Source organism: Marinobacter sp., assembly GCF_041690615.1.
Classification (GTDB): domain Bacteria; phylum Pseudomonadota; class Gammaproteobacteria; order Pseudomonadales; family Oleiphilaceae; genus Marinobacter.
Genome location: NZ_JAWLGY010000004.1, coordinates 1 through 57,671 on the forward strand (window position 1 = coordinate 1; position 57,671 = coordinate 57,671).

Consider the following 57,671-nt stretch of genomic DNA (forward strand, 5'->3'; position numbering starts at 1 on the left):
TGCGAATCTCACAGGATTCTACAGACGATGACGCAAAAGTCATGGCCGCTAATGGCGCCGTGAAAATATCCGCAACACCCTGTCATGGAGTGTTTATTTTTCCAAACGGCTAGTGTAGACTTCGCTCCCGCTAAGCCAGTGAGGGAAACCAACCTGGCACGGAGTACAGAGCAGCCAGTCACTATTCCGATATGACACCGCTGCCTGGTCGTATACTCCGGACGCAATTCGGGGCGTAGCGCAGTCTGGTAGCGCACCTGTATGGGGTGCAGGTGGTCGCAGGTTCAAATCCTGCCGTCCCGACCATATTTAACGATCAAGGGCATGCCTTCGGGTATGCCCTTTTTCGTTTCAGTATCCGGTTTTGGCCGTTCCTGAAAAGTGCCGGATTGAAGCTACTCATTGGTTACCGTCCGGGACTGGTCACACCCTTTAGCCTACCTGAAATGCCGCCATGGACCAGAAACCATTCGCTAATACCCATTTGCACGGCGCTGCATAACGATCAGTACAAACGCAATCATCAGGCCGGAAGCGCCGAACGCCAGTACAAACCCGCCCAGCTCCAGCAATACCCCGAAGAGCAACGGCGCCAGGAAATGGATCGCCCGGTTGGCCATCAGGCGCATACCAAGGGCACCAGAACGTTTCTCGCGGTCGACGGACTCCGCAAGAAGCACCATGGACAAGGGCTGGGTAAGCCCTGCGCCAATGCCCACCAGCACCGCCAGCAGGCCGATCAGGAGAATCTGTTCAGATAACCCGAGGAAGGTAATGCCCGCCGCCAGGGTGCCCAGTGCCAGCAGAACCGCGTTGCGGCGACCGCCCACCATGGCGATCATTGGCGCCATGAACGGCCGGATCAGCATGGAGACTGCCGCCCGCAGGCTCACCAGCACCCCGATAACGACCGGACTCATGGCCAGGCTTTCCAGGTAAACAGGCAGGTAACTGCCGTAGACCCCCAGTGCAAACATGCCCAGCACCGTCACCAGCACCGATAACTGAACACCCTGGTTGGTACGCATCAGCCCCCACTGAGCTCGAAAGCCCGTTTCTCTGCGGGTTACCTTCAGGCGTTCCCTGGCCTGCCCGGTGAGCCAGAAACCGGCCAAACCTGCCAGGAAGGCGAATACCGCCATTACCAGGAACACCTGACCGGTGCCCGGCCCTGAGTCCAGCAGGTAACCGGCTAGCAACGGGCCGACCACCTGGCCGCCGGACAGCCAGGTGGAATACCAGCCGAAGTACCGCTCCAGTGTGGGGCCAGTACCCAGGTTGGAGATAATGGTCTGGGCCGCCAGCACCATTTGCAGGTGTGCCAGTCCCACCAGCAACTGGCCCAATACCAGCCCCGGGTAGCCATACCAGAAATGCATGGACAGCAGGCCCGCCACCATCAGGCAGGCTCCGCTGATGAGCGTCACCCTGCCCCCATATCGGGTTACTACCCCACCAAGGGGAATGGCAAATAACAGGGGCAGCAGGTACTGGGTACTGAGCACGGCGCCCAGCACCAGCGGTGAGGCCCCGAGCCGAAGCCCGTAAACCGGCACTGCCACAATCAGCATGGAATAGACGACAAAGCACAGGGTCAGCGCCAGACAGACCACAAAGAAGTTCCGACCAGCATGGATGTCGGGTTGGGCAGATTCGGAAGGCGTGTCAGTCGTCAAGGCGCGGTCTTGTGGCGATGGTCAGGTGGAAAACGGCACATGGTACCCGGAGCCTCCGCTGACCGAAACCGGGCACGGACAAGAGCCGGGATTCGGACCCCCGACCCTCTCAGCCGGTTACTTCTCGTCGATATCGTCGTACCCGGTGACCATGGGCCGGATATGACTGGTCAGGGTATGTCCCATGGTGGTCATGTACACGTGGGCAATGATGAACACCAGCATGGCAAAGGCGGCGGCAGTATGGATCAGGGCAACCCATTCCAGCTCCAGCGCACCCGCCAGCATGGCGGGCCAATCCGCATAGAACAGGTACAGCAGCCCCGATACCCAGATCACCGGCGATATCACCAGCTTGAAAAACAGATAGGCCAGCCGTTGCAGCGGGTTATGCTTGGCCCGTGTGGTCTTGCGATAGGGATGCTCAGCCCCGGTGAAGGTACCGATCAGGTAGTAATGAATCACCGCAAACAGCCCGTTGCGGGTAGGAATATACTGGCGCCACTCACCAGTAGTGAAATGCCAGAAAATGGCAAACAGCCACAACACGATCAGGGCCCAGGCCGCCAGGGTGTGGGCCTGGGTGGCATCACCAAACCCCAGCACCGAGTAACTGCCGTGAATCTCGAAACCAGTGAACAGCAGCGTGAAGATCAGCAATGCCTGGCACCAGTGCCAGAAGCGTTCGAAGCGTTTATAGATCATGACCCTGCTCATGAGTGCTTCCTCCCCCTGAAGATAACCCTGGCCGCGATATGGGCCAGCACCCCCAACAGCGCCAGCACCACCACCAGCCAGCCAATCCGGTCCAGCCAGACGTTGCCGCTGTGGCCGGGCATGTAGATACCACCGATGCCCGCCAGGCGGCTTTCTGCACCATGGCAGGAACCACAGCTCAAGGCCTGCTCCGCCGGCGGCACCATGTGGGTGATGGGCCAGTACATTGTCGTTTCCACGAAGTCGTACTCACCGCTGAAGGGCCGGCCGGACATTTCACTGCCGGCCTGCAGCGCGTTCGGCCAGTTGAAATTGCTCCACAAGGAGGTGTCATCAGCACCGAACACATGGGTGACCAGCAAGGTATTGAGTTGGGTATCGAAGGGCTGCTTGCCCCGCATCAGTTTGAAGGGCCAGATGCGGGAAGCCGGGTCGTCGGGACTGCCGTCAATGCGGTTGATCTCCACGGGCTCATTGGCAAGATCCAGCTCATCCTCCAGCAGGGTATATTCCACCGTGCCGTCGAACCAGGCGTAGTGGGGCACCACGTTTTCCTCATGGTGGAAATCACCCTTGGTGCTGAGATAGCTTACGTGGCCGCTTTCGTCATACTCGGTAATGGGATTGCCGTCGTCGTCCAGCCGGCCGGCGGTTGACCAGTCCCACCACATCTTGGTGGGCACCCCGCCCCGGGCGAACTCGGGAACGTGGCAGGTCTGGCACGCCAGCTTGTCCACGTGGTCATTAAGCTTGGGTTTGTCGTGGGGGTCAAAGCCATGGCAGGACTCGCAACTGGCCCGGCTCAGGTCAGTATGACCGGGCACATCAATACCGACGGTGTCCTTTGCGGTGGCCTGGTAACGGCTGCCAGAGACATTGTGTCCCCAGGTGGAGTGACAATCGGCGCAGGCAAAGTCCAGCCCGTCCGGAGACATGTGCACATCCAGGGATCGCGGCGGATTGACCAGGGAGGAGTCCAGGTCCCCGTGTTTTACGCCGTCGCCGCCACCCCCATAGAAGTGACAGCTGCCGCAGTTCTGCCGGTCGCTGGCACCCACGTTCTGGGCAATGTGGGGCAAATCGGGGGGATTGACCATTTTTCCACTGCCACCGGGCCACTCCCGGGGCTTGTCGGTAGGCAGGCCGGCGAGGGTGGGAAACTTCCAGTAGTCGCCGGTGGTGTCGTGGCAGACCAGGCAGTCAACGGCGGAATCTTCCGATGGCGGTGGCTGGTTCATGTCCGTCCAGCCGTAGCCCACGTGGCAGGAGGTGCAGCGGGGTTCATTGGTCACCACCATACCGCAGAAGCTGTTGATCACGTTCCGCTTGCCCAGCTGCTGGCCGGTTTCCGGGTGGTCGTAGGTCCAGTTCCAGTGGGTGGTTTCGCGGATCTGATTGGCGGCTTCATTATGGCAGCCCAGACAGGCTTCGGTGACTTCCTGGGCACTGCTGAACGGGCCCTGCAGTGCCTCAAACTTGCTGTGATCTGCCGTCGGTGGTGATCGCTCCGCCCCGAGCGCTACGGAACTGACAGTCACCATCAGCCAGGCAAGCAGCTTGTAGCGCAAGCGCTTACCTGCCCTGGATTCGCGTATTTCCATGACTCCCTCCCCCAAGCTGGAAGCTCCCCGAACCGGGAAGTCCATGCCCGTTACGCACCACAGCGGCATGCTTATCATTTTTCCACCGCATCAATCTCTGACGTTGATGCGGGTCAACCTGTCTCTTAATGATAGACGTACTTTCGGTCAACGATGGTCAAGTACCACCAAAATGCAGCCGATTGAGCCGGAGAACCAGCCAGATCGTTACGGCCTGCAGAACCAGCGCAATAATCGTCAACGCCCAGTAGCCCGCACTGAATTGCTCGAGGGCCCCGAACCCGACCAGACCGGCATTGATAAAGAAGTGCACCATGACCGTGAGCGCCACCCCCGGGCAGACCAGCGCATAGGCACCGGCAGATTTCTCTGTCCCGGTCACGAAGCGGCCGAAATAGCCATACCGGGAGAGCACCACCCACCCCAGCAGGCCGAACACCAGCTGGGCACTGAGGAACGTGATCAGCATGGTCATGGCCTCTACCCCACCGGCCCCCGACTCGAAATGACCGTGCAGCCCATGAGTCTGCCGTAAAAGCGTAATGCTCAGAGTGGTCAGAATGGGTACGACAATCCACAAACTCGGAGCGGTGGATGGGTCAGCCCCCTGCTCAAGCATGGCGCGGAATCCAAGCACCACCTGTATCCCGCCAATAATAAACGCCAGCACCATAAAGAAGCTGGAAAGTACCAGGCTGAAGGCGACTGTCACCGTGTTCTGGCTCATCGCTGCGGGCGCTGCCAACCCCACGGCGATCATGGCGCTGGCGAAGGCAGGCATAAGCTGCCCCAGGTTGTTGTTGCGCACGCAGTCGAAACCACCACCCACCAGTACCCGGCCCCAGAAATCCCTCAGGAGCGCGAGCGCCCAGTAACCCACCAGCACAAAGGCAACCAGGGCCAGCGGGAACAGCCACTCAACCACCGACCAAAGCCCCGGCACAAAGGTCAGACCGAGGATAAACCCGACATTGATACTCATAGCGACCGTCAGTGGCCCTGCCAGCAACTGGGTTTCCGAGTTACTGTTGCGCAGCTCCTGGTAGGCCGGCGTGCTGCGAAACCGGGCGTACTGCCGCAGGTTCCAGACCAGGAGGTGGATGTGAAGGGCAGAAAATAGTGCAACACCTGTCCAGGCCCCCAGCACTGCAAGCTTGATCAACAGACCGCCGTCTGCCAATGCGGCAACGGCGTCCTCAAACAGCGGCACCGGGGCACCGGGATGTGGCAGCCAGAACATCAGCCACATAAAGAAAGAAACCGACAGCCCCCCCGCCCCGAGGGCCGCGAGGAAATAGGTGGGCACCCACCCGGAGTCGTCAACCCTGGATAATCGATAGAACATGTTACTTCCCCCTCTCTATTGACCCACCCTGTCAGGCCTTTGAAAGAACAATTACAACCGCCACAAGCACGCCACCCGCAAGCGCCACCAGACTGAACTTTCGATGCTCCTGCTCTGCCCGTGGCAGCAGGTGCGTGGCGCCCACGTAAACCAGCGCACCTGCCGACAAGGCCAGCAATGCCCCCAACGTCTGCTCACTGATACTGCTCACCATCGGCCAGGACACCAGCATGCCCAATGGCGTTGTTGCCGCAGCGGCCAGGAACGCCAGAGTCATGGCAGTACCCGGCCGGAACCCTCCCCGCACCAGCAACAGGTAGGTGATGATGCCTTCCGGGAATTCGTGGAGCACCATGCCGACGGTCGCCAGGTAACCAGTGAAGATGCTTACCGAAAACGAAATGGAGTAGATAAATCCGTCGATAAACGAATGAAAGCCGATCCCCAGCATGGGGATAAGGCCAATGACATAGTCCCTGGCGGACGGATCCTTCTCACAAACGAAAGCCGTTACGAACCGGTTGAACAGGTGCAGTCCCATGAACCCGGCCAGCAACCACGCCGGCGCCTGCGACTGCATGGAAAAGGACTTCGGGATCATGTGCAGAAAGGACGCACTGATCAGTACCCCGGCCGCAAAGCAGATGAAGTAGGACGTATTGCGTTGCCCCCACGCCTCAAAGCGCCGGATGGTGAATATTCCGGCAGAGGTGACCAGCGCAGCCAGCCCGGTTGTCATCAGCGTCAGCCAGAACGCACTGTTCATTCCATCCTCGGCTAGCCCGTATCGGGCGTACAGAAAGCGGGGACTCTGTGGGCCCCCGAGACCCGATGGCCTGGCCTGCTACAGCCCCCTGATAATTACAAACCTATCATTTATAACTCCAGTATAGAGACAAGTTTCCATGACGCCATTGTTGCTGGCTACCCGGGAGGTGCGACCGAGTGTCGCTGCGATTAACAGAATATATCATCCAGATATAACTATATATCTTTTACGAATATCCCACTCGCGTTAGTCTGAATCTGTCGAAAGGCAACCCAACACAAAAGGTGATTATCATGGAAACACAAGCAACTCCCCAAACCGGACTGCCCCGCATCAACGAGCCGGCACCGGACTTCAAGGCACTGACCACTGACGGCGAAAAGTCGCTGAGCGATTACAAAGGCAAGTGGCTGGTACTGTTCTCCCATCCGGCAGATTTCACCCCGGTCTGCACGACCGAGTTCATGGCCTTCGCCCAGGCAGCGCCGGAGTTCGCCAAGATGAACTGTGAACTGCTGGGTCTGTCCATTGACAGCATTCACTCTCACATTGCCTGGATGCGTAACATCAAGGAGAACTGGGGTGTGGAAATTCCCTTCCCCATTATTGAAGACCTGAAGATGGACGTAGCCAGGGCCTATGGCATGATCCACCCGAGCGCTGGTGACACCTCTGCCGTACGGGCCACCTTTATTATCGACCCGAATGGCATCTTGCGGGCGATGGTTTACTACCCCATGGCCAACGGCCGCTCCATCCCCGAGTTCCTGCGCCTGCTGGAAGCACTGCAGACCAGTGACGAACACGGCGTGGCCACACCGGAAGGCTGGAAGAAGGGCGATAAAGTCATCGTGCCCCCGGCCAAGACAGCGGCAGGCGCCAACGACCGGGTTGAATCTGGTGACTACGAGTGCAAGGACTTCTACTTCTGCACAAAGTCACTCTGATACAGCCTCAGGGCATCAGGCCCTGGCGAACAAACCGCTATCGCCCCCGGCGATAGCGGTTTTTTTGGTCACTGGCCCAATAAATCAAGGACCCAACTGCCATGAAAACTGCCCACGATCTGGTTGAGGCGGCAAGAACCGAGATCACGGAAATTCCCCTCAGCGTCTCTGAAGAGGCCATTCGACAGGCTGATCTGCTGATGGATGTTCGGGAACCGGATGAATACCACGCCGGCCACCTGCCAGGTGCCATCAACGTTCCGCGGGGTCTACTGGAGTTCAGACTGAGTAACGACCCGGCGCTGGAAGACCGTAGCCTGAACCTGGTGATCTACTGCAAGAACAGCGGCCGTTCAGCGCTTTCTGCCAAGGTCATGAAAGAAATGGGGTACATCCACGTACAGTCGATTGCCGGTGGTATAGAAGCCTGGGAGGCGGAGGGGAAGCCCCTGGTTAAACCGGAGCTGCCCGACTTTGACTGACCGCCCCTGGCTGGATCTGGTTGCGCCCCGATAACCGGGCGCAATGGTCCGCTTCAGCGCGCTGTCACCAGGTTTGCCAGGCGATCCCTGGCCTCCTGTCGCCGGCCTTTGTCTGCCAGTGCCCGTCCCGGACGATCCGGCGCTGACAGCGCCCGCTCAAGGTACTGCCGGGCACGCTCTTCCTCACCCTGCTCAATCAGGTAGTCGGCAAAGAAGAAGTTTGGGTCAATGCCGTCAGGATTGATGGACAACGCCTTTTGCAACAGCCGGCGGGCCTTGTCGTCATCGCCAAACCCGATGGGCCAGCCGGGCACCTGGTAGTAGAGGCTTCCGAGGGAGGTATAGGCGGAGCCGTCCAGCGCCCGGTCGTCGATGTCAATCGCTTGTTCAAGGTGCCGGCGGGCCTCTTTTACCAGGCCCAGAGCCCCCAGGCCGCCTTTCTCTCCGGCCCAGGTGCTGAGCACGATCGCGCGCCAGATCAACGCCTCGGCACGATCGGGATAACGGGCGGTGAGCGTTTCCGCCTGACCCGCCAGGGCCTCGAAGGCCTGTTCCTTGTCATCCTCCGGCACCTGGTACTGTATTTCAGCCCATCGTTGCTGAATAGCAGCCAGGTCGGTTTCCAGGTTATCGGCCCATACTGGCTGTACCAGTAACGAAGCCACCAACAGAATCATCCACTTCATGACTGAACTCCTGAGTCCAGAAAGCGCCGTATGACCGGCAGTTGTTTCAGCATGGCCCTGTCCACCAGTCGTGGCAGGACGCCGTTAATGGCGACGAACAGCTTTTCAGGCCAGCCCAGGAAGCACCGGCGCTGGTCCCGTTTCATGGCTGAAATCAACTGTGCAGCTACCTGGTCGGGTGGGTCCATGGCATTGCCCAGAGCCCGGTTGAGCTGGTTCACGGGTTCCGGGTTCATTGCGGTGGCCGTCGCCCGGGGCGCGAAATACAACACCTGCACCAGGCTGTCGGCCATTTCCCGCCGCAGGGCTTCGGTAAAGCCACGCAGACCGAACTTGGTGGCGCAATAGGCGGAGTAGCCGGGATAGCCGATGCTGCCGAAGGTGGAACCAACGAACACCAGGGCCCCACCATCCAGTGCTTTGAACACGGGTACGAAATGATGTGCCACGACCATGGCACTGCGAAGGTTGACCACCAGCTGGTCATCGATGTCCTCCACTGTTGCCTGCTCGACAGAGGCGAACCGGTTCTGACCTGCACAGTGGATAACGCCGTACAGATCTGGCCATTGTTCCGTCACGGCCTGTAATTGCCGGTCAAGGTCATTGGCGGCGAGATCAAGCTTTACCGCCGTTACGTCCCCCGGAAGCGTGACGCTCTCCGGGCGTCGGCTCGCCACCAGCAAGCGCGCCCCTTCCGCGAGCAGCTGCGGAATCAGCGCCTGTCCGATACCGCCGGTGCCCCCCAGCAGCAGGAAGCGACGGTCATGCAGTTGCATGGTCAGACTCCCGGGATGTTTTGTCAGTGGCCGGCATCGGTTGGAGGGGAATCCGGTGGAGCATGTCACCGTACAGGCGATAAACCACCCGGGCCGAGTCGATAATGGCCTGCTGGTCCCCCGGATCGGTGATACCGTTCATCAGGTCCTGGAAGAATTTAAAATGGTCCTGGTCCAGCTCCCCGTGGGAATAGAGGTAACTGAACGCCTTGTCAGGCAGGCCCAGATGCGCCTGGATCTGCCGGGCCAGGGGCGTAGCCAGCTCAATAGAGGTACCTTCAAGCACCTGCACCATGCCAAAGAAGGCGGCCGGGTTACCCCGGTCGATCTGGTGATAGAGGTAAGCCACCATCAGCTCGATGGACAGGTCCGGCTTGCTGGTGCGACGCTCTTCCCGGTCCTCGCCGCAGACCTGCAGGTCGTCGAGGATCCACTCGTGGTGGCCGTATTCCTCCTCGATGTATTCCACCAACGCCTTGCGCACGCCCTCAAGCTGCTCTGGCAGACGACCGCCGCAGGCCATCATCAGGGGGACCGTGTGTTTGACATGATGGAAGGCCTGGGTCAGGAACCAGGTATAACTTTCCAGGCTCACCTGCCCCTGCTGCACCGCCTGAATGACGGGTGCCTGGGTGACATGGGCGCGGGCCTCGGCGGTTTCCGCCTGCAGTTGTGCAAAGAATTCCATGGATGCTTCCTCTCTTGATTCCGGATATACGGGGAGACTGCCGGCCATCAGCACGGGCAGGTCGGATTGAATGCGATTCCTTACGGGCCGGCCGTTTGCAGTCAGGTAACCGGCGGCTATTGAGAGGGGGTGCTCAAGGCAATAAACCACCCCGAGCCGGGCATAGTCCGGCAAAGACTGATTGAGTTGGTGAAGGACAGGTTCCAGTTTCCCGGCCGGCTGGCCGGGAGGCAGGTGCACGAGGGCCGACAGACGGGGTTCGCCATCACCAAAGACCACTGCCTGCCGGGCGCCCAGTGCCTGAACCAGCCCGGCCTCCAGCCATTCCGGGCTGATATTGCGCCCGAAGCTTGTGATCAACAGGTTCTTCGAACGGCCATCCACCTGCAGAAAGCCGTCGCTGGTCAGTTGCCCCAGGTCGCCGGTGTCCAGCCATTCATCCGGTGCTTCCCCAGAACCAGTGTCCCCGAGATAGCCAAGGTGGGTATTGCCCCGGACGAGAATGTGGCGCCGCTCATCAACACGAACCTTCACATGGTCCAGGGGCCGGCCCCCAGAACCGATCCGGTCATCACCAGGTGTATTCAGGGCCACCACCGAGCCACATTCCGACAGGCCATAGCCTTCGTACAGGGGCAGACCAAGGGCCCGGCCACGGCTCAGCAGATCCGGGGCAACCTTCCCGCCTCCCACAGCGAGGAAACGGTAATGTTCGGTTTTCAGAAGCCCTGCATCGGCGGCCTGCACCAGCAAGCGGGCCAATTCCGGCACCAGGATCAGTGATTCCGGCTGCCAGCGGTTCAGCGCCCCAATCAGGCCCCGGGGGTCAACGCCACAGCTGCCGGTGAGACCGACCGTGACGAGGGGCTCTACCCGTACTGTCGCGCCCATCAGTAGCGGCAGATACACTCCAGCGATGTTCTCCAGCAGGGTTGCCAGGGGCAGGATGCACAGATGCTGTGCCGGACCGACGGGCGTCAGCCGTTCACGCAGGGCATCGACGGTTGCCAGTAACTGGGCCTGGGAAAGACAGACGCCCCTGGGAGTGCCAGTGCTACCGGAGGTAAAGGTGATTTTTGCGGTGTCTGGCGGCAGTGGAGCGCGAACCGGGTCATCCGGCAGGCGATTGATCCAGACACCCTGCCCCAGAGGCTCCCGACCCGGAGCTTCATCCGACCATAGCAGCGCCTGCAACCCGGCGGTGGTGACCAGGTGTTCCGTCTGGGCTTCGGAAAAGAATACCGGCACGGGTACGCAAACCACGCCAGCCAAAAGGCAGGCCAGGTCAGCCACCACCCAGGCCGGGGCGTTGTCGCCGCAAAGGCCAATGCGATGCAGCCCGCGCTGCTTCAGAACGTCAGCAAGGCCCTCAGCGGCCGCCAGCAGCTGCCCGTAGCTGAAATCGCATTCACCAGCTACCAGCGCCAGTCGATCCGGGTGGGCTTCAGCGGCCGCCTGCAAACGCTCAGGCAATGTAGCCATAACGACCCTCCGCACATCGGGATATCACAGCAGTCGGTTCCGCCCCGGAGACCAGCGCAACCTTGTCCATCAGCCCGCGAGAGCGCAGGCCGTCCAGGCCCTCGGGAACGTTCATGGCCATAACCCTGGGGTTGTGCTGGTAATAACATCCCCAGCCCTCCCCGCCGTCCGCCAGCCGTTCCGGCCTCGCGCAGCCAAGATCCGCCACCTGGATACCCATGCGCTGAAACCCGTTACGCAACTGGCCGGTACCCGTGCAGACCACCCAGTTCATCCTGTGCTGCTCGAGCCAGAGCGCCATGGCCGTAAACAACAGGCGACTGACTCCAGCTTCGATGCCAGCAAGGTGGGCAATTTCCATCACGCTGTCGCGACAACCGCCCGGTTCTGGCAACCCGCGTTCAATAGGTTGATCAAGGTAATCTTCAAGAAAGAGACGTTCTGATGCGGCCCGGCGCACACCGACGGCAGCCAGTAAGGTGCCATGGGCATTGACGAGGGCCATCAGCGGCAACGGCCGTAATTCAGGACGGGCCCCATAGGCCTGCAGGAATCGGCGCCGTATAAAATCAGTTACCCGCCAGGCGGATTCGGTAGCGCAGTGGACTTGGCACAACCAGTGGTGGCCACAACGCACTACAGGTACGACTGCGTCAGATACGAGGTTCAGGCTGGTGGGCATGATCAGAGGATCATTCATAGGCTATCTCCCTGTTACCGGGAAACATTAGGGCGCAAGCCTTAACCCCGCCTTAAAGGAAACCGGGGGTTTTCTTAAGCCGCCCTTAAGATTTCTGTGCCAGAATGTGCCGGTGAATCAGATAAGGATGGCTTTCCATGCGCATTCTCCTTGTGGAAGACGACCACATGCTGGCCAACACCATGCTCGCCATGTTGCGGGAGGACCAGCACACTGTGGACTGGCTGGATGACGGGCAGCAGGCGCTCAATGCCCTCAGGGACGAACATTTCGACCTGGCCATCCTGGACCTGACCCTGCCCCGGCTGGACGGACTGGATGTGCTGGCCCGCAGCCGCAGCGCCGGTGTGCAGACTCCGGTCATTATCCTGACCGCCCGCTCTGACCTGGGTGAGAAGCTGCAGGGCCTGGACGCCGGGGCGGACGACTATCTCACCAAGCCCTTCGCCATGGCCGAGCTAAAGGCCCGCATCCGTGCGGTAACCCGGCGGGGAACCGGGGCCTCGACCACGGGTATGACAGTGGGCGCATTACACCTGAACCCTGACTCGGGCCAACTGACCCTCGGCGACCAGGTGATCACCCTGCCCCGCAGCGAGTTGCAGATTCTTCATTACCTGATGCGGCACCCGGACCAGGTCGCAACCCGGCGCCGCCTGGAAGAACAGCTTTACGGCTGGGATCAGGGCGCGGAAAGCAACGCCCTGGAAGTGCATATCCACCACCTGCGGCGACGTCTGGGTAAAACCGTGATTCGTACCATCCGTGGCGTCGGCTACCTGCTGGACACCCGGGAGGCTCAACATTGCGTAACCGCCCAATGTCCCTGACCCGCACCCTGATTGCACTGGTCGCCTCGATTGTCATGCTGATTGCGGCGATTGCCGCTGTGTGGAGCTATATCGAAAGCAACCATGAACTGGAAGAGTTGTTCGACGCGGAGCTGGCCCAGAGCACACGGGTTATCCAGGGCCTGGTGCAGCATCTGTCCAGCACCGGCTCACCGGAGCAGCTGGCGGGCATTCTGCAACAAACCCTTCAGTTGCCTGAGGGAGCTCTGGATGAGGGAGACTATGACGAGGTGCTCCCGGACGGCACCGGCCACAAATACGAGAAGAAACTGGCCTTCGAGGTCTGGACCCCGGAAGGCGAGCCCCTGCTGGACACCCTCGCCGCCAACGACGGCCTGGCGCTGAAGCCCGGCTACGCCTGGGCCGAAGCGACGGGGTTTCAATGGCGCACGTTCACCTTGCAGGACCCACAGACCGGTTACTGGATACGCACCGCCCAGCGGGAAGACATTCGCCAGGAGCTCAGCCAGGAACTGGCCATGGGCAATATTTTCCCCCTGCTGATCGCCCTGCCCCTGCTGGTGCTGGCGGTCGCAGCTGCCATCCAGCTGGGTTTCCGGCCCTTGCGAAAGCTGGAGCAACCGGTAAGGCACATGGCCCCTGAACGGATACACCCCCTCAATACCCGACACGCCCCTCGGGAAGTGAGCGGCCTGGTGATGGCAGTCAATGGTTTGCTGGAGAGACTGGATGATGCCCTCGAGCGGGAACGGCGCTTTTCCGCCGACGCCGCCCATGAATTGCGGACTCCCCTGACCGCATTACGCCTGAACCTGGAAAAGCTGGAAGCCACGGACCCGGCAAAGTTTCGGGAACTGACGGCAGCCGTGGACCGAATGGGGCACCTGGTAGAACAGATGCTGTTACTGAGCCGGGTGGACGCCGGCGTGGGATTCAGCCCGGCGTATGTCAACCTTTCGGACATTGTTGCCCAGAGTATTGCCGATGTTTCTCCCCTGGCACTGCGCAAGGGCATCGAACCGTCCCTGGAAGACCCGATCGGCCAGGCCATGGTCAGTGGCCAGGCGGCCTTGCTCAACACATTGATGCGGTCCCTGCTGGCCAACGCCATACAATACAGCCCCGAAGATACCCGGATAGACACCCACCTTGCGGCCGATGGCGACGGCTTCCGCATACAGATCTGTGACCAGGGGCCCGGCATCCCTGCTGACCAGCGGGACAAAGCCCTGGGGCGCTTCGGGCGACTGGACCAGCGCCTGGGCTCGGGGGCCGGGCTCGGGCTGGCTATTTCCCGCCGGATTGCCGAGCTCCACGGTGGTGAGCTGACCCTTGCGGACCGGCCGGACGGCAAACCGGGACTTTGCGTCAACCTTTGGCTGCCAGTTCGCAAGCCGGGTTGAGCATGTTTCAGTGCTGATACCTTGCCTGCCGTTAGCGGCGCTTTTGCGGCCCGGGGTTGAAGCCTGCCGGAAGACAGGCTGTCGGATTAATGGCTCCAAACGAAAAGAGGCTCCCGCAGGAGCCTCCTTCAACCACACGGTTCGTCATTACAGGCGTGACTTGAATCCTTCCAGGTCCTTGGTGTGCTTCTCGTGCAGCTTCACAAACTCCTCATCATCGGCGGACGGCGTGATGCGCTTCTCCTTCGCTTCTTCCATCAAAGCCTTGCGGGCTTCAACCCAGCGATCCATATGATCGATCGCTTCCTGGCGGAGCTTTTCGTCCTCCTCGCTCCATTCACCGATTTCCTTCAGGTAGCGCACAGTACCTTCATGAAGGGGGATCGGCGAACTCTTCATGTAGCTGCGGGTAACGTCCAGGCTCATGCGGGTCGCCAGCGGGTGGCTGCCCTTGTAGTCGTCGTGGTTTTCGTGAATCCACTTGACCAGCGCGTAGACCGCATCGGCGTCCATATCCGGACGGGTGGCGTAAATGAAGTTGGACGTCAGGCCGTCCACACCAACGGCGGTTTTGACGCCGAACTGGATAGTCGCCGGGATCGACATCGGTGAATACTGCAGGAAACCTTCCCAGGCTTCTTTGTTGTCCCCGTCCATGTCCAGCCAGCGAATACCACCCGGAGCGCCCTCCATTTCGGAGAGCACGGAGCTGATCGGCGCACACCAGGCCACATCGGCCCTGCCCTCAACCACAGAGCGGCAGTTTTCGGCGTAGCTGCTGGCTGGTACGTATCTGAAAACGTCTTCAGCCTCGTCTTCACTCACGCCAAGAAACGCCGGCATGGCTTTGCGCACGGTTGTGGTCATAGCCGGCGAGAAGGCACCCTGGGCCACCCGCACGTCGCCGGCCTTCAGGTCTTCCATGGTCTCGATGTCAGAGTCGCCCGACACAACAAAGCCCCAGGGGGTATCATTGTGGTGCCAGACCATGCGCTGCGCGGATACAGGAGCCGTCATATAGCTATCGATACCTTCCAGCTGGTAGCGCATCTCGGCAGCCGTTACCGAGCTGAGGGCGATGTCCTGGCGCTCCACCAGTCGCCGATAGCGCTGCATTTCGCTATCCTCAGGAACCACTCGGGCAGCCTTGTCGGTCTGTTCCTGGTAGATGGCAGCCCAGCCATTGGTAGAGGCAAAGCTCCCTGTCTGGGTGCTGGGTGTACCGATCACCAGCAGGCGCGGCAGGTCGTCGTAGTCAGCGTGGGCAATACTGCTGGCACCGACGGTAACCGCTAGTGAAAGCAAGGCAGGGCGAAGGAAAGGAATCTTCATGGGCATTCTCCATATTGTGTTGTTTTTGTAGCATTTATCATGTCAGCAAACATGACCTGTCTTATCCTGACACTTGTCAGACTACCGGGATTTTTTCTCAACGGCAAAACAGGATGTGGCCCTCGCCACAACAATTTACAGAACTTTTTCAATTTACTGGATGTAACGCTACACTTTGCTGACATTTGTCAGGAAAAACAATAACGATGAAACCACTACATCCCGTATCGGATTCCGCTGAACCTGCCAGTGCCGGCGCCAGTGAGCTCCTGGAAGCCCGGGTTGCCGGCGTACGCAACCCCTCCCTGGCCGAGAAACGCCGGGAACAGATCTGTGACGCAGCCCTCGAACTGTTTCTGCAGAAAGGATTCGCGTCGACAACGATCCGCGATATCTGTGCCCGGTCGGGCGTCAACCAGGCCAGCATCTACGACTACATCTCCAACAAGAACGATATCCTGCGGCGGTTGCTGAACCGGCTCTGGTTCCGCTCCGGTGCACCGTCGCTGCCGGACTTGCTGGAACAACATCCCGAGAACAGCCTGCAAGAAAACGTGGCGTATTACCTGAAGGAATTCTGGAGCAAGCGTCGCAAGGGCACCCTGCTGGCCTACCGGACTGTGCCTCACCTCACCAAGGAAGATCGCAAGACCATGCGGGCACGGGACGAACAGCTCATCAGCCGCCTGGCGGAAAGCATCGAGGACCTGACTCAGCTTCCCGAAAATGATCCCCGTACGTTGGTAGTGGCCAACCTGGTGCTCTTCATGGCGAGCTTCGGCCCACTGAGGGACTGGCTGCACCAGGACCTGGACAACGACCTGGTAGCCGATACGGTGGCCGCAGCCATTGTGGCGATGATCGAGAACCTGGCCCGCTATAGTCCGGAGCAAACCGGAAAGCAGCCCGTACAGGACTGACCTGCGCCGGGAATATCGAAAGGAGTTTCAGTTACAGGCAGGCCTGACGCCCCAGGGAGGGCGGATACCGGCGCGCCAATTCGCACGCCGGTATCCGGGGGATCGTCAGTTCAGTAGCGGATTGGCCCGGTTTTCCTTCCAGACCCAACCAATCAGCAACACGGCCAGTGCCCCACTGATGATGGTTGTCCAGAAACCCGGGAAGCTGAAGGCAAAGCCCACCGCCAGCAATGGCAGTCGCAGCAGGTGCGGCACCTTGCCGGCGCCCAGCATCCACCCTTCCAGACCGCCGGAAATCATCATGATGCCCACGACGATAGATGGCAGCACATAGAGCAGCGGCGTCAGGTCACCCTGCAGCACCAGCGCCGGCTGGAACAGGAAGAACAGAGGGATGAAGTAGATCACCACACCCAGGCGCATGGCCGTAACCGAAGTCCGCATGGGTGGTGCACCTGCAATGGTGCCAGCCAGGAACGCCGCCGCACCTACCGGCGGTGTGATGGCCGACAACATGGCGTAGTAAACGATAAAGAAGTGTACTGCGATGGTGTTCAGGCCACCCACCTCGATAATCGCCGGCGCCAGGGTGACCGCCAGGAAGATATAAGCCACGATGGCCAGACCTGCCATACCCATGATGAAACACGCCAGTACACCGAACAGCAGTATCAGGTACAGGTTATCGCCACCCAGGCTTACCAGGCCGGAAGTCACTGACCCGGTCACACCGGTAATGGTCAGGGCGCTCACCACGAACGCAATAGGCAGGATGATGGCCGCTGTCTGGGTTACCAGAACCCCGATCTGCCGGAGGGCGTCAAACATGCGCCGCGGCGTCAAGCGGGTGTCCTTCTGCAGGAATGAGAGGCCAATCATCAGCAGACAGGCGTACCACGGAGTGTAATATTCCCACCGCATGTACAGCAGACCCCAGATCAGGAAGACCATTACCGACAGGTACGGCCAGCCCCGCTTGAGGACACTGCGCGCCGAAGGCAGCTGCTCTCTCGGCAAACCCTTCATGCCAGTGCGGGCCGCATAGGCGTCCACCTGCAGCAACAGACCGAAATAGAACAGCAGTGACGGCAGGATGGCTGCAATCATCACCGTGGCATAATCTACCCCGATGGTGATGGCCATTACGAAGGCAATGGCACCCATAACCGGCGGCATGACCGCACCACCCATGGACGCACAGGCTTCGATCGCACCGGCATAGTGGTTCGGATATCCCACCTTTTTCATGGTCGGAATGGTAATGGAGCCGGTGCCGGCGATATTGGAGAACACGGAGCCGGACAGGCTGCCCATAAAGCCACTGGCCACCACGGCCACCTTGGCCGGACCACCCCGGTAGCGACCGAAGCTGGCGTTAGCCAGGTCAATAAAGAAACCACCCGCCCCGGTAGCCAGCAGCACGCCGGCAAATACCAGGAAGCCGAGGATGATTTCCGCGACGATCTTGGTGGTAATACCCATCATGCCTTCTGCCCGGAAGACATGAGCTTCGATCATGTATTCGAACTGGTAAGGAATACCCATCAGCAGACCCGGCATGTAGTCGGCCACCAGCGGGTAAAGCCCCAGAATGACCACCACAAGCAGGAAGGGAATGCCACCGCTCCGACGGGCCAGTTCCATCATCAGCAGCCAGACCGCAACCCCCAGGTAGAGGTTGCTCCACCCTGCCTGCACCATGTCCCAGGCGTTGGTGGCGAAATAAAAACTGATGGCAATTACCACGATGGCAGCAATGACATCGTAGAACGGCACCTTCTTCTGGCCTCGCCTTGCCGGCAGAGCAATGAACGCCGCCGCCGAAAAAAGGCCGATAAAGACCCAGTAATATTCGCCTTCAAGGAGACGCTGACCGTTCCAGGTGAAGCCGAAGATATAAGCCAGACCACCGAACAGTCCGAGAACGCTGAGTACAACAAACGTAATACTCTGCCATGAGAACAGATGGCCGAGACGCGTCACTTCCGGCTCGGCTTCCGGAAGGGCCGATGGGGCCTGTTCCGGCGATGTCGATTGAGTCATAGGAGTCAGTTTCTTGTGTTAATTGTCTGGAGATAGTCTCAGAGGTGAACCGGGACGGGCAACCATTATCCGCCCCGGTGCAACCGGTGGTGTTACAGGCGGGTACGGAACCCTTCCAGTCCCTCGGTGTGCTTCTCGAAGATGGCCATGTACTCCTCGTCGTTCTGGTCAGGAGCGATGCGCTTGTCCCTTGCTTCCGCCATGGCGGCCGCGCGGGCTTCGATCCATGCATCCATCTTCTCGATAGCGGCCTGGTTCCAGGCGTCATCTTCTTCGGTCCATTCGCCGATTTCCTTCAGGTAACGAACCGTACCTTCATGGACCGGCAGAGGTGAAGTATCGAGGTAGTCCCGGAATACTTCAATGGACATACGGCTGGAAAGTGGATGCGAGCCCTTGTACTCGTCGTAGGCCTTGTGGAACCACTTGGCCATGTCGTAGGCGAACTCATCATCGGCATCTGCCGGCACCGAGTACAGGAAGTTGGAGGTGAGACCATCCACACCCTTGGCAGTGCTGACACCCATGTTGATGGTAACCGGTACGGTCATCGGGCGATGCGCCAGGTAGGCGTCCCAGGCTTCCGTGTTGTCCTGGTCCATATCGAGCCAGCGGATACCCCCTGGAGCTCCTTCCATCTCTGCCAGTACCGAGCTGACGGTGGCGCAGTAGGCCACATCCGCCTTGCCTTCAACCACAGAACGACAGTTCTCCACGTAGCTGCTGGCCGGCACGAAGGTGATCAGTTCTTCCGCCTCTTCCTCGGACAGGCCCAGGTACGCCGGAAGAGCCTTGCGAGCGGCCACGGTCATGGGTGGTGAGAACGCGCCCACCGCAACCCGGATACCGTCCTGCTTCAGGTCTTCCATGGACTCCAGGTCAGACTCGCCGGAGACCACGAAGCCCCAGGGGGTATCGTTATGGTGCCAGATCACCCGCTGGGCCACCGGCTTGATCCCGGCATAGGCGCCGACGCCTTCAGTCTGGGATCGGATTTCCGCCGAAGCAACAGAGCTGACCTGGATATCACGACGGTCGGTGAGGCGGCGATAACGCTGGGCTTCACTGTCTTCCGGAACAATACGGGCATTGGTGCCAGTCTGGTCTTTCAGCACCGGGGCCCAGCCATTGGTGGAAGCGAAACTACCGCTGGAGGTCCCAGGAGTACCGATAACCAGCAGTCGCGGCAGGTCATAGTCCTCAGCCTGGGCCACCGTGGCGGAGACACTCAGGGACACCGCGGCAGCCAGGGACAACAGGGAACGGGCGGGGGAAAAATTCGTCATTAACCAACCTCATTGATAGTTTTTAAACGTTATTATCCTGCGATAACAACAGGTAAGAATAATCCTGACAAGTGTCAGGCTAGAGTATCACTAAGGACCGGACGAATAAATCCTGCGAGCGGGTGCTCTTAAACGAAAAAAGCCGTCAGCGCTTGCCCAGCGCCAACGGCTTTTCCAGATGTGTGCCAAATCAGAGTCGTGAACGGAAGCCTTCCAGCCCCTCGGTGTGCTTCTCCATGATGGCCATGAAGTCATCGTTGTTGTGGCTGATTTCCACGCCTTCTTCCCTGGCTTCGGCAAGCGCCGCCTTGCGGGCCTCTATCCAGGCGTCCATTTTTTCGATGGCTTCGTTATTCCAGGCGTCATCCTCGTCAGTCCACACATCGATTTCCTTCAGATAGCGGACCGTGCCCTCGTGCACCGGGATCGGTGAGCGGTCGAGATATTCCCGGAAGATTTCCACATCCATGCGGGTTGCGAGGGCGTGGGTGCCCTTGTAATCGTCAAAGCTCTGGTGGAACCACTTTGCCAGGCTGTAGGCGAAGGACTCCTCCGCATCAGCCGGTACCGAATAAACAAAGTTGGATGCCAGGCCATCCACTCCCCTGGCAGTACTCACACCCATGGTGATGGTGGTGGGTACGACCATGGGGCGGTGTTCCAGGAAACCGGCCCAGGCTTCCTTGTCGTCGATATCCATATCCAGCCAGCGAATACCGCCGGGGGCACCCTCCATCTCCGAAAGCACGGAACTGATCGTGGCGCAGTAGGCAACGTCGGCCTTGCCTTCCACGACAGAACGACAGTTCTCTACGTAGCTGCTGGCTGGCACAAACTCCAGCTTTTCACTGGCCTCTTCCTCGGACATACCCAGGTAGGCAGGCAGAGCCTTCTGCACGGCGGTGGTCATGGGTGGTGAAAACGCACCTTGCGCAACGCGGACATCGCCTTTCTTCAGATCATCCATGGTTTCAATGTCTGAGTCGCCGGAAACCACGAAGCCCCAGGGCGTATCGTTATGATGCCAAACCATGCGCTGGGGTACGGGCTGCATGCCCGCATAGGCACCGATGCCCTCAATCTGAAAGCGCATTTCCGCTGAGGACACGGAACTCATGTTGATATCCCGCCGCTCGGTCAGCCGCTTGTAGCGTTGAGTTTCGCTGTCTTCCGGCACTATGCGGGAGTTGGTGCCCACCTGTTCCTTAAGGACCGGGGCCCAGCCATTGGTGGAAGCAAAGCTGCCGCTGGATGTGCCGGGCGTACCGATGACCAGTAACCGTGGCAGGTCATAATCCTCGGCCTGGACGAGACCCGCCGAAACGCCAAAGGCCATGGCGCAGGCAATGGAAAGCAATGAACGGGGGGTTCTGGATGACTTTGTCATGTGATCTCCGCTATTGATTGTTCTTGTATCGAGCTGGGGGCACAGTTCAATCACCACGCGCCCACCTCTCTCAAGCTAGAGGATCACTGTCAGACGGTCAACAAGTAATACACTATTACAACGGGTTTCAATGTGAACCAGTTGAGCCACGCCCATCACGCACTCTTCTTGCGGGCTTCCTTGATCACGTCGTAGGCGTGGCTGATCTCCCGGGTACGCTCTTCAGCCATTTCCCGCATACTTTCTGGCAGGCCGCGACCGGCGAGTTTGTCCGGGTGATTTTCGCTCATCAGCTTGCGATAGGCGCGTTTAAGCTCAGCGTCACTGGCAGAGGAACTCACTCCGAGGGTCTTGTAGGCGTCATCAATCTGCTGGCCGGTAGAGTAGCTTCCGGCGCCCGAAGCCCCTGCCTGGGCGCCCCGCAACGTGGCTTCCAGCTGCTCCACCAGGCTTTCCGGCAGGCCCAGCCCCCGCGCAATGCGCACCAGCATCTCGTGCTCCGCGGGGTGCACCTCTCCATCGGCGGCCACCGCGGACACCTGGACCTGAAGGAACATCTGCAGTAATGCTGACTGGCCGGCACAGACCTGGCGGAACCGTTGCAGCTCCGCGTCCAGGTCAAAGTCCGCCGACTTGCCACGGTTGAAAGCCCCCTTGGCGCTCTCCCGCTGGGTTGCATTCAGGTGAAAGCGATCAAACATGGTCTCCGCCATGCGGATCTCGTCCCGGGTAACCACACCATCGGCCTTGCTCACAGCACCCATGACCGCAAACACAGACTCAACGAATCCGCTCTGCATGTCCTGGAGTCGCCCGACGACTTTCATTTTCAGTCGCCTGAAAAGGAACGCCCCCACGGCGGCGCCAATGATCAGTCCTGGCAGACGGCCAAACGCGTAGCCAATGGCGGCACCCAGTAATATGGCAAACAGCATGAATATCCTTCCCGGTAAAAAAGACTTTTCCGCACTATACCGGTTTTGTATCAATTTCTCCCGGCCACCGGTACACCGGTGGCTTCACATGCTCAATCGGCCGGGATACCATTCGCCTGTATTCATCCGAACCGGAACTCCATGACACTTCTTATCCTGTTTGCCGTTACTTCTATCGGCTTCTCTTTCCTCTGCTCCATTCTTGAAGCCTCATTGCTGTCAGTCACGCCAAGTTATATCGCCTCGCTGAGTAAAGACAGGCCAGAGCTATTCAAGCGACTGCGCAAGCTCAAGGATGAAATCGATGACCCCCTGTCGGCCATCCTGACCCTGAACACCATTGCCCATACCGCCGGCGCCACCGGAGTTGGGGCCCAGGTTGCCGTAATATTCGGCGAAGCCTGGCTCGGGGCCGCCTCGGCAGCAATGACCCTCGCAATACTGATACTGTCCGAAATCATCCCCAAAACCATCGGCGCCCGTTATTGGCGCAGTATCGCTCCGACATTACCGGCGACCCTGGGGTTCCTGATGAAGTCTCTGTTGCCCTTTGTCTGGTTATCCAAACAAATTACCCGCCGGCTCGCCCCCAGTGAAGATGACACGGACATTCGGGGTGAAATCAGCGCACTGGCTGAAATAGGTCGCGACCAACAGGCCCTTGATGAAGACGAACGCCGGATTATCCAGAACGTGCTGCGTTTTCACGAAATCAAGGTGAGCGCTGTAATGACGCCCCGCACCGTCTGCAAGGTGATCGCACCGGAGACGACCCTCGACCAGTTTCTGCAAAAGGTCAGGACGACACCTTTCTCGCGCTTTCCAGTGCTGGACGAAGACGGGGAAGCCCTTGGCTATATCCACAAGGCCGACGTTATCAACCTTGCACCAGATGCGGCGTTGATGGACAGCTTGCGGGACATCAAACGGGTCAAGGCCAACACCAATATCGAGTTCCTGTTTTCAGAAATGTTGCGGGAACGCCAGCATATGGCCATCGTGTATGACGAGCTGGGCACCTGGCTGGGCATCGTGACCCTTGAAGACATCCTGGAGACCCTGCTTGGTACCGAAATCATGGACGAAACCGACAACGTGTCCAACCTGCGCCGTTATGCCAAGCAGCGCTGGAGCCGCAAGTTACGCCAGCGCAGTCAGTGATCATGCGCTATGCCTCTGCTGACGCCCGGCGGTCTATTGCCAGCCGGGCCCGTTGACCAACCCGGCGGGCATCGGTGATGCTGGCATCCATCAGTGCTGCATTTTGTGAAAACAGCGCCTGCCAACCCGGGAACTGCAGCTGGTACTGATAGGTAAACCGAAACAGCTGCCCGGTTGTGCTTCCTTTGCCGTCAACCTGCCCCGAGGCCAGAGCAATACTGCTCACCACACCTACAGTATAAAGGCGCGCATCATAATCAGCCGCCACCATCAGCCTTTCCAGCCCTATTGTTCGACGCACCAGTTCGATCACGGGCGCATAATGGTCCAGAAGGGCAACCACGGCCGCCATCTGGGAGGCATTGCTGACGGCGAGGTTGAAATGTTCAAACGGCTCCGGTGCGACCGGCAACCCCAGTCGCTGCATATTGGCGGTAAAGGCTGTTCTGAACGGCGTCCTGTGGTTCATGATCACTCCTTTCACGTGCTTCATGGTTCCTTTCAAACTAGCCGGGCGGGAGGTCAGCGGCAACCTGCGGGTTGGGCGATAACGGTCTGGCGTTCAGGCACAAAAAAACCGGCCTGGAGTTGCGGGCCGGTTTTGGGGATGCGGGGACAAGCTGCTGCCGTTAACGGACCGGGGAGTTCAGCACGTCCAGCACATCTTCCAGCTCGGTGATCATCTGCCGGATCAGTTGCCTGTACTGGCTGGTGTCTTCCTTGATTTCCTCGCCGTTCAGCTTCTGCTTGGCGCCGCCAATGGTATAACCCTGATCGTACAGCAGGCTGCGGATCTGGCGAATGGTGATCACGTCTGCCCGTTGATAGTAGCGACGGTTGCCACGGCGCTTGACCGGCGATAACTGGGGAAACTCCTGCTCCCAGTAACGCAGCACATGAGCCTTTACCTGGCACAACTCCGCTACTTCGCCGATGGTGAAGTACCGTTTGCCGGGAATGACCGGCAGCTCGTTATTATGACTGGCTTCCAGCATAGGTCTCTACTTTCTGCTTGAGTTTCTGGCCTGGCCGGAAGGTCACCACACGACGTGCGCTGATGGGGATTTCCTCACCCGTTTTCGGGTTCCGTCCCGGACGTTGCTTCTTGTCCCGCAGGTCAAAGTTACCAAAACCTGACAACTTCACCTGCTCGTTATGGCTGAGTGCGTCTCTGATTTCGTCGAAAAAAGCCTCAACCATCTCCTTGGCTTCGCGTTTGTTCAGGCCCAGCTCCTCATACAGCCTTTCTGCCATTTCCGCTTTCGTCAAAGCCGCCATTATCAACTCCTCAGTGTCGCTCCCAGCTCGTTCTGCAGGGCCTGGATGACCCCATCGAACAGCTCATGCACTTCGTCATCATTGAGTGTGCGCTCGGGATGCTGCCAGAAGAGGCTCAGGGCCAGACTTCGCTTGCCTTCACCCAGCTTTTCACCTTCATAGACATCAAACGCACGCAACGCGGTCAGGCGCTCTCCGGCATTGTTACGGACAACCCGGTCAACGTCTGCAAACGCAATCTCATTTCCGATAATAATAGCCAAATCGCGGCGAACTTCAGGGTATTTTGAAAATTCTTTGAAATTAGGCACATATCCGGAAACGATCGGATTCAAGAATAGCTCAAACATCAGGATCGTGCCATCCAGATCCAGTTTTTTCTGCACTTGCGGATGCATGGTACCCAACCAGCCAACTGATTGATCCCCAAGGAACAGTTGCGCGGACTGGCCCGGATGCAGCGCGGGGTGCGCCCCTGCGGTGAAACGGACCTCCACCCCGAGCAGGCTGAACAGGGCTTCCAGCTCCCCTTTCACGTCGTAGAAATCCGCATTGCGACGGCCATTCGCCCAGTTCTCCGGCAGCTGATTACCAGTGACAATGCCAGCCAGCATGGGTTGCTGGTCAATCTGGTCGCCGTCCCTGACAAAACGAAGGCCGGTTTCGAAAAGCCGGATACGCGGCTGCTGACGCTTCTGATTGTACTCCAGGGTCTTGACCAGGCCACTCCAGAGCGTGGTCCGCATCACGGCAAGGTCCGCCGAGATGGGATTGGCAAGGGCAATACCGTCACGTACCGGGTCCAGGATTCCCTGTACCTTCGGATCCACAAAGCTGTACGTGATGGCTTCCTGGTAGCCATTGGCCACGAAGAAATCGCGTACCGCCGACAGCGGTCGCACCGCTTCTTCCCGTGGGCGCATGGCCAGGGACCCGAACGGCTCGGTCACGGGCAGGTTGTTGTAGCCGTAGATGCGACCGACTTCCTCAATCAGGTCTTCCTCGATGCTGATATCCGGGCGATAGCTCGGTACCCGCACGGTCCAGCGGTCCCCGGACTGATCAACAATGTCCAGGCCCAGGCGGGTCAGAATATCCTCTACCCGGGCAGTTTCGATGGTCATGCCCAGTACCCCTGCCAGGCGCTCGGCACGCAGGGTGACCTGTGGCGCATCCGGCAGATGTTCCTTGCTGGCCGCCTCGACAATTTCACCGGCCTCGCCGCCGGTGATTTCCAGCAGCAGTGCCGTGGCCCGCTCCATGGCAGTGCGGGCGAGTTCATAATCCACGCCCCGCTCAAAGCGGTGGGAGGCGTCGGTATGCAGGCCGTATTCCCGGGCCTTGCCAGCCAGGGCCACCGGCTCGAACCAGGCCGACTCCAGCACCAGGTCACGGGTTTTCTCGGTGACACCGGAATGCTCGCCACCCATCACACCGGCGATCGCGAGGGGTTTCCGGTGGTCGGCGATGACCAGGGTATCGGCGGTGAGCTTGACGGTCTGGCCATCCAGCAGCACCAGCTCCTCTTCCGGGCGGGCCATGCGTACCACGATACCACCGTCGATTTCCGCCCGGTCAAAGGCGTGGAGCGGCTGACCCAGCTCCAGCATCACATAGTTGGTGATATCCACCGCCGGGTCGATGGAACGTATGCCGCTGCGTCGCAGCTTTTCCACCATCCACAGAGGGGTGGCCACGGACAGGTCTACATTACGGATTATCCGCCCCAGGTAACGGGGGCAGGCAGCAGGCGCTTCCACGGCAACCTGTGGTTTTTCATCATGGCTGGCCGGCACCGGCACCAACCTCGGAGCCGTGACGGATTCACCGGTGAGTACACCGACTTCCCGCGCCAGGCCGCGCAGGGACAGACAGTCTGCCCGATTGGGGGTCAGGTCCACGTCAATGGTGATGTCGTTCAGACCCAAATAGTCGCTCAGGTCCTGCCCTGTCGGCGCGTCAGCGGGAAGCTCCATCAGCCCCCCATGGTCATCGGACAGACCGAGCTCCGATTCCGAGCACAGCATGCCGTTGGAGGGCTGACCGCGCAGCTTGGCTGCCTTTATCCTGAAGTTTCCCGGCAACACGGCGCCCACTACCGCGAAGGGCACCTTGAGGCCTTCACGAACGTTAGGGGCACCACAAACCACCTGGACCACCTCGTCGCCGCCGGCCACCTGGCAGACGCGCAGTTTGTCAGCATCCGGGTGCGGTGCCACAGAGCGCACTTCGCCTACGATTACCCCGGAGAACTCCCCTGCCACGGGCTCGAAACCGTCCACTTCCAGACCCGCCATGGTGATCTGGTCCATCAGTTCCTGGGTGCCAATCGCCGGATTGACCCACTCGCGCAGCCACTTTTCACTGAATTTCATGTTAAATGCCTTGTCCTGATGCGATCTGGAATTAACGGAACTGGCGCAGGAAGCGCAGGTCGTTGTCGAAGAACATCCGCAGGTCGTTGACCCCGTACCGGAGCATGGCCAGCCGCTCTACCCCGAGACCAAACGCAAAACCACGGTATTCCTCGGCATCGATGCCGCAGTACTCGAACACTTTCGGGTGCACCATGCCGCAACCCATAACCTCAAGCCACTTGATGGTGCCGTCGTCTTCCCGGCCCCACTCGATATCCACCTCGGCGGACGGCTCGGTAAACGGGAAGTACGAAGGACGGAACCGCACCTGCAGGTCCCGCTCGAAAAAGACCCGCAGGAATTCCTCAATGGTGCTCTTGAGGTCCGCAAAGCTCACATTCCGTTCAACCAGCAGCCCTTCGACCTGGTGGAACATGGGGGTATGGGTCATATCCGAGTCACAGCGATAGACCCGGCCGGGGCAGATCATCCGGAACGGAGGCTTGCCTGTTTCCATGGTACGGATCTGCACTGGCGAGGTGTGGGTACGGAGCAGCGTACCCGGATTGAAATAGAAGGTGTCGTGCATGGCGCGGGCCGGGTGATGGCCCGGAATATTCAGAGCTTCGAAGTTGTGGTAATCATCCTCGATCTCCGGCCCCTGCTCCACGGTATAACCGGCATTACCGAAGAACTGTTCAATACGTTGCAGGGTGCGGGTGACCGGGTGCAGCCCCCCCAGATCCTGGCCACGGCCCGGCAGTGTCACGTCGATGGACTCCCGGGCGAGCCGGTCGGCGATGGCGGCTTCTTCCAGGCTGGCACGGCGGGCATTGATGGCGTCTTCCACCTGGCCCTTGGCCTCATTGATCTTCTGGCCGGCGGATGGTCGCTCTTCCGGGCTCAGCTTGCCAAGGGTTTTCGCCTGCTGGGTAATCACCCCTTTCTTGCCCAGGTATTCCACACGGATTTGATCCAGTGCCTGCAAACTGTCCGCGTTCTTGACGGCAGTGAGCCCGTCCTGAACAAGTTGCTCCAGGTTTTCCATCAGTGCCTGCTCCAAAACAGAATATTGGGGCTATAAAACAAAAACAGGGGAAGAGCGCGCCCTTCCCCTGCCAGGGATAACTGCGGCTGCAGTTATCCATCGATCGATACTTCGCTCGAAGAGCTCAGCAATCAGAGCGCCGCTTTGGCCTTCTCCACAACAGCAGCAAACGCCTGCTGCTCGTTCATGGCCAGGTCGGCCAGAACCTTGCGATCGATCTCGACTTCAGCCTTCTTCAGACCAGCGATCAGACGGCTGTAGGACAGACCGTTGGCGCGGGCACCGGCGTTGATCCGGGAGATCCACAGGGCGCGGAATGCACGCTTGCGGTTACGACGGTCACGGTAGGCATACTGATGAGCCTTGATGACCGCCTGCTTGGCTACCCGAAAAACACGGCTACGGGCACCGTAGTAACCCTTGGCCTGCTTCAGAATCTTCTTGTGACGACGGCGTGCAATCACGCCACGCTTAACACGTGCCATAAACTATTTCCTTCTCCAGACCGGTTGATTAACTGGCGATCATACGCTTGATGGAAGCAACGTCCGACTTGGCAATCATCTTGGTGCCGCGCAGCTGACGCTTACGCTTCGGACTCTTCTTGGTCAGGATATGACTGGTGAAGGACTGCTTATGTTTGAAGCCGGTGGCGGTCTTCTTGAAGCGCTTGGCCGCCCCGCTCTTGGTTTTCATCTTGGACATTTCTTTAAACTCCGCATTCTGTTATTCAAGAAAATATAATGTGTTCCTGAACGACAAATCCCCCGCCAGCGCGGGGGACCTGACTGATGTTCGGGATCACTTCTTTTTACGGGGCGATACAACCATGGTCATCTGGCGGCCTTCCATCTTGGGCCGTTGCTCTACCTGGGCCAGCTCCTCAATATCCTTTTCGATGCGATTCATGAGTTGCATACCGATTTCCTGGTGTGCCATCTCACGGCCGCGAAAGCGGATAGTGATTTTGCCGCGATCCCCGTTTTCAAGGAAACGTATCAGGTTGCGTAGTTTGACCTGATAATCCCCTTCTTCCGTCCCTGGTCTGAATTTCACTTCTTTGATCTGGACCTGCTTCTGCTTTTTCTTGGCAGCAGCCTTGGCCTTCTTCTCTTCGAAGACCTTCTTGCCGTAGTCCATTATCTTACAGACGATCGGATCGGAATCCGTAACCTGAACAAGGTCCAGAGTGGCCTCTTCTGCCTGCTTCAGGGCATCTTCGATTGACACAATGCCAACCTGATTGCCTTCGGCATCAATGAGGCGCACTTCTGTAGCGTCAATGTTCTCGTTAATAGGTGCGCGTGGTGCGCGACCACCCCGATTCGCTCGCTGTTTGATAATCAGTTCTCCGTCTTGGTTCTGCCTTTGCGTGCGACCTCTGCTGCCAGCAGAGCCTCGAACGCTTCCGGCGTCATGGTTCCGAGATCTTCCCCTTTGCGGGTTCTCACCGCAACGGCGCCGTTCTCGACTTCCTTATCGCCGATAACGACCAGATACGGAACCTTGTTTAAAGTATGCTCGCGGATTTTAAAGCCGATCTTCTCGTTTCTCAAGTCGGCATTTACCCGATAACCCGCATCCTGCCACTTTTTCGCCAGATTCTCGCAATATTCCCCCTGGCGGTCGGTAATATTGAGGATCGCAACCTGGGTGGGTGCCAGCCAGGTGGGGAAGGCCCCTTCATATTCCTCGATCAGGATACCGATAAAGCGCTCAAAGGAACCCAGTACGGCCCGGTGCAGCATGACCGGTGTCCGCCGCTCTGAGTTGTCGGCCACATACTGGGCGCCAAGGCGGCCCGGCATGGAGAAATCCACCTGAATGGTACCACATTGCCATACCCGGCCAATGCAGTCTTTCAGGGAGAATTCAATCTTGGGCCCATAAAAGGCGCCCTCGCCCGGCAGCAACTCCCAGTCCACCCCTTCGCGATTGAGCGCCTGCTCAAGGGCGGCTTCTGCCTTGTCCCATACCTCGTCAGAACCGACGCGCTTCTCAGGTCGTGTGGAGAGCTTGTAAAGGATCTGGTCAAAGCCGAAGTCCGCATACACCTCGTGCAGCATGGCGATGAACGCAGACACTTCGTCCTGGATGGCATCTTCCTCACAGAAGATATGGGCGTCATCCTGGGTGAAGCCCCTCACCCGCATAATGCCGTGCAAAGCCCCCGATGCCTCATTACGATGGCAGGAGCCGAATTCCGCCAGCCTCAGGGGCAGGTCCTTGTAGCTCTTCAGGCCTTGGTTGAACACCTGGATATGACAGGGACAGTTCATGGGCTTGATGGCGAAGTCGTGTTTTTCCGACTCGGTGGTAAACATGTCGTCCTTGAACTTGTCCCAGTGACCGGACTTCTCCCACAGGGTGCGGGCCACCACCTGGGGAGTCTTGATCTCCTGGTAACCGTGGCGACGCTGCATTCCGCGCATATACTGCTCGACTTCCTGGTACAGGGCCCAACCGTCCGGGTGCCAGAACACCATGCCAGGCGCTTCTTCCTGCATGTGGAACAGGCCCAGTTTCTTGCCGATCTTGCGATGATCACGCTTCTCGGCCTCTTCCAGTCGCTGCAGGTAGGCCTTGAGCTCTTTCTTGTTGCCCCAGGCGGTACCGTAGACACGCTGCAACTGCTCGTTGCCGGTGTCCCCCCGCCAGTAGGCACCGGCCACCTTGGTCAGCTTGAAGGCCTTCAGCTTGCCGGTACTCGGCACGTGGGGGCCACGACACAGGTCGATAAAGTCGCCCTGGCGGTAAAATGACAAGTCTTCATCACCTGGAATGTCTTCGATGATGCGAACCTTGTACTCCTCCCCCATCTCGCGGAACAGTCTGATGGCTTCTTCCCGTGACAGGACGGAGCGGGCTACCGGAATATCCTGCTTCGCCAGTTCCTCCATGCGCTTCTCGATCCGCTCCAGGTCTTCGTTGGTGAAGGGGCGGTCGAACTTGAAATCGTAGTAGAAGCCGTTATCGATAACCGGTCCTATGGTGACCTGGGCCTCGGGGAACAGCTCCTTGACGGCCATCGCCAGCAGGTGCGCCGTGGAATGGCGGATAATATCAACGCCGTCTTCATCACGGTCGGTAACAATGGCCAGGTCGGCGTCCTGGTCAATCTCATAACTGGTATCCACCAGTTTGCCGTTCACACGGCCAGCAAGCGCAGCCTTGGCAAGGCCGGCACCAATGTCGGCGGCCACATCGTGAACAGTGACGGGATTGGGAAAACTGCGATGGCTGCCGTCAGGCAGGGTAACTACGGGCATGGAAAACTCCTGTCAGCGGTGATCCGTACGAAAGACCACGTGTTAGCGGGAGCCGCGCTACCAGTGCGGCTCAATCGCTGCGGAGTTTAACAGGATTTTTACTGGCCTGTCAGGTGACTGGCTCTGCCTCTGACGGGTTTTCCTTACGCCGTCGGCGCACCTGCAGCCATCCCAGCAGAGCCAGCAGCGAAACAGCCGGGATAAAGACCAGCTCGCGGGGCGGGCGTTCCTGGGGCACACGCACCGCGTCGATAGTCCAGCCGAAGTCCAGGCCGGCGTTCTGGGCCGGGCTGTCGAATTCAACGAAATCGACGGTATAGCGATCACCCTCCGGGCTGCCTTCAATACCCATATTCATAAGCCGCTCTGCTGGCGACTCACCGTCTGCCACCGGTAACTGCATCCAGGTGGAACGCTCATCTCCGGTCAGGGACATGCCCGAAGCCTGCAGCATCACGTATTCCGTGTCCGGATCTTCCGCCAGCACTCCGATCTGCTCGACAATTTCCGAACCCGGTCGCTCCACATACTCTGGATAGATACGGTCCCACCAGAAGCCTGGACGGAACAGGGTAAAGGCAATCAGGATCAGCAGCGCGGATTCCCACCGGTAGCTCCGGGTCAGCCAGTAACCCTGGGTGGCCGCCGAAAAGGCCAGAATGGCAATGACCGCAGTGACTATCGTAATGACCAGGTCCAGGGGGCCAGACAGCCCGATCAATAACAACTGGGTATTGAAGATGAACATGAATGGTAAAACGGCGGTACGGATATCATAGGCGAAGCCCTGAATACCCGTACGTATCGGATCAGCCCCGGATATCGCCGCGGCTGCATAGGCCGCCAGCCCCACGGGAGGTGTGTCGTCCGCCAGGATACCGAAATAGAACACGAACAGGTGCACGGCAATCAATGGCACCAGGAGGCCGTTTTCCGCCCCGAGAGTGACGATGACCGGCGCCATGAGGGTAGAAACCACGATGTAGTTGGCGGTCGTGGGCAACCCCATCCCCAGCAGCAGACTGATCAGCGCTGTGAAAAGAAGCATCAGCATCAGGTTGCCACCGGAAATGAACTCCACAAACTCGGTCATGACCAGGCCGACACCGGTGAGGGTCACTGTGCCGACCACAATACCGGCGGTTGCTGTGGCAACACCAATACCAACCATGTTGCGCCCCCCGGTGGCGAAGGCGTGCAGCAATTCTCGCCAGCCTTCCCGGATGGACCTGCCTATCCGGCCGTGCTTGCGGAAGAAAGCCAGCAACGGGCGCTGGGTCAGCACGATAAACACCATGAACATGGTGGCCCAGAATGCAGAAAGCTGGGGTGAAAAACGCTCCACGGTGAGGCACCAGACCAGCACAACCACCGGAAGCAGGTAGTAAAGGCCGGTTTTTACGGTGGCCCCGACTTCCGGCAGTTGGGTCATGTCCGTACTGCCGTCGTCCACCTCCAGGGGCGGAAATTTCGCGGCGTAGGCCACCAGCCCCATGTAAACCATCAGCAGCAGTGGGCCGAGCACCCATGCAGCCGCGTCACCCAGAAGGGCCTTGGTCCAGCCAATGCCGTAATAAACTGCAAAGCTGAGGATGATCAGTCCCAGCAGCAACACCACCCAGGTGAGCATCCGCTGGGCAAGGGTTGGCTTGTTCAGGCGTTCAATGCCCTTCATTCCCAGTTTGCAGGCTTCCAGGTGAACGATGTAAATCAGGGCCACATAGGATATCAGCGCTGGCAGGATAGCGTGCTTGATAACCTCAAGGTATGAAATACCCACGTACTCCACCATCAGGAAAGCCGCCGCTCCCATGATGGGCGGGGTCAGCTGGCCGTTGGTGGAGGCGGCAACCTCCACGGCGCCAGACTTGGTGGCCGGGAAGCCCACCCGCTTCATCAGCGGAATCGTGAAGGTTCCGGTGGTGACCACATTGGCGATGGACGAGCCGGAGATTACCCCCGACAGGCCGCTGGAGACCACAGCCGCCTTGGCAGGCCCCCCGCGCATATGACCCAGCAGTGCGTAGGCCACCTTGATAAAGTAATTACCGGCACCCGCTTTCTCGAGCAGCGCGCCGAACAGGACAAACAGGAACACAAACGTTGTGGAGACACCCAGGGCAACGCCGAATACACCCTCTGTACCCAGCCATTGATGGGATGCCAGCTTGTTAAGGCTGGCGCCCTTATGGGCAATCACGTCCGGCATCCAGGGACCGGCCAGGGAATAGGTAATGAAAACCGCCGCCACCACCGTCAGTGGCAGGCCCAGCGAACGTCGGGTGGCCTCCAGCAGTAGTACCAGGCCCCCAAGGGCCACGACCAGGTCCCGGGTGACCGGTGCCCCCGGCCGGTCAGAAAGCTGATCGTAGAACAGGAACAGGTAAGCCGCGGAAAAGGAGGCTGCGAACGCCAGTATCCAGTCAAACCAGGGAATATGCGTGTCGTGGCGCCCACGCATCATCGGAAATGCAGTGAACGCCAGGAAAGTCGCGAACGCCAGGTGGATGGAACGGGCCTCGGTGGAATTGAAAATACCGAAGTTGACGACGTATGGCAGGGGCGAGGCAATCCACAGCTGGAACAGCGACCAGACCAGCGGAACGATAAAGAGTAATACCGACGCCGGCCCGGTCAGCGCCCTGCCCCCGGTTTCCGTCTGCAGTACTTCGTGGATCTTCGAGACGTCAACGTTGTCGGGCGCGGAAGGATCGCGGTTGGTCATGGGGCCGGTTCCATCGGAATTTCACGGGTCAGACAAAAACCGCCGGAGGCAGAACCCCCGGCGGTACAGCATCAGGCACTCAGACTGATCACTCGATCAGACCGGCCTCGCGATAGTATTTCTCGGCACCCTTGTGCAGCGGGGCACTCAGGGCATCAGACACCATTTCTTCCTTCTTCAGATTACCAAAGGCCGGGTGCAGGCGCTTGAAGCTGTCGAAGTTCTCGAAGACAGCCTTGACCACCTCATACACCACATCCTCATCCACGTCGGAAGAGGTAACGAAGGTGGCAGCCACGCCGAAGGTGGTCACGTCTTCGTCATTACCCCGGTACATGCCGCCGGGGATGGTGGCAACACGGTAGTAGGGATTGTCATCCACCAGGGTTTTGGTCGCGTCGTTATCCACTGCCACAATGGTGCTGTCACAGGACGTGGTGGCTTCCTTGATGGCGCCGGACGGGTGACCCACGGTATAGAAGAACGCATCGATGTTGCCATCACACAGGGCCTGGGACTGCTCGGCAGCCTTCAGCTCGGCAGCCAGGGAGAACTTGTCCATATCCCAGCCCATTTCCTCCATCAATACCTCAGCCGTGGCCCGCTGGCCCGAGCCCGGGTTGCCCACGGAAACCCGCTTGCCTTCCAGGTCCTCGAAGGTCTTGATGCCGGAACCCTTGCTGGCCACCACGGTGAACGGTTCCGGGTGCAGGGAGAAGACGGCGCGCAGTTTCTCGTCCTTGCCCTCGTCTTCAAACTCACTGGTGCCATTATAGGCGTGGTACTGCCAGTCAGACTGGGCAACAGCCAGATCCAGTTCGCCCTGGCGGATGGCATTCAGGTTATAGACCGAGCCACCGGTGCTTTCCACGGAGCAACGAATACCGTGTTCCTTCCGGTCCATGTTGACCAGACGGCAGATAGCACCACCGGCGGGATAGTAAACGCCTGTCACGCCGCCGGTACCAATGGTCACGAAGCGCTGTTCCTGCGCGGACACCGACATGGAGCCTGCGGCCAGACCAACGGAGGCGGCCAGGGCCAGGGTGGAGGCTTTGAGTCGCAGTGCGGTTCGGATTGCCATAAACGATTCCTTCTTGATTCGTATTTTTTGGAGCAGACTCCGGGCAGCAAGGCCGCAAAGCACACAGCCACCGCCCGGGATCCGGCAGCGGGACGCAACAAAACGTCACATTCTCAGCTTTTCAGAACATAGCCCAGATCGGCCTCAAAATAAAGCCGCGGACCCGACTAACCATCTGAGTCTGCGACCTTTAATGGTGCGTTCTTCACTCGGCGAGGCTCTTGTGGACGATCTCGTAAACGTCCCGGGACAGGCCATCCTTGTCCCGAACCGACTCCAGCGCCTTGCGCATGCCTTCGCTGTAGACCTGGGCGAACTTGCGCCACCGGGTAAGCGGCGCGGCCAGCCGGGCGGCAATCTGGGGATTGCTGTCATCCAGCCGGCGGATGGTTTCTGCCAGGAACTGATAGCCGGAACCTGCCTGATCGTGGAAGTGCACCAGGTTCTGGCCGGCAAAGGCGCCGACGACCGAGCGGATCTTGTTGGGGTTCTTCCAGTCGAAGGCCTCATGCTCCAGCAGACGGCGAACCGATGGCAGGTCGCCGGCAACCGGGCTGGCAGCCTGAATGGAGAACCACTGCTCCACAACCTGAGGATCCTGATGCCACCGCTGGTAGAATGAGTCCAGGGCCCGCGTGCGCTCCGCCTCGAACGGAGAGTTCACCAACGCCCGCAAGGCGCCGGCCTGGTCGGTCATATTGGTGGCACTTTCAAACTGCTCAAGGGCCAGGGTGCGCGCCTCTTCGTCGCCGATATGCAGCAACCAGGACAGGGCCATGTTGCGAAGGCTGCGGCTGGCGACGTCTTCCGGTGTCACCTGGTAGGACTCTGCGGGCTCCTGGCGACGGTAGCAGGCCAGCAGTTCGTCCCGCAGGGCCGTCGCCAGTACGTTGAGCACCCGCTCCCGGGCGTGATGGATAATCTGAACGTCAGGTTTGTCCGACAGTTCGATCAGATAGGCCTCGGTGGGCAGCTGCAACATCTTCGCCACCAGCGCCTGATCTGCCTCAAGGTCATTCAGCAACGTACGGCTGGCCTCGATCAACCGGGTATCCACTTCAATTTCGGCATGCCCCGAGAGTTCGCGGATCACATCCGCGGCCAACCGCTGGCCAGCGTCCCAGCGGTTGAAGCCGTCGCTGTCGTGACTCATCAGGAACATCAGCTGGTCACGGGTCCACGGGTAGTTCACCCGCACCGGCGCCGAGAAGTTGCGCAGCAGGGATGGTACGGGCCGGCTGCCGATGCCACGGAACTCGAAGGTGTGGCTTTCTTCTGTCAGTTCCAGAACCCGCGTGGTATCCCCGGCAGATGACTCGTCAGCCAGCGTCAGGGAAAGATCGGCACCATCGTCACCCAGCAGGCCCAGGGCAAAGGGAATATGCTGGGGTTTCTTGCCGGCCTGGCCCGGCGTATCAGGGATGGACTGGCTCACTGTCAGGCGATAGGTCTGGCTGGCTGCGTCGTAGTCATCCTCCACTGTAAGCACCGGCGTACCTGCCTGCTCATACCACAGCCGGAACTGCCCCAGGTCACGCCCACTGGCGTCTTCCATCGCCTGCACAAAATCATCGGTAGTCACGGCCTGGCCGTCATGGCGCTCGAAGTAGAGATCGCTGCCCTTGCGGAACAGCTCCGGGCCCAACAGCGTATGGAGCATTCGCACCACTTCCGCACCCTTCTCATAGATGGTCAGGGTGTAGAAATTGGAGATCTCCATGTAGGAGGCCGGGCGTACCGGGTGGGCCATGGGACCGGAGTCTTCGGCAAACTGGGCGGTGCGCAGCAGCGTGACATCCTCGATCCGCTTGACCGTGGGCGACCCCATATCCGCCGAGAACTGCGAATCCCGGAATACGGTAAAGCCCTCCTTCAGGCTGAGCTGGAACCAGTCGCGACAGGTCACCCGGTTTCCGGACCAGTTATGGAAGTATTCGTGGGCCACGATGGCCTCGATGCGCTGGAAGGCCATGTCGGTTTCCGACTCGGGACGGGCCAGCACGCAGGACGAGTTGAAGATGTTCAGACCCTTGTTTTCCATAGCCCCCATATTGAAGTCATCCACCGCCACGATCATGAAGATGTCCAGGTCATACTCGCGGCCGTAGGTTTCCTCGTCCCAGCGCATTGAGCGCTTGAGGGAGTCCATGGCGTGGGCGGTTTTCTCCGCATTGCGGGGCTCAACGTAGATGCGCAGGTCGATCTTCCGCCCCGACATGGTCTGGAAGCTGTCGGTCTTTTCCACCAGGTCGCCGGCCACCAGGGCAAACAGGTAGCTGGGCTTGGGGAACGGGTCTTCCCAGGTCACAAAGTGACGGTCGTTATCCAGCTCACCGCTGTCGACAGGGTTACCGTTGGACAGCAGTACCGGGTAGGCGGTCTTGTCCGCCTCGATCCGGGTACGGAACCGGGCCATCACATCCGGCCGGTCTGGAAAGAAGGTGATGCACCGGAACCCTTCCGCTTCGCACTGGGTACAGAACATGCCTGAGGACTTGTAGAGCCCTTCCAGGCGGGTGTTGTTCTGGGGTTCGATCCAGGTGACCACCTGTAGCTCAAAGGTATCGGGTACCGCGGGCACAACAAGCAGGTCGCCCCGGTCTTCGTAGTCGTCCCCGGCCAGTTCACGGCCGTCAAGGTGGACAGACTCCAGCTTCAGGGAGTCGCCGTTGAGCTCCAGTGCACTGCCCTGCACCGGGGCCTCCGGGTTGCGCCGGATGCTGAGCGAGCTGTGTACGCGGGCGCCATCTTCGAACAGCTCGAAGCGCAGGTCTGCATGGTCCACCAGAAAGTCCGGCACCCGGTATTCACTGAGGTAAATGGTCTTCGGTTGACTTGTGCGCATGGTGTTACTCCGACAGAACCCGTACACGGACCTCATAGGCTGTGTACTTGCGAATATTGATAACGCCCGTGTCCAGCATCAGGTACTGCCCCTTGATGCCCTGTAACACGCCGGTTGCCACGGGCTCCTTGTCCAGATTATGAGTCTTGATCTTCTGCGGCCAGGTAACAACCGGGTAGTCCAGCTGCAAGACGGGGTCGTCTGCCACCTCGATGCTGCCCTGGCCGTGCTCCGCAGCCAGCCGCTCCAGGTCCGGGCGTACAAGATCCAGTAACCCTGCCCGCTCGGCCACCAGGTCCAGTGCCGGCGCCTCGCCCTTGAGCATGGTGCGCCAGTTGGTCCGGTCAGCCACATACTGCTTGCAGGCCACTTCCACCAACCCCGCCAGGTACCGGGTAGCCACCCGCACCATGGGTATCGCGGCAACGGCACCCTGGTCGATCCAGCGCGTGGGAACCTGGCTGGCCCGGGTAATGCCGACTTTCAGCCCCGAGGAGTTGGCCAGGTAGACCACGTGGCCAGTCATACAGTGGGTCTCGCCCCACTCCGGCTCGCGGCAGGTACCCAGATGATAATGGCACTTTTCGGGGCTCATGATGCAGGTATCACAGGCCGCCAGACGCTTGAAACAGGGATAGCAGTAGCCCTGGCTGAAGCTCTTGCTGGTCTTGCGGTTACAGTGGATACAACGGATCTCGCCAGTGCAGGCAATTTCGATGGTTTGGCCCAGCAGGTCGTTCAGGGGCAGTTCGCTGTCTCCTACCCGAAGCCGGTAGCTTACCGGCTGATCTGGCGCAGCCGGCATTTTCACGAGCCGGCCACTGGCCTCTTGCAATTGATTCAAGGGTACCTCAGCTGACAATACGGATGGTCTCGGGCCCGTCATCCTTGCCGGATGAGCCGGAACCACAGTTGTTGCGCTCGATATAACCCACCCGATCCGGTTCCGGGATATTGTGGGTCTGCTCGTAATGGATCACTGCCTCGAGGCAGGTGCGACGCTGCTCATCGGTTACCTTGCGACCATCAGGCCATTTACCCAGTTCAATCGCCCGGCGCAGGTTCTGATAGACCGTCGGATCGAGCCTTTGAATTAATTCCTCGTAAGTCATGAAAAAACTCCCGCAATGGGTTTGACAGCCTTAAACGAAAATGATTATCATTACTTCACCAAATGACGCGGTCGTTTCATTTGGTTCTCTCTCATCAGGAGCTTCCGAGCTCATTTCATGCCCCGCCACTGGCGGGGCTTTTTTATGCCGGCGCCCAGCCAACAGCGATCAGGCCGCGCGCCGCTGCCCTGGCGGCGGCACCAGCAGGGCCATCACCAGACCACCAAGGAAACCGCCCAGGTGAGCTTCATTGGCCATACGCCCAATGCCCAGCGCCTCCGGCAGGGGCGTGAATCCGATAATCATCCACACCAGCGCAAAGGTCACCAGCGCCGGGGGAAACTGAAAGCGGGGCTGACGCTGCTGGCTCAGCCAGCAGTACCCGAGCACACCATATACCACCCCGGAAAGCCCGCCGAACAGGGGACCAGACACCAGATACTGGAGCGTGTTGGAAGCCAGGCTGGTAACCAGGAACAGCGCCACGAACCGCCCCTTGCCGTCCATCCATTCCACCTGACTTCCCAAGAACCAGAGCATCACAGCGTTGAACAGGATGTGCATCACACTGAAATGGAGAAAGTCCGGCGTGATCAGGCGCCAGATCTGCCCTGACGCCAGGGTGTCTGCCAGGCCCGCCACGCGGCCCTGAAAGCTCTGCCAGTCATGGAAACGGGGATCCACGTACATTAGCAGGGCCGACACCAGGTTTTCTCCCAGGCCCGTTACCCAGGCTACCACCGCCGCGATCGCGATCATGGCGAATACCAGGGGTGCATGCCGGGGGGATGGCTGCCAACGGCCGCCACGCACCGGCGCTCGTCCGGCCTGGTTCACCCGCTCCCGTACATTGTCGTCGCCCATGTACTGCTCCAGCGCTGCCAGTACCGGCTCTGCCTGCTCCGGATGGGCCAGCCACAGCACCTGGCTGTCAGGCTCACGGGTGATCCGGTGCTGAACGCCCTGCTGGCCCAGCCAGGTGCTGAACCCGGCCAGGTCAACTTCCGGGGCCAGTTCCTTGATTCGATGCAAAGCCCTTACCTCGCCACGCTGTCTTCAGTCTGGAAGCTGCCGCTGAGCTCCGGCCGCTCCACATTCACGTAGACGAATTTTTCCGGCAGCAGTTCCTGTTCGCCATCCATGCGATAGGCCACAAGTTTGCCGTATTTCACCGCGCTGTAATCCAGGCAGGCTACATTGGGCTTCAATGGGGCCGGTTCGCCTTCCATCCAGTAGTGACCGACAAAAACCGGGCGTTCGCCAAGTGGATAGCGCAGGATTTCCCGCCGCTCTTTCTCCGACAGTTTGCGACGGGCTACCTCTTCCGGCAGCGGGTCCGGCTGGAACACGACGTCTCCGTACGTGCGGGGGTCATCGGCCCAGAACTTGGTGCGGAAAAACTTGCGGGTATAACCGTCACGCCCTGTAATGGACATGCCATCGGGTAATGGCAGGTCGGTGCCCCGCAGCAAGGTGTCCATGACCTGGCCGGCAAAGGACTCGATGGCCGCCGACGCATGGAGGAAATCCTCGTCGATACAGGGGCTACCCTGGGTTTCCAGGAACTGACGAATCAGCCGCTCATCCCAGCAGGCATGTACCGCCCGGAACTCATCCTCCTCAATGAACAGGGGAATGTCGTAGAACCACTCCAGGAACTCGTTCCACTCGTGGGGGTAATGGTCAAACTGCTCCAGGGTTTCCCGGATCAGCCGGTCATGGCGGGCATTGTGTTCCCGCAGGAAGGTCTTGCCGCTACCTGGCCGTGCGCGGGTGCAGTACCCCAGGGCGTTGTATTCGTGGTTGCCCATGACGATTCGCGCTGAACCATGCTCCACCATGTCGCGGACCAGGTGCAGGGCCTCGCGAATACGGGGACCCCGGTCGATGATATCGCCGATAAAGATGGCCTGCCGCTTCGGGTGCTGGTAGATACCGTTCAGCTTGCGATAGCCCATCTGGTCCAGCAGGTGTTCCAGGGTCCTGGCGCAGCCGTGTATATCCCCGATAATGTCATAGCCCCGTGAGGGCGAACGTACACTTGCCATGATCAACTCGCTGCTATCTCGCTGGCCCAACCGAGCTTTTCGCGGCAGGTGGCGTAAAAATTATGATCCTTCGGGTGTATCAGGCGGATCTTGAAGGGCTTTTTGGTGATTCGGATGATGTCTCCCGGGGCGCAGGCAATGTCCATCTGGCCGTCAAAGCTGATCTGGGGGTAGGTTTCGTTGGTGTCACCGATCACCAGCTTGATCTCACTCTTGCCATCAACCACGATCGGCCGGCTACTGAGGGTATGGGGGAACATGGGCACCAGCACGACCGCATCCAGCTTGGGGTGCATGATCGGACCGCCGGCAGAGAGGGAGTAGGCAGTGGACCCGGTGGGCGTGGACACGATCAGGCCATCGGAGCGCTGGCTGTAGACGAAATGACCGTCGATATAGAGATCAAAGCCGATCATCCGTGTGGACTTGCCCGGGTGCAACACCACGTCGTTCAGGGCGCTGCCAAAGCCCAGGGGCTGTCCGTCCCGCTCCAGGTTGCCATCCAGCAGGAAGCGGTTCTCCTCGATGTACTCCCCCTGCAGCACCTCACCCAGACGCTTTTCCAGGTCAGCCGGCGAAATGTCAGTGAGAAAGCCCAGACGCCCCCGGTTCACCCCCAGCAGCGGAATCTTGGACTTGGCGAGCTCCCGCGCGGCACCCAGAAGGCTGCCATCACCACCAACCACGATCACCAGGTCGCAGATTTCACCCATGAGCTTCTTGCTGGCAACCTGCAGGCCATGGCCCGGCAGCATGCCGGCGGTGTCCTGCTCGAGGATAACCTGGTAGTTCTCGCTGAGCAGATAACTGCGGAGGGCCCGCAGCGTCTCGACCACCTTGACGCTGCCCATGCGGCCGATAACTCCGATATTCCTGAATTGATCCATTAAAGCTCTCAGTCTGGTCAGTGGCGCGGGTGTTGCCCGACCATCTTAACGAATTACGCCACAATTCTGAAAAGGATTGTCCCGCCGGACGACAGGATCATGGAGACGCGTGCTTGTCACACCGGTCATGGACGCCCGGCTCGAAGTCCGCCGGCTGACCGATGCGCATCACCGGCTGACCACAGATCTCCCCGTCACGGCTGCCGGGAGCCCGGCATACTGGGTTCTCGTAGTGATCCAGCCAGCGGCGGTAGGCAGGCTCTGACAGCCCACATTTTTCGGCGGCATACCCGGTGGGGTTGTCGAAGTAACGGCGCAGGTCGTTGAATGGCAGGGTCAGATGCCCGACCCCGGCATGGTAGCCAACAAGGAACACTTTCTGGTCCTGCAACTGGCGAACGAGGCTGTCTTCGTCAGGCGCCTGTCTGCGGGCCTCGCCCAGGGCGGACTCCAGTTCCCGGTTAGTCCTGGACTGGCTGTCCAGCTCCCGCTGTTTGCGTTCAAGCTGCTCCCGCAGCAGGACCACTTCCGCCTGGGCGGCCTCCTCCAGGCCCGCCGGTCCCTCGGACACCAGCGTCTGTATCTCTTCCAGTTGCTTGCGCAGTTCACCCACCTGCTGGTCACGGCGCTCAAGACGCTTTTTCAGCTTGCCGGATTCCAGCTTTGCCCGCTCCAGCTGCCTTTCCAGCTCGGCCTTTTCTTCTTGCCAGGCCTGGCGCTCAAGGCGATGTTCGCGCTGCATGGCCGCCAGGGAATCCTGGTGGGCACTCTGCAAGGTCTTGATACGAAGGCGTTGCTCACGAATGATGTGAGCCAGACGATTACGCTGGGCGGTGGCCTCGCGGGCGGCGATGTCCGCATCGGGTTTGCCCAGAGCAGTACGCAGCACGGGGATCGGGTCATCACCACCCCGGGTTTTGCGCTTGTACTTGAGGTGGTTGGCCTCTACGGCCTTGCGGATTGACTGGAAGTGGTTCGAGCCCGGCGTCATGTCCGGGTCCCAGAGTTCGGAACGGAAGCGCTTCTCCGGGCAGAGGCTGCGACAGACCAGGCGGATCGGCCCCGCGCCCATGTCCGGTCCGGCAGAACCATTGCTGGCCAGGGACTCTACCGGAATGTTCCAGTGGCTGTCTGCCCTTCCTTCCTCGTCGAAATAAATGCGGAAGAACACCAACCCACGCACCAGAAGGTCATCACCCAACTGGACGAAGACAGCTCGCACATCGGTATCCGCAAGGTCTGACAACCCGACATAACCGTCGAGAAAGGCATCAAACTCGGTCGCCCGCATCTGCCGGGCCACGTCGATTCCATCCATCAGAAACACTGCAGCGTATCCGTCCTCCGATGGATCGGCTAAAGCCATTCAACGCCTCCACGAGCATTACCTGAGTTACCGACCATGCCGCAAACCAACCGGTCACAACCATACGCCTGGCACTTCAGTGTGCAGGTTGTGACGCATTTTAGCCAGAAGTGTCGTTCTGCGGCAGCACAGATCTGTGCGAATTTGTGACTAAGTGCCGCCCGGCAGGAGTATCACCCCTGCGGGCGGCATCCATCACACTGCAGCCGCGAGACGGCAGCCCTGGTCAATGGCGCGCTTGGCATCCAGTTCCGCCGCCACATCAGCCCCACCGATCAGGTGTACCGGCACCCCGGTCGCCTCAAGCTCCGCCTGCAGCTCCCGCAGGGGCTCCTGGCCGGCGCAGATTACAACGGTATCCACATTCAGCACCCGCTCCTCTTCGGATCCATCCCTGCCGGCCAGCGTCACATGAAGCCCCTCATCATCAATCCGACGGTAGGTAACGCCCGGTACCATGTGCACGCCTTTCATCTTGAGGGCCGATCGGTGAATCCAGCCGGTGGTCTTGCCCAGGCCTTTGCCGACCTTGGAAGCCTTACGCTGAAGCAGCCAGATTTCCCGGGCTGGCGGCGTCACGTCCGGGTCAACCCCTTCAACACCACCCCGGTGCTCGACGGACAGGTCCACGCCCCACTCTTTCATGAACGCATGCTTGTCCAGGGAGACCGACGTGCCCTGATGAACCAGGAACTCGGACACATCAAAGCCGATACCGCCGGCGCCTACGACAGCAACACGCTTACCGACGGGCTTTCGCTCAAGCAGGGCGTCGATGTAACCAATCACCTTCGGGTGGTCGATACCCTCAATTTCCGGGGTACGCGGCTTGATGCCTGTCGCCAGGATAACTTCGTCGAACCCGCCCTGTTTCAGCATTTCCACATCAGCGCGCACGCCCAGCCTGACATCGACACCCAGCTTGTCCAGCATGACCCGGTAGTAGCGCAGGGTCTCGTGGAACTCCTCCTTGCCCGGAATGCGCTTGGCCAGATTGAACTGACCACCAATCTCATCTGCGGAGTCAACCAGTGTCACCTGGTGACCACGCTGGGCCGCTGCCGTGGCAAAGGCCAGGCCGGCAGGGCCCGCGCCAACCACTGCGAGTTTCTTCGGTTGCACGACCGGTGTGTAGTTCAGCTCGGTTTCATAACAGGCACGGGGATTCACCAGACAACTGGTGAGTTTGCCGGAGAAGGTGTGATCCAGACAGGCCTGGTTACAGCCGATGCAGGTGTTGATCTCGTCAGCCCGATCTTCTGCAGCTTTCAGCACCAGGTCGGAGTCCGCCAGGAAAGGCCGTGCCATGGACACCATATCCGCTTCGCCGGAGGCGAGAATCTGCTCAGCCACGTCGGGCATATTGATGCGGTTGGTGGTCACCAGCGGAATCGACACTTCCCGCTTCATGCGGGCGGTCACCTCGGTAAACGCACCCCGGGGTACGGAAGTGGCAATGGTAGGCACACGGGCCTCGTGCCAGCCGATACCGGTATTGATAATGGTTGCACCGGCCTGCTCTATGGCCTTCCCCAGTTGAACCACCTCATCCCAGGTGCTGCCCTCTTCCACCAGGTCCAGCATGGACAGGCGGTAGATAATGATGAAATTCGGGCCGACCTTTTCCCGCACCCGGCGGACAATCTCGATGGGCAGACGGATACGGTTTTCGTAGCTGCCACCCCAGCGGTCAGAACGCTTGTTGGTACGTTCGACGATAAACTGGTTAATGAAGTAGCCCTCTGAACCCATGATCTCGACGCCGTCATAGCCCGCGCGCTGAGCCAGCACTGATGCCGTCACATAGTCGTCGATCTGCTTCTCGATGCCTGCATCGTCCAATTCGTTGGGTGTAAACGGATTGATCGGCGCCTGCACGGCTGAGGGTGCCACCAGCTTCGGATGGTAGGCGTAGCGACCGGCATGGAGGATCTGCATACAGATCTTGCCGTCGGCCTCATGGACCGCCTGGGTAATCACCTTATGCTGGTCGGACTCTTCTTCATTGGTCATCTTGGCCGCACCGGGGCCGACCGAGCCTTCAACATTGGGGCCAATGCCACCGGTCACAATCAGACCGGCACCACCCCGGGCACGCTCGGCATAAAATGCGGCGAGGCGCTCAAAACCATTGGGGCGCTCTTCCAGGCCAAGGTGCATGGAACCCATCAGGGTGCGGTTACGAAGGGTGGTAAACCCCAGGTCCAGGGGTTCAAGAAGATGCGGGTAGCGGGCTTTGCCCGGCTGTGCGGAGGTCGTCATTTCGGGTCTCTCTGTTTCTTTTAATGAAAGGGCCACCCCGCAGTTCGAGGGCCGGTGCCGGGGGTGTTTTTCCGGGACCTTCAAAAACAGGGACGTTTTTGAAGAGCCTCCAGGGATGGATTCACGGCGTGTCCTGGAAAAACACCCCCGGTGGCGGCCCCTGCCCCAAAACCTGCAGTCCTGAAGAAGACGAACTGCGGAGTTGACCTGCTGCGCCAATGCACGACTAAAGTAGAGATTTGCTCACAAGAGCTCAAGAGACGATGAAAGATTTTTGATAAAACAGGAAACGGACCGCTGCCCCACATCGAGCCCGGAACTAACCAAAAAAACCGAGATAAGAACTGGAAAACAAGGAGAGAAAAAATGGCGGAGCGGACGGGACTCGAACCCGCGACCCCCGGCGTGACAGGCCGGTATTCTAACCAGCTGAACTACCGCTCCGCGCTGTGTCGCCACCAACCTGAAACCGAAGGAGGAGATTCCAGTTGAGAAGTCTGCGTGACTGCTCTGTGACAACGAGGGCGCATTATAAAGATGGCGCCCGGCATGTCAACGCTTTTACCGAAAACTTTCGGAAATTAGTTCTCCCGCCCCGGCGGCGCTACCGGCAACGTGAAATAGAACACCGCACCTGCACCCTCAGGGCGCTCAAAACCAATCTCACCACCCTGGGCCTGAATCAGGGACCGGCACAGTGTCAGGCCAATACCCATACCCTCCTTCTTGGTGGTAAAAAACGGCAGGAACAGCTTCTGCTCTGCATCCTCGGGAAGGCCCTCACCATGGTCGCGAACATCAATCCGAACTGTCTGGTCATCCAGCATACGGGCAGCCACCGATACCGGCTCCCGTGAACCGGCACTACGAGTGGATTCCAGTGCGTTACGGATCAGATTCAGGGCCACCTGCTGCACCTGGATGGGATCGGCCACCACATCCGGCACATCCTCAGCCACCCGGATCTCCACACCGCCATCATTGTTACGGGCATCCACCTCCGCAAACTGGCGGGTTTCCTCCAGCAGCCCCCCCACTGAAAGCACCTCCTTGCCGACTGCCGGCTTCCGTACAAAGCCGCGTATGCGCCGCACCACTTCACTGGCGCGATGGGACTGTGCCTCGATTTTTTCCAGGGTCTGGGAGAGCAGTTCCGGGTCCGGCTCATCGGTCCGGAGCATGCGTAGAGTCACGCGGGCATAGTTGGTGATTGCGGTGAGGGGCTGATTCACCTCGTGGGCAAAACCGGCTGCCATCTCGCCCATCGTGGCCATGCGAGAGGCGTGGGCCAGCTGATCTCGCTGCTCCTGAACCAGGTTGCGGGCGTCTTCCAGGGCCTGTTCGCTTTCCAGTTCGGTCGTGATGTCCCGGAAGACCACCACGGCACCGGTGAGCTGACCACCCTCCTTCTTCGGCGTGGCACGATATTCCGCCGGGAAGGCGGAGCCGTCGGCACGGTAAAGGGTAACGTTGCGCTGGTGCTCGGCAATACCCTGGCTGCAGGTCGCCTGCACAGGTAGCAGGCCGGGGTCACCACCTTCTTCCGTTTCCGCGGTATCGGCGCCCTGCCAGAGCTCACCGGAGCAGGGGGCAGGCTGCCGAAAATGAAACTCGAAGAAGTTCTGACCAATCAGCTCTTCCACACTACAACCGCTGATCAGACCCGCCGCTGGATTGGCGAAAGCAATATTGCCCTCGGCGTCCAGGCCGTAGATGCCCTCACTGATGGCGTTGAGAATACGGGTCTGGTCACTCTCAAGCTCCCGGTTACGCTGCTGCAACGCACGCTCAAGGCGGATCACCCGTGCGTGGGTGCCCACCCGGGCAATGACTTCCTGGGCCTGGAAGGGCTTGGAGATATAGTCAGCACCACCAAGGGAGAAACCCCGCAACTTGGCGTCTACATCATCCAGGGCAGACAGGAACACCACAGCGGAATCCGCCGTGGCCGGGTCGGCCTTGAGGCGCTCACAGACCTGGTAACCGTCCAGGTCCGGCATCATGATATCCAGCAGTATGACTTCGGGATGGTGGCGCTGAGCCAGGCTCAGCGCCTTTTCACCGTCGTTGGCGATCAGCAGGCGATAGCCCCGGTCCTTCAGCGTTTCATAAAGGACCTTGAGGTTCTGGGCGTTATCGTCAACGAGTAGCACCGTGGGTTCGGTACTGGCCTGATCAGTCATAGGTTACTGCCGGTTGAAAAGGTACCGGGATGATGGGCGGTATTTCATCCGACGTCGATAAGGTCCTTTACGGACAACACCATGCGTACCAGGTGAGCCAGGGAGTGGGTGCCCATCTTGTGCATCACCCGGGAGCGGTGAATCTCCACGGTGCGCTGGCTGATATCCAGCTCGATGGCGATCACCTTGTTGGCCTGACCGGCGATCATCCGTTCCATGATTTCAGTTTCACGGGGAGTCAGCGTCTTGATCTTGCGAACAATTTCCTGCCGTTCACTGAGGGTTTTCCGCTGTTCCCGGTCCCGCTCGAGGGCGGACTCGATCTTTTCCAGCAGGGCCTCTTCCCGGTATGGCTTCTGGATAAAATCAACAGCCCCCTCCTTCATCGCGTCTACCGCCAGGGGCACGTCCCCGTGGCCGGTCACAAAGATGATGGGCAACAACGAGTGTCGGGCATTGAGCTTTTTCTGCAGCTCCATACCATCCATGCCCGGCATGCGGATATCCAGCACGATACAGCCAGCCATATCCTCCGAATAGTCGCCCAGAAAATCGGTGGCGCTGGGATAGGTTTTTACCTGCTTGCCGTCAGACTTCAGCAGAAGTTCCAGTGAATCGCGTACCGCCTCGTCGTCCTCGACCACATACACGGTTTGCTGGATGTCTGTCATTGTTGTCGCTCCTGTGATGGTTGGCCCTGACACGAAACCGGGCACCTGTCCGAACCGTCCTGCGGATCCGGGACGTATCCGGTAGTTTCCAAAAGGTTAATGGATCGTAGAGTCCTTTGCAGCCCCTGAGTGCGCTTCATGCTCCTGACGCTCATGCTCCCGCATGTCCGCCAGACGCTTTGCAATGGTGGCGAATACGGTGCCCCGCGGGTAGTTACCCTTGCGGTCGGCCCTGCCCGCAGGCTTGCCGAGAAGCAGCTCGATAGCCTCCTCGACGGTATTGACCGAATAAATATGGAACTGCCCTTCCCGGACAGCATTTACAACCCGACTGTCGAGCATCAGATTCTGCACATTGGTGGCGGGAATGATCACTCCCTGGGTTCCCGTGAGGCCCTTTATGACGCAGGTCTCGAAAAACCCTTCCACCTTCTCGTTGGCGCCACCGATGGGCTGGATCTCGCCAAACTGGTTCATCGACCCGGTGATGGCCAGGTCCTGGCGTACCGGAATATCAGAAAGGGCCGACACCAGGGCGCACAGCTCCGCCACCGAAGCGCTGTCACCGTCAACTTCACCATAGTTCTGCTCAAAGGTGAGACTGGCAGACAGGTGCATGGGATCCTTGCGGGCAAACCGCGACGACAGCCAGGCACTGAGTATCATCACCCCCTTCGAGTGGATATTGCCGCCAAGCTTGACGTCCCGCTCGATATCCATCACATCACCGTCACCGTAGTAGCAGGTTGCGGTGACCCGGTTGGACAGACCGAATTCGAAACCGCCGGTGGAAAGAACCGACAACGCATTGACCTGGCCGGTACGCCTGCCCTGGGTCGTTACCAGGGTCGACCCGTCACGAATGGCGTCGTAGAACTGGTCCCGTATCCGGCTGCTGCGGTATCGGGCACTGGTCAGGGCCTGCTCCACATGATCCGCATGGATCAGCCTGGCACCGGACTGGCGGGCCCAGTAGTCCGACTCCCGCAGCAGGTTGGCGATATCCGCCGCGTGCAGTGACAGCCTGGCCTGGTGCTCCGCCGTACGGGAGCTGTATTCGATAATCCTGGCCACCGCCTTGCGATCACAGTGCAGCAGGGACTTTTCATGCACCAGGCTGGCAATGAACTTGGCATACAACACCTGGCTTTCCGGAGTCCGCCGCATTTCGTTCTCGAAGTCGGCGGTTACCCGGAACAGTTCCGCAAACTCCGGATCGTATTCCTGTAGCAGCATCCAGGTTTCCCGGTCACCGAACAGGACGATCTTGACGTCCAGCGGAATCGCTTCCGGCTCCAGGGAGATGGTGCCGGACAGGGTCAGCTCCCGCTCCAGGGAATTGATCATAATGGATTTTCCACGCAAGGCCCGTTTGAGGCCATCCCACACGAAGGGCTGCTCAAGAACCTTGATGGCATCCATCAGCAGATAGCCACCGTTGGCCCGGTGCAGGCTACCCGGACGGATCAGGGAGTAGTCAGTGAATACAGTGCCCTTGAAAGTGACATTCTCCACGTAGCCAAACAGGTTGTGGTAGGTGGGATTGTCTTCCACCACCAAAGGCACCTCATCCGTTTTCTGGTGTACCAGAAGATTAACCAGGTAACGGCGGGGCATTTTCTTGTCCAGGGAGGCATAGGCAATGGCTGCCTGCTCCTCGTTGTCGTCCAGGAAGATGTCCAGGTTTTCCGCCAGGTCCTTGCGCACGGCCTCCAGATAGGCGACCACATCCGGCAGACTCTCGTAGCGGGCCGTCAGCTCATCGATCTGGTGCCCCGAAATCGATTCCAGGGTTTCCTGGTTCAGGGCCTGCTGCTTCTCGGCGTACTCCTGCTCCCAGTCGGCAATCTTGCGAACCGCCTGACGCAGTTTTTTCTCCAGCTTGTTGATGTCGTCTTCAAACTTGTCGCGCTGTGCTTCGGTCAGCTGTGCAAAGGTTTCCGCAGTGTGGGGCTCGTCACCGTTCATGGCGACCAGGCGGTAGCCACCAGGGGTGGTCAGGGTCAGGCTGACCTTTTTGCGTTTTGCCTGGTTAGCCACTTTCTCCAGTTCATCTTCCTGTTTCTTGCCATACTCATTCTTCAGCTGTTCGGCACGTTCAAGGAAGTTGTCGCTATCGAAGGTCTGGGGAATCATCTTCACCAGCCGGGACATGAGCTTTTCCATGTCCTGCTTGAGGTTTGCGCCCTCACCCGCCGGCAGTCGCAACATCCGGGGCACCCTGGGATCGTCGAAATTGGCGACGTAACACCAGTCGTGAATCCGGTGCTCTTCATCGGCGTGGTGTTCCAGGTAACGCAGCATCATGGTGCGCTTGCCAAGACCATTACGACCCACGGCGTAGACGTTATAGCCCCCGTGAGGCATGGATAGCGCAAAGCGGACCGCTTCCTGGGCCCGGTTCTGACCCACGATTTCAGCCAGGGGATCCAGCTGTCGGGTGGTCTTGAAGGGGAGGTCCTTGAGTACGCAAGCCTTGTAAAGCTGATTCAGGGGCAATGCCTTCAATGTAATGTCCTGTTGTTGCCGGTTGGGGTGTCAGGATATGGGCGGAATTTTCCGGCCCCGGAGAACCCGCCATTGTAGGACGTTGGCGAACGACTGTCGCGTTCCGTATAAGAACCGGGGCCGCCTGTGCAGGAACACACAGCTTTGATTAAAGTTTGACCAGAATCCGTCGATAAACCGATTGGAGGCAAAATCCGGAAGAGGCTGAAGCAGGCCGCATTCCGCTGTCGGCCCGGCACGCCGGGAACCTGGCAAGGAGAAGACTTGTGGACATTCTGAAAACGCTGACACATTCGCTTTCAGCGCTGGACCAGATGAAAAGAGCACCGGCAAAAGAGGTCGTGCGGGTAGAAGACGCCCGACCGGTACCGGCCGAAGCTGTTTCCGACCGCCGGATGCAACCGGACCGTCGTCGCCGCCAGTTACCCTTCAAGGGGCCGGACCGGCGGCACAAAGGCAGCCGGCGGAGCCCAAAACTGCTGAACCCGAGGACCCGCCAGCCCGCCGAACTGGAGGATCGCCGGGGCCGCAACATCAGCACCAACGCCTGACCATCAGCAGATGTGGCGCCAATGTAGGGACCGGCAACCAGTCGGGTAACCGCAGACGGTGATCAGAGCAGTCCCGCGTCCAGGCTGGCCGCCAGCGTCATGCCCAGTTCGCGACACTGATCCACAAACTCGTCCCGGAAATCACCCCGGCACAGCAGCGGCTCCTGTACCTGGCGCCAGCGCAGCCCAGTGGTAATACTCTCTATGGCGCGATGGGTGCCGGTACCATCGTGACCAGCACGGATATAAAAGGTAAAGGGCAACCCCTGGGTTTTCTCCAGGCAGGGGTAATAACTGCGATCGAAGAAGTCCTTGAGGGCGCCACTCATATAGCCCAGGTTCTCGGTGGTCCCCAGCAGGAGAGCGTCACACCAGAGTACGTCCTCAGGCCCCGCGTCAAGCGGAGCCAGCACCCGGACCTCCACATTTTCAATGTCCGGGTGACTGGCGCCCTCTGCGACCGCATCCCGCAACCTGCGAGTATTTTGCGAAGGGGCGTGGGCCACGATCAGCAGTTTTCTGGAGTCTTCCATAAGGCGCTCCTGGCCTGCCGGACAATCAGAGCAGTTCGTCGTTGGTTTCTTCCGCCGCTGCTTCGGCAGCAGCTTTCTCCTTGGGCACCGGCTTGGGCATCAGTTTCTCACGGATGCCTGTCTCGATCTCGGTCGCCACTTCAGGGTTTTCTTCAAGGAACTTGGCAGCATTGGCCTTGCCCTGCCCGATTTTGTCACCCTTATAGGCGTACCAGGCACCAGATTTGTCCACAAAGCCTTCTTTCACACCCATGTCGAGCACTTCGGCCATGTGATAGATGCCCTTGCCATACATGATCTGGAATTCAGCCTGCTTGAAGGGGGGCGATACCTTGTTCTTGACCACCTTCACCCGGGTCTCGTTACCCACCACTTCGTCGCCTTCTTTCACCGAGCCGATACGGCGGATATCCAGGCGGACAGAGGCGTAGAACTTGAGGGCGTTACCACCGGTGGTGGTTTCCGGACTGCCGAACATCACGCCGATCTTCATGCGGATCTGGTTGATGAAGACCAACAGACAGTTGGCGTGCTTGACGTTACCGGTCAGCTTGCGCAGTGCCTGTGACATAAGGCGCGCCTGCAGGCCAACGTGGCTGTCGCCCATCTCGCCCTCAATTTCCGCTTTCGGTGTCAGTGCCGCCACCGAGTCGACAATGATCACGTCAACGGCGTTGGAGCGGACCAGCATGTCGGCAATTTCCAGGGCCTGTTCACCGGTGTCCGGCTGGGAAACCAGCAGATCGTCCACGTTAACGCCCAGCTTTTCCGCATACACCGGGTCCAGGGCGTGCTCAGCATCGACAAACGCACAGGTCTTGCCCTGCTTCTGGGCCTCCGCCACCACCTGGAGGGTCAGTGTGGTCTTACCGGAACTCTCCGGACCGTAGATTTCCACAATCCGCCCATAAGGGAGCCCCCCGATGCCCAGCGCCACGTCCAGCCCCAGTGAACCGGTGGAAACCGCCGGGATGGCTTCCCGGGGATGGTCGCCCATTTTCATGACGGCGCCCTTGCCGAACTGGCGTTCGATCTGGCTCAGTGCGGCGTTCAGTGCTTTCTTGCGATTGTCTTCCATCGGTACAGATCCTCAATAAGTCCTGGCCATCTACCCGGGCCGGTTACTGTATACTTGAACAGTATTAAAACACAGTCGCGGCGGCAGACCAACCCCCTTCCAACAAGCCCGCCATAACAGACGACTAAAGCTTCTGAAGATAGTCAAATAACCCCTGCAGGGCATAGACCACGCTCTGGCGGCGCACCGCGTCCCGGTCGCCCTCGAAGTGACAGCGCTGGGCAACAATACCCGTGCCCGGCGCCCCCCAGGCGAACCAGACCGTGCCTACCGGCTTGTCCTCGCTGCCGCCTCCGGGGCCGGCAATACCGCTGGTGGCTATGGCGTAGTGGGCACCGCTGGCACGCACGGCACCTGCCACCATTTGTCGCACCACCGGCTCACTGACAGCGCCATGCTCCGCAAGCACCGCCGACGGAACCTGTAACAGGTCACATTTCATACTGTTGCTGTAAGTGACCAATCCGCCGAGAACATAGGCCGACGACCCGGCCCTGTCAGTGAGCGCCTTGACCAGCCAGCCACCGGTGCAGCTCTCGGCTGTCACGACGGTTTCCCCCCTCAGGGAGAGCAGGTCACCAAGCTGTTGAACCGTTTGTTGAAGGGTTGTTTCCCTGAGCATTCACACGCCTCCTCATTTCATCCGCTGGCCGTTTCTCTTACAATCCGGTGGGCCTGCCCGCACCGGCCCTGGTTCCCGCGTACGCAGACAGAACACTGGCCGGTAATCGTCCGATTCTACACGGGCAGTAACCAGACTCCAGACAGAGACCGCACAACTTTAACCGGACGTTTTCATGTCGGCAGCCCAGAAAGATTATTCCCAGCATACTCCCATGATCCGCCAGTACCTCAAGATCAAGGGCGAGCACCCCAATGAACTGCTGTTCTACCGCATGGGGGACTTCTACGAGCTGTTCTATGACGACGCCAAAAAGGCGGCTGAGCTCATCGACATCACCCTTACGGCCCGGGGCCAGTCCGGGGGCAGCCCCATCCCCATGGCCGGGGTACCTTACCATGCGGCCGAGAACTATATTGCCCGCCTGGTTCGCGCCGGCCAGTCCATCGCCATCTGTGAGCAGATCGGCGACCCGGCCACCGCGAAAGGTCCAGTCGAGCGCAAGGTCGTGCGCATTATTACCCCGGGCACCCTCAGCGACGAGGCGTTTCTGGAAGACCGCAGAGACAACCTGTTGCTGGCGATTCACCACAGCCGCGACGGCTTCGGCATTGCCACCCTGGACATTTCCAGCGGACGCTTTGCCGTTGCAGAGATTGAGGGGGTCGACGCCCTGCAGGAGGAAATCCAGCGAGTGAGCCCGGCGGAGGTACTGATCAGCGAGGACTTCCCCTACCAGGATGTGCTGGAAGGCCTCAATGGCATACGGCGCCAGGGACCCTGGCTGTTTGAGGGCGACACAGCACACCGGTTGCTGACCCAGCAACTGCAGGTTCGGGACCTGACCGGCTTCGGCTGCGAAGACCTGACCCTGGCCATCTGCGCCGCCGGCTGCCTGCTTCAGTATGCCCGTGAAACCCAGCGTACGGCCCTGCCCCATATCCGCAAGCTTACCCGGGAACGCCGGGAAGACGCGGTGGTACTGGACGCCACCAGCCGCCGTAACCTGGAAATCGACACCAACCTGCTGGGCGGCCACCAGCACACCCTGGCCTGGGTAATGGACCGCACCGCGACAGCGATGGGGGCCCGTCAGCTCCGGCGCTGGCTGAACCGGCCATTGCGGGACGCGGAACAGGTGCGCCAGCGTCAGCACGCCGTAGCCGCCCTGCTGGATGGCTTTCACTATGAGCCGGTCCACGAGCTGCTCAAACGGGTGGGTGATATCGAGCGCATTCTCGCACGAGTCGCCCTGCGCTCGGCCCGGCCCCGCGACCTGGCCCGGTTGCGGGACGCCTTCGCCGCCCTGCCAGACCTTCAGCAGGCGCTGACCCCGGTCAACTCCCACCATGTTGTCCGCCTGGCCACCACCATCAGCGAATACCCGGAACTGAGCGACCTGCTGGAGCGGGCGATTAACGACAACCCCCCGGTGGTTATCCGGGACGGGGGCGTGATCCGGGAGGGCTACGATGACGAACTCGATGAGCTCCGCAACATCAGCGAGAACGCCGGCCAGTACCTGCTGGACGTGGAAACCCGTGAACGGGAGCGTACCGGTATCAGCACCCTGAAGGTGGGCTATAACCGGGTTCACGGCTATTACATCGAGATCAGCCGGGCACAGTCTGACCAGGCCCCGGTGGACTACATCCGCCGCCAGACCCTGAAAAACGCCGAACGCTTTATCACACCAGAACTCAAGGAATTCGAGGACAAGGCCCTGAGTGCCAAGAGCCGCGCCCTGGCCCGGGAAAAGGGCCTTTACGACGAACTGCTGGAGCGTCTGGCCGAGCAGCTACCACCACTGCAGGACAGCGCCCAGGCCCTGGCGGAGCTGGATGTGCTGGCGAACTTCGCCGAGCGGGCCACCAGCCTGCGCCTGACCGCCCCTGAATTCCGCGAAGCACCCGGCCTGGATATCGACGCCGGCCGTCATCCGGTGGTGGAACAGCTGCTGGACGAGCCTTTTGTGCCCAACAATGTGCTGATGGACGATCAGCGCCGGATGCTGGTGATCACCGGCCCCAATATGGGCGGCAAGTCCACCTACATGCGCCAGACCGCCCTGATTGCCCTGCTGGCTTACTGCGGCAGCTTTGTTCCTGCTGACCGCGCCGTGCTCGGTCCGGTGGACCGCATTTTCACCCGGATGGGGTCCTCGGACGATATTGCCGGTGGCCGTTCCACCTTCATGGTGGAAATGACCGAAACCGCCAACATCCTCCACAATGCCACTGCCCACAGCCTCGTGCTGATGGACGAAGTGGGCCGGGGCACCAGTACCTTTGATGGCCTGTCACTGGCCTGGGCGACGGCCGAGCACCTGGCCCGGGAGATCGGCTGCTACACCCTGTTCGCCACCCACTATTTTGAGCTGACACAGCTGGCTGACCAGCTCGAGCATGCGGTCAACGTGCACCTGACTGCCACCGAGCACGAAGACAGCATCGTATTCCTGCATACTGTGCATGATGGCCCCGCCAGTCAGAGTTATGGCCTGCAGGTGGCGCAGCTGGCCGGTGTGCCCCACGGCGTGATCCAGCATGCCCGCCAGCAGTTGCAGCGCCTTGAAGGCGAAAGCAGCGGTCCGGTGAGCCTGGCAACGCAGCCGGCTACCGGCAAGCCCCAGCAGCCAGCGGTATCGGATGCGTTTCAGGGTGATATGTTCGCCAGCCTCGAACCCAGCGCTGCAGAGCGGGCACTCGAAGCCCTGGACCCGGACGACCTGACCCCGCGCCAGGCCCTGGAACAGCTCTATGAACTGCGCCGCATGCTGAAGAGCTGAGCGCACTGCTCATAAGGTTATAGCGCCGAGACGCTTGCGGGGCACGCGGCCGCTCCCTACAATATCCGGCGCCGATTATTAACGATCAGAATGAAGGGTGGTAGCAACGCCGCGAAGGTTCGCCCGGGGTAAAGGCGATTGCCGGAAACCACTCCACTGATGAGAAAGACCACCAGACCAGGAATCCGACTATGACCTTTGTGGTTACCGACAACTGCATCAAGTGCAAATACACGGACTGCGTTGAAGTATGTCCGGTTGACTGCTTTTACGAAGGCCCGAACTTTCTGGTAATCGACCCGGACGAGTGTATCGACTGCGCCCTGTGCGAACCGGAGTGCCCTGCCGAGGCGATCTTCTCGGAAGACGAGTTACCGGCAGGCCAGGAACCGTTCATCGAGATCAACGCTGACCTGGCCGGCAAGTGGCCCAACATCACCGAAAAGAAAGACCCGCTGCCGGACGCGGAAGAGTGGGATGGCAAGCCCGACAAGCTGCAATACCTGGAGCGCTGAGCGGACACAGGTATCTCACCGGTCTGCCGGATCCGACCAGTGACATGAGGGGAGCCTACGGGCTCCCCTCATGCATTGAGGCCAGGCCGTCAGTCATCGAAGTTGTGATCTTCCGCCGCCAGCGAGAGGCAAATGCTGCCCGGACCGAGATAGATGCTGCTGGTGATCCCCATCCGCGACAGTAACAGAGTGACACCATTCTCCTCACAGCAATGCCGCAGGCGATCAAGGCCCGGCAGTGCCTCGATTTCGTCCCGGGACATGCCGCAGGAAATCGATACAGTGGGAGTCAGCAGGCCGGCCCTGACACGACGTATCGCGTAGTCCATGACTTTCTCAACAGCGGCATCCATGGAACGGGTCTTTGCCACCGGCCGGGCGACCACACCCCGCCCCCAGATAATCGGTGTAATATTCAGGGCCTTGCCCAGAAACGCCACAACCGCCGACACGCTCTTGTCCCCCCGGCGCCTCGCCCGCTCACGGATATAGTGAAGGTCACGAGGCACCACGCAAGTCCACAGGTTGGCCGAGAATTTCTCCACCTCGTGGCGCAGCGCGTTCTTGCTGAGCCCCTTGCCCAGCAACCCGATCGTATACGCCGCCAGCAGACCCTGACCGGCGAACAGTTGACTGCTGTCGATGACCCGCATGGTGAAGTTTCCCTCAACCCCGGCATTTTCCCGGACACTGCGGGCCTGGGCCATGACCATGTTCATGGCTTCCGTGGCGTTGTTGTAGATCTGACTGCGGGTGCGGTCGACGGTCTCACAGATGGCCACGTCGTAAC

At 59.7% G+C, this 57,671-nt stretch carries 49 protein-coding genes and 2 tRNA genes (1 of these 51 running past the window's edge); 10 read left to right on the forward strand and 41 right to left on the reverse strand.

Going from position 1 to position 57,671, the window contains the following annotated elements; genetic code table 11:
- Positions 1 to 229 precede the first annotated feature (229 nt).
- Positions 230 to 306 (forward strand) — tRNA-Pro (locus tag ACESMZ_RS04015).
- Positions 307 to 473: 167 nt separating this feature from the next.
- On the opposite strand, the gene ACESMZ_RS04020 is transcribed toward ACESMZ_RS04015, so the two are convergent.
- The 5 genes from ACESMZ_RS04020 to ACESMZ_RS04040 form a co-directional block, all read right to left on the reverse strand.
- Positions 474 to 1,676 (reverse strand): MFS transporter, encoded by a 1,203-nt coding sequence (locus ACESMZ_RS04020; protein WP_372957417.1) that lies wholly within the window; start codon positions 1,674 to 1,676, stop codon positions 474 to 476.
- Positions 1,677 to 1,793: 117 nt separating this feature from the next.
- Positions 1,794 to 2,393: a cytochrome b/b6 domain-containing protein gene (locus tag ACESMZ_RS04025; protein ID WP_372957416.1), complete on the reverse strand. Its 600-nt coding sequence runs from the start codon at positions 2,391 to 2,393 to the stop codon at positions 1,794 to 1,796.
- Entirely contained in the window at positions 2,390 to 3,994 is a 1,605-nt protein-coding gene (locus tag ACESMZ_RS04030) for a tetrathionate reductase family octaheme c-type cytochrome (protein ID WP_372957415.1), read from the reverse strand. The genes ACESMZ_RS04025 and ACESMZ_RS04030 overlap by 4 nt, the downstream gene beginning before the upstream one ends.
- A 157-nt stretch (positions 3,995 to 4,151) precedes the next feature.
- Positions 4,152 to 5,339 (reverse strand): TsoY family (seleno)protein, encoded by a 1,188-nt coding sequence (locus tag ACESMZ_RS04035; protein ID WP_372957414.1) that lies wholly within the window; start codon positions 5,337 to 5,339, stop codon positions 4,152 to 4,154.
- A gap of 31 nt (positions 5,340 to 5,370) precedes the next feature.
- Complete coding sequence (locus ACESMZ_RS04040) at positions 5,371 to 6,105, reverse strand: ZIP family metal transporter (protein ID WP_372957413.1); 735 nt, start codon at positions 6,103 to 6,105, stop codon at positions 5,371 to 5,373.
- A 296-nt stretch (positions 6,106 to 6,401) separates the two neighbouring features.
- Here ACESMZ_RS04040 and ACESMZ_RS04045 point away from each other — a divergent pair, with 296 nt between their 5' ends.
- The gene (locus ACESMZ_RS04045; protein ID WP_372957412.1) at positions 6,402 to 7,055 is read left to right on the forward strand and encodes a peroxiredoxin; all 654 of its coding nucleotides are present in this window, start codon (positions 6,402 to 6,404) and stop codon (positions 7,053 to 7,055) included.
- A 101-nt stretch (positions 7,056 to 7,156) separates the two neighbouring features.
- A complete protein-coding gene (locus ACESMZ_RS04050; protein ID WP_372957411.1) occupies positions 7,157 to 7,537 on the forward strand; it encodes a rhodanese-like domain-containing protein in 381 nt (126 codons plus the stop codon).
- A 53-nt stretch (positions 7,538 to 7,590) separates the two neighbouring features.
- Here the strand turns inward: ACESMZ_RS04050 and ACESMZ_RS04055 are convergent, their stop codons facing one another.
- Genes ACESMZ_RS04055 through ACESMZ_RS04070 form a run of 4 tightly spaced genes read right to left on the reverse strand, consistent with a single transcriptional unit; the run spans position 7,591 to position 11,872 of the window.
- Complete coding sequence (locus tag ACESMZ_RS04055) at positions 7,591 to 8,223, reverse strand: tetratricopeptide repeat protein (RefSeq protein WP_372957410.1); 633 nt, start codon at positions 8,221 to 8,223, stop codon at positions 7,591 to 7,593.
- On the reverse strand, positions 8,220 to 9,002 hold the full coding sequence (locus tag ACESMZ_RS04060) for an SDR family oxidoreductase (RefSeq protein ID WP_372957409.1): 783 nt from the start codon (positions 9,000 to 9,002) through the stop codon (positions 8,220 to 8,222). Before ACESMZ_RS04060 ends, ACESMZ_RS04055 begins: the two co-directional genes overlap by 4 nt.
- A complete protein-coding gene (locus ACESMZ_RS04065; protein ID WP_372957408.1) occupies positions 8,989 to 11,172 on the reverse strand; it encodes an AMP-binding protein in 2,184 nt (727 codons plus the stop codon). The genes ACESMZ_RS04060 and ACESMZ_RS04065 overlap by 14 nt, the downstream gene beginning before the upstream one ends.
- On the reverse strand, positions 11,156 to 11,872 hold the full coding sequence (locus ACESMZ_RS04070) for a thermostable hemolysin (RefSeq protein WP_372957407.1): 717 nt from the start codon (positions 11,870 to 11,872) through the stop codon (positions 11,156 to 11,158). The genes ACESMZ_RS04065 and ACESMZ_RS04070 overlap by 17 nt, the downstream gene beginning before the upstream one ends.
- Before the next feature lie 137 nt (positions 11,873 to 12,009).
- On the opposite strand from ACESMZ_RS04070, the gene ACESMZ_RS04075 reads away from it, so the two are divergent.
- Both ACESMZ_RS04075 and ACESMZ_RS04080 read left to right on the forward strand, forming a co-directional pair.
- A complete protein-coding gene (locus tag ACESMZ_RS04075) occupies positions 12,010 to 12,702 on the forward strand; it encodes a response regulator transcription factor (protein ID WP_372957406.1) in 693 nt (230 codons plus the stop codon).
- Complete coding sequence (locus tag ACESMZ_RS04080) at positions 12,693 to 14,087, forward strand: ATP-binding protein (protein ID WP_372957418.1); 1,395 nt, start codon at positions 12,693 to 12,695, stop codon at positions 14,085 to 14,087. Before ACESMZ_RS04075 ends, ACESMZ_RS04080 begins: the two co-directional genes overlap by 10 nt.
- Before the next feature lie 147 nt (positions 14,088 to 14,234).
- Here ACESMZ_RS04080 and ACESMZ_RS04085 read toward each other — a convergent pair whose 3' ends face one another.
- Complete coding sequence (locus ACESMZ_RS04085; protein ID WP_372957405.1) at positions 14,235 to 15,419, reverse strand: TAXI family TRAP transporter solute-binding subunit; 1,185 nt, start codon at positions 15,417 to 15,419, stop codon at positions 14,235 to 14,237.
- A gap of 206 nt (positions 15,420 to 15,625) precedes the next feature.
- Here ACESMZ_RS04085 and ACESMZ_RS04090 point away from each other — a divergent pair, with 206 nt between their 5' ends.
- The gene (locus tag ACESMZ_RS04090) at positions 15,626 to 16,339 is read left to right on the forward strand and encodes a TetR/AcrR family transcriptional regulator (protein ID WP_372957404.1); all 714 of its coding nucleotides are present in this window, start codon (positions 15,626 to 15,628) and stop codon (positions 16,337 to 16,339) included.
- Positions 16,340 to 16,444: 105 nt separating this feature from the next.
- On the opposite strand, the gene ACESMZ_RS04095 is transcribed toward ACESMZ_RS04090, so the two are convergent.
- From ACESMZ_RS04095 to djlA, 4 genes are all read right to left on the reverse strand, one after another.
- Positions 16,445 to 18,382: a TRAP transporter permease gene (locus tag ACESMZ_RS04095; RefSeq protein ID WP_372957403.1), complete on the reverse strand. Its 1,938-nt coding sequence runs from the start codon at positions 18,380 to 18,382 to the stop codon at positions 16,445 to 16,447.
- 92 nt (positions 18,383 to 18,474) lie between these two features.
- The gene (locus tag ACESMZ_RS04100; RefSeq protein ID WP_372957402.1) at positions 18,475 to 19,668 is read right to left on the reverse strand and encodes a TAXI family TRAP transporter solute-binding subunit; all 1,194 of its coding nucleotides are present in this window, start codon (positions 19,666 to 19,668) and stop codon (positions 18,475 to 18,477) included.
- Positions 19,669 to 19,858: 190 nt separating this feature from the next.
- A complete protein-coding gene (locus ACESMZ_RS04105; protein WP_372957401.1) occupies positions 19,859 to 21,055 on the reverse strand; it encodes a TAXI family TRAP transporter solute-binding subunit in 1,197 nt (398 codons plus the stop codon).
- A 155-nt stretch (positions 21,056 to 21,210) separates the two neighbouring features.
- On the reverse strand, positions 21,211 to 21,990 hold the full coding sequence (gene djlA, locus ACESMZ_RS04110; protein ID WP_372957400.1) for a co-chaperone DjlA: 780 nt from the start codon (positions 21,988 to 21,990) through the stop codon (positions 21,211 to 21,213).
- Positions 21,991 to 22,131: 141 nt separating this feature from the next.
- On the opposite strand from djlA, the gene ACESMZ_RS04115 reads away from it, so the two are divergent.
- On the forward strand, positions 22,132 to 23,151 hold the full coding sequence (locus tag ACESMZ_RS04115; protein ID WP_372957399.1) for a CNNM domain-containing protein: 1,020 nt from the start codon (positions 22,132 to 22,134) through the stop codon (positions 23,149 to 23,151).
- A 7-nt stretch (positions 23,152 to 23,158) separates the two neighbouring features.
- On the opposite strand, the gene ACESMZ_RS04120 is transcribed toward ACESMZ_RS04115, so the two are convergent.
- The 23 genes from ACESMZ_RS04120 to ACESMZ_RS04230 all read right to left on the reverse strand — a co-directional run bounded on the left by ACESMZ_RS04120 (position 23,159) and on the right by ACESMZ_RS04230 (position 50,794).
- Complete coding sequence (locus tag ACESMZ_RS04120) at positions 23,159 to 23,620, reverse strand: hypothetical protein (RefSeq protein ID WP_372957398.1); 462 nt, start codon at positions 23,618 to 23,620, stop codon at positions 23,159 to 23,161.
- Positions 23,621 to 23,780: 160 nt separating this feature from the next.
- Positions 23,781 to 24,146, reverse strand: a complete 366-nt coding sequence (locus ACESMZ_RS04125) for a MerR family transcriptional regulator (protein WP_372957397.1) — start codon at positions 24,144 to 24,146, stop codon at positions 23,781 to 23,783.
- Entirely contained in the window at positions 24,127 to 24,429 is a 303-nt protein-coding gene (gene ihfA / locus ACESMZ_RS04130; protein ID WP_091849468.1) for an integration host factor subunit alpha, read from the reverse strand. Before ihfA ends, ACESMZ_RS04125 begins: the two co-directional genes overlap by 20 nt.
- Before the next feature lie 2 nt (positions 24,430 to 24,431).
- Positions 24,432 to 26,804, reverse strand: coding sequence for a phenylalanine--tRNA ligase subunit beta (gene pheT / locus ACESMZ_RS04135; RefSeq protein WP_372957396.1), 2,373 nt, complete (start codon positions 26,802 to 26,804; stop codon positions 24,432 to 24,434).
- Between the two features lie 31 nt (positions 26,805 to 26,835).
- Positions 26,836 to 27,834 carry a phenylalanine--tRNA ligase subunit alpha gene (gene pheS / locus ACESMZ_RS04140; protein WP_372957395.1) on the reverse strand — a complete coding sequence of 333 codons (999 nt, stop codon included), beginning with the start codon at positions 27,832 to 27,834 and terminating at the stop codon, positions 26,836 to 26,838.
- A gap of 131 nt (positions 27,835 to 27,965) precedes the next feature.
- A complete protein-coding gene (gene rplT, locus ACESMZ_RS04145; RefSeq protein WP_091849462.1) occupies positions 27,966 to 28,319 on the reverse strand; it encodes a 50S ribosomal protein L20 in 354 nt (117 codons plus the stop codon).
- A 28-nt stretch (positions 28,320 to 28,347) separates the two neighbouring features.
- Positions 28,348 to 28,539, reverse strand: coding sequence for a 50S ribosomal protein L35 (gene rpmI / locus ACESMZ_RS04150; protein WP_091849460.1), 192 nt, complete (start codon positions 28,537 to 28,539; stop codon positions 28,348 to 28,350).
- Between the two features lie 96 nt (positions 28,540 to 28,635).
- Positions 28,636 to 29,181, reverse strand: coding sequence for a translation initiation factor IF-3 (gene infC, locus ACESMZ_RS04155; RefSeq protein ID WP_091849458.1), 546 nt, complete (start codon positions 29,179 to 29,181; stop codon positions 28,636 to 28,638).
- Positions 29,178 to 31,103: a threonine--tRNA ligase gene (gene thrS, locus ACESMZ_RS04160; RefSeq protein WP_372957394.1), complete on the reverse strand. Its 1,926-nt coding sequence runs from the start codon at positions 31,101 to 31,103 to the stop codon at positions 29,178 to 29,180. Before thrS ends, infC begins: the two co-directional genes overlap by 4 nt.
- 109 nt (positions 31,104 to 31,212) lie before the next feature.
- Positions 31,213 to 33,828, reverse strand: a complete 2,616-nt coding sequence (locus tag ACESMZ_RS04165; protein WP_372957393.1) for a TRAP transporter permease — start codon at positions 33,826 to 33,828, stop codon at positions 31,213 to 31,215.
- Positions 33,829 to 33,916: 88 nt separating this feature from the next.
- Positions 33,917 to 34,912, reverse strand: a complete 996-nt coding sequence (locus ACESMZ_RS04170) for a TAXI family TRAP transporter solute-binding subunit (protein ID WP_372957392.1) — start codon at positions 34,910 to 34,912, stop codon at positions 33,917 to 33,919.
- A gap of 205 nt (positions 34,913 to 35,117) precedes the next feature.
- Entirely contained in the window at positions 35,118 to 37,757 is a 2,640-nt protein-coding gene (pepN, locus tag ACESMZ_RS04175; RefSeq protein WP_372972249.1) for an aminopeptidase N, read from the reverse strand.
- Positions 37,758 to 37,761: 4 nt separating this feature from the next.
- Positions 37,762 to 38,643, reverse strand: coding sequence for a DUF2797 domain-containing protein (locus tag ACESMZ_RS04180; protein WP_372957390.1), 882 nt, complete (start codon positions 38,641 to 38,643; stop codon positions 37,762 to 37,764).
- Positions 38,609 to 38,869: a YeaC family protein gene (locus ACESMZ_RS04185; RefSeq protein WP_372957389.1), complete on the reverse strand. Its 261-nt coding sequence runs from the start codon at positions 38,867 to 38,869 to the stop codon at positions 38,609 to 38,611. The genes ACESMZ_RS04180 and ACESMZ_RS04185 overlap by 35 nt, the downstream gene beginning before the upstream one ends.
- Positions 38,870 to 39,037: 168 nt before the next feature.
- A complete protein-coding gene (locus tag ACESMZ_RS04190; protein ID WP_372957388.1) occupies positions 39,038 to 39,901 on the reverse strand; it encodes a rhomboid family intramembrane serine protease in 864 nt (287 codons plus the stop codon).
- Positions 39,902 to 39,906: 5 nt separating this feature from the next.
- Positions 39,907 to 40,917: a metallophosphoesterase gene (locus ACESMZ_RS04195; protein WP_372957387.1), complete on the reverse strand. Its 1,011-nt coding sequence runs from the start codon at positions 40,915 to 40,917 to the stop codon at positions 39,907 to 39,909.
- Positions 40,918 to 40,919: 2 nt separating this feature from the next.
- Positions 40,920 to 41,804 carry an NAD(+) kinase gene (locus ACESMZ_RS04200; protein WP_372957386.1) on the reverse strand — a complete coding sequence of 295 codons (885 nt, stop codon included), beginning with the start codon at positions 41,802 to 41,804 and terminating at the stop codon, positions 40,920 to 40,922.
- 97 nt (positions 41,805 to 41,901) lie between these two features.
- Positions 41,902 to 43,170: a DNA repair protein gene (locus tag ACESMZ_RS04205; protein ID WP_372957385.1), complete on the reverse strand. Its 1,269-nt coding sequence runs from the start codon at positions 43,168 to 43,170 to the stop codon at positions 41,902 to 41,904.
- A 195-nt stretch (positions 43,171 to 43,365) separates the two neighbouring features.
- On the reverse strand, positions 43,366 to 45,432 hold the full coding sequence (locus ACESMZ_RS04210) for an NADPH-dependent 2,4-dienoyl-CoA reductase (RefSeq protein WP_372957384.1): 2,067 nt from the start codon (positions 45,430 to 45,432) through the stop codon (positions 43,366 to 43,368).
- A gap of 367 nt (positions 45,433 to 45,799) precedes the next feature.
- A tRNA-Asp gene (locus ACESMZ_RS04215) sits at positions 45,800 to 45,876 on the reverse strand.
- A 137-nt stretch (positions 45,877 to 46,013) separates the two neighbouring features.
- Positions 46,014 to 47,615 (reverse strand): response regulator, encoded by a 1,602-nt coding sequence (locus ACESMZ_RS04220; protein WP_372957383.1) that lies wholly within the window; start codon positions 47,613 to 47,615, stop codon positions 46,014 to 46,016.
- A 44-nt stretch (positions 47,616 to 47,659) separates the two neighbouring features.
- Entirely contained in the window at positions 47,660 to 48,286 is a 627-nt protein-coding gene (fixJ, locus tag ACESMZ_RS04225) for a response regulator FixJ (protein ID WP_372957382.1), read from the reverse strand.
- A 96-nt stretch (positions 48,287 to 48,382) separates the two neighbouring features.
- Entirely contained in the window at positions 48,383 to 50,794 is a 2,412-nt protein-coding gene (locus ACESMZ_RS04230; RefSeq protein ID WP_372957381.1) for a Lon protease family protein, read from the reverse strand.
- A gap of 266 nt (positions 50,795 to 51,060) precedes the next feature.
- Between ACESMZ_RS04230 and ACESMZ_RS04235 the strand changes: the two genes are divergently transcribed.
- Positions 51,061 to 51,345, forward strand: a complete 285-nt coding sequence (locus ACESMZ_RS04235; RefSeq protein ID WP_372972250.1) for a hypothetical protein — start codon at positions 51,061 to 51,063, stop codon at positions 51,343 to 51,345.
- Between the two features lie 62 nt (positions 51,346 to 51,407).
- Here the strand turns inward: ACESMZ_RS04235 and ACESMZ_RS04240 are convergent, their stop codons facing one another.
- The 3 genes from ACESMZ_RS04240 to ACESMZ_RS04250 all read right to left on the reverse strand — a co-directional run bounded on the left by ACESMZ_RS04240 (position 51,408) and on the right by ACESMZ_RS04250 (position 53,578).
- Entirely contained in the window at positions 51,408 to 51,878 is a 471-nt protein-coding gene (locus ACESMZ_RS04240) for a flavodoxin family protein (protein ID WP_372957379.1), read from the reverse strand.
- A gap of 25 nt (positions 51,879 to 51,903) precedes the next feature.
- Positions 51,904 to 52,956 (reverse strand): recombinase RecA, encoded by a 1,053-nt coding sequence (gene recA / locus ACESMZ_RS04245; protein WP_372957378.1) that lies wholly within the window; start codon positions 52,954 to 52,956, stop codon positions 51,904 to 51,906.
- A gap of 124 nt (positions 52,957 to 53,080) precedes the next feature.
- A complete protein-coding gene (locus tag ACESMZ_RS04250; protein ID WP_372957377.1) occupies positions 53,081 to 53,578 on the reverse strand; it encodes a CinA family protein in 498 nt (165 codons plus the stop codon).
- 175 nt (positions 53,579 to 53,753) lie between these two features.
- Between ACESMZ_RS04250 and mutS the strand changes: the two genes are divergently transcribed.
- Both mutS and fdxA read left to right on the forward strand, forming a co-directional pair.
- Positions 53,754 to 56,366, forward strand: coding sequence for a DNA mismatch repair protein MutS (gene mutS / locus ACESMZ_RS04255; RefSeq protein ID WP_372957376.1), 2,613 nt, complete (start codon positions 53,754 to 53,756; stop codon positions 56,364 to 56,366).
- 191 nt (positions 56,367 to 56,557) lie between these two features.
- Positions 56,558 to 56,881: a ferredoxin FdxA gene (fdxA, locus tag ACESMZ_RS04260; protein ID WP_091849422.1), complete on the forward strand. Its 324-nt coding sequence runs from the start codon at positions 56,558 to 56,560 to the stop codon at positions 56,879 to 56,881.
- Positions 56,882 to 56,970: 89 nt separating this feature from the next.
- Here fdxA and ACESMZ_RS04265 read toward each other — a convergent pair whose 3' ends face one another.
- Positions 56,971 to 57,671, reverse strand: partial view of a DegV family protein gene (locus tag ACESMZ_RS04265; RefSeq protein WP_372957375.1) — the 3' portion only. Its footprint extends 244 nt past the window's final position; 701 of the gene's 945 nt are visible here — the last part of the coding sequence; its start codon lies off the right edge, out of view; it ends in the stop codon at positions 56,971 to 56,973.

Excerpts from the sequence above, each read along its gene's own strand:
- ACESMZ_RS04105 (WP_372957401.1), bottom strand. The coding sequence starts at position 21,055 with ATGACAAAGTCATCCAGAACCCCCCGTTCATTGCTTTCCATTGCCTGC.
- ACESMZ_RS04080 (WP_372957418.1), top strand. The coding sequence starts at position 12,693 with ATGTCCCTGACCCGCACCCTGATTGCACTGGTCGCCTCGATTGTCATG.
- ACESMZ_RS04090 (WP_372957404.1), top strand. The coding sequence starts at position 15,626 with ATGAAACCACTACATCCCGTATCGGATTCCGCTGAACCTGCCAGTGCC.
- rpmI (WP_091849460.1), bottom strand. The coding sequence starts at position 28,539 with ATGTCCAAGATGAAAACCAAGAGCGGGGCGGCCAAGCGCTTCAAGAAG.
- rplT (WP_091849462.1), bottom strand. The coding sequence starts at position 28,319 with ATGGCACGTGTTAAGCGTGGCGTGATTGCACGCCGTCGTCACAAGAAG.
- ACESMZ_RS04195 (WP_372957387.1), bottom strand. The coding sequence starts at position 40,917 with ATGGCAAGTGTACGTTCGCCCTCACGGGGCTATGACATTATCGGGGAT.
- ACESMZ_RS04120 (WP_372957398.1), bottom strand. The coding sequence starts at position 23,620 with ATGAACCACAGGACGCCGTTCAGAACAGCCTTTACCGCCAATATGCAG.
- ACESMZ_RS04065 (WP_372957408.1), bottom strand. The coding sequence starts at position 11,172 with ATGGCTACATTGCCTGAGCGTTTGCAGGCGGCCGCTGAAGCCCACCCG.
- ACESMZ_RS04165 (WP_372957393.1), bottom strand. The coding sequence starts at position 33,828 with ATGACCAACCGCGATCCTTCCGCGCCCGACAACGTTGACGTCTCGAAG.
- ACESMZ_RS04045 (WP_372957412.1), top strand. The coding sequence starts at position 6,402 with ATGGAAACACAAGCAACTCCCCAAACCGGACTGCCCCGCATCAACGAG.
- ACESMZ_RS04070 (WP_372957407.1), bottom strand. The coding sequence starts at position 11,872 with ATGAATGATCCTCTGATCATGCCCACCAGCCTGAACCTCGTATCTGAC.
- pheS (WP_372957395.1), bottom strand. The coding sequence starts at position 27,834 with ATGGAAAACCTGGAGCAACTTGTTCAGGACGGGCTCACTGCCGTCAAG.
- ACESMZ_RS04030 (WP_372957415.1), bottom strand. The coding sequence starts at position 3,994 with ATGGAAATACGCGAATCCAGGGCAGGTAAGCGCTTGCGCTACAAGCTG.
- ACESMZ_RS04220 (WP_372957383.1), bottom strand. The coding sequence starts at position 47,615 with ATGACTGATCAGGCCAGTACCGAACCCACGGTGCTACTCGTTGACGAT.
- ACESMZ_RS04210 (WP_372957384.1), bottom strand. The coding sequence starts at position 45,432 with ATGACGACCTCCGCACAGCCGGGCAAAGCCCGCTACCCGCATCTTCTT.
- ACESMZ_RS04205 (WP_372957385.1), bottom strand. The coding sequence starts at position 43,170 with ATGGCTTTAGCCGATCCATCGGAGGACGGATACGCTGCAGTGTTTCTG.
- ACESMZ_RS04240 (WP_372957379.1), bottom strand. The coding sequence starts at position 51,878 with ATGGAAGACTCCAGAAAACTGCTGATCGTGGCCCACGCCCCTTCGCAA.
- ACESMZ_RS04075 (WP_372957406.1), top strand. The coding sequence starts at position 12,010 with ATGCGCATTCTCCTTGTGGAAGACGACCACATGCTGGCCAACACCATG.
- fixJ (WP_372957382.1), bottom strand. The coding sequence starts at position 48,286 with ATGACAGACATCCAGCAAACCGTGTATGTGGTCGAGGACGACGAGGCG.
- mutS (WP_372957376.1), top strand. The coding sequence starts at position 53,754 with ATGTCGGCAGCCCAGAAAGATTATTCCCAGCATACTCCCATGATCCGC.
- ACESMZ_RS04180 (WP_372957390.1), bottom strand. The coding sequence starts at position 38,643 with ATGACGGGCCCGAGACCATCCGTATTGTCAGCTGAGGTACCCTTGAAT.
- ACESMZ_RS04055 (WP_372957410.1), bottom strand. The coding sequence starts at position 8,223 with ATGAAGTGGATGATTCTGTTGGTGGCTTCGTTACTGGTACAGCCAGTA.
- ACESMZ_RS04040 (WP_372957413.1), bottom strand. The coding sequence starts at position 6,105 with ATGAACAGTGCGTTCTGGCTGACGCTGATGACAACCGGGCTGGCTGCG.
- ACESMZ_RS04095 (WP_372957403.1), bottom strand. The coding sequence starts at position 18,382 with ATGACTCAATCGACATCGCCGGAACAGGCCCCATCGGCCCTTCCGGAA.
- fdxA (WP_091849422.1), top strand. The coding sequence starts at position 56,558 with ATGACCTTTGTGGTTACCGACAACTGCATCAAGTGCAAATACACGGAC.
- ACESMZ_RS04200 (WP_372957386.1), bottom strand. The coding sequence starts at position 41,804 with ATGGATCAATTCAGGAATATCGGAGTTATCGGCCGCATGGGCAGCGTC.
- ACESMZ_RS04025 (WP_372957416.1), bottom strand. The coding sequence starts at position 2,393 with ATGAGCAGGGTCATGATCTATAAACGCTTCGAACGCTTCTGGCACTGG.
- ACESMZ_RS04060 (WP_372957409.1), bottom strand. The coding sequence starts at position 9,002 with ATGCAACTGCATGACCGTCGCTTCCTGCTGCTGGGGGGCACCGGCGGT.
- pepN (WP_372972249.1), bottom strand. The coding sequence starts at position 37,757 with ATGCGCACAAGTCAACCGAAGACCATTTACCTCAGTGAATACCGGGTG.
- ACESMZ_RS04035 (WP_372957414.1), bottom strand. The coding sequence starts at position 5,339 with ATGTTCTATCGATTATCCAGGGTTGACGACTCCGGGTGGGTGCCCACC.
- ihfA (WP_091849468.1), bottom strand. The coding sequence starts at position 24,429 with ATGGCGGCTTTGACGAAAGCGGAAATGGCAGAAAGGCTGTATGAGGAG.
- thrS (WP_372957394.1), bottom strand. The coding sequence starts at position 31,103 with ATGCCCGTAGTTACCCTGCCTGACGGCAGCCATCGCAGTTTTCCCAAT.
- ACESMZ_RS04115 (WP_372957399.1), top strand. The coding sequence starts at position 22,132 with ATGACACTTCTTATCCTGTTTGCCGTTACTTCTATCGGCTTCTCTTTC.
- ACESMZ_RS04170 (WP_372957392.1), bottom strand. The coding sequence starts at position 34,912 with ATGGCAATCCGAACCGCACTGCGACTCAAAGCCTCCACCCTGGCCCTG.
- ACESMZ_RS04125 (WP_372957397.1), bottom strand. The coding sequence starts at position 24,146 with ATGCTGGAAGCCAGTCATAATAACGAGCTGCCGGTCATTCCCGGCAAA.
- ACESMZ_RS04085 (WP_372957405.1), bottom strand. The coding sequence starts at position 15,419 with ATGAAGATTCCTTTCCTTCGCCCTGCCTTGCTTTCACTAGCGGTTACC.
- recA (WP_372957378.1), bottom strand. The coding sequence starts at position 52,956 with ATGGAAGACAATCGCAAGAAAGCACTGAACGCCGCACTGAGCCAGATC.
- ACESMZ_RS04050 (WP_372957411.1), top strand. The coding sequence starts at position 7,157 with ATGAAAACTGCCCACGATCTGGTTGAGGCGGCAAGAACCGAGATCACG.
- ACESMZ_RS04185 (WP_372957389.1), bottom strand. The coding sequence starts at position 38,869 with ATGACTTACGAGGAATTAATTCAAAGGCTCGATCCGACGGTCTATCAG.
- ACESMZ_RS04100 (WP_372957402.1), bottom strand. The coding sequence starts at position 19,668 with ATGACGAATTTTTCCCCCGCCCGTTCCCTGTTGTCCCTGGCTGCCGCG.
- djlA (WP_372957400.1), bottom strand. The coding sequence starts at position 21,990 with ATGCTGTTTGCCATATTACTGGGTGCCGCCATTGGCTACGCGTTTGGC.
- pheT (WP_372957396.1), bottom strand. The coding sequence starts at position 26,804 with ATGAAATTCAGTGAAAAGTGGCTGCGCGAGTGGGTCAATCCGGCGATT.
- ACESMZ_RS04250 (WP_372957377.1), bottom strand. The coding sequence starts at position 53,578 with ATGCTCAGGGAAACAACCCTTCAACAAACGGTTCAACAGCTTGGTGAC.